At 72.0% G+C, this 57,671-nt stretch carries 29 protein-coding genes and 1 pseudogene (2 of these 30 cut by a window edge); 15 read left to right on the top strand and 15 right to left on the bottom strand.

The window, feature by feature from the left end:
- The 3 genes from WME85_RS28330 to WME85_RS28320 form a co-directional block, all read right to left on the bottom strand.
- Nucleotides 1-41: the 5' end (the start) of an RNA polymerase sigma factor gene (locus WME85_RS28330; RefSeq protein ID WP_437825576.1), read on the bottom strand. 637 nt of this gene lie to the left of the window's left edge; only the first 41 of its 678 coding nucleotides appear in the window; it begins with the start codon at nucleotides 39-41; the stop codon falls past the left edge of the window.
- Nucleotides 38-1,120, bottom strand: coding sequence for a hypothetical protein (locus tag WME85_RS28325; RefSeq protein ID WP_437825574.1), 1,083 nt, complete (start codon nucleotides 1,118-1,120; stop codon nucleotides 38-40). Before WME85_RS28325 ends, WME85_RS28330 begins: the two co-directional genes overlap by 4 nt.
- Nucleotides 1,121-1,229: 109 nt before the next feature.
- Nucleotides 1,230-2,789, bottom strand: a complete 1,560-nt coding sequence (locus WME85_RS28320) for an endo-1,4-beta-xylanase (RefSeq protein WP_437825572.1) — start codon at nucleotides 2,787-2,789, stop codon at nucleotides 1,230-1,232.
- Between the two features lie 1,332 nt (nucleotides 2,790-4,121).
- On the opposite strand from WME85_RS28320, the gene WME85_RS28315 reads away from it, so the two are divergent.
- Entirely contained in the window at nucleotides 4,122-6,575 is a 2,454-nt protein-coding gene (locus WME85_RS28315) for a family 43 glycosylhydrolase (RefSeq protein WP_437825571.1), read from the top strand.
- Nucleotides 6,576-6,744: 169 nt separating this feature from the next.
- Here the strand turns inward: WME85_RS28315 and WME85_RS28310 are convergent, their stop codons facing one another.
- Nucleotides 6,745-7,698, bottom strand: coding sequence for a helix-turn-helix domain-containing protein (locus WME85_RS28310; protein WP_437825569.1), 954 nt, complete (start codon nucleotides 7,696-7,698; stop codon nucleotides 6,745-6,747).
- A gap of 341 nt (nucleotides 7,699-8,039) precedes the next feature.
- On the opposite strand from WME85_RS28310, the gene WME85_RS28305 reads away from it, so the two are divergent.
- Both WME85_RS28305 and WME85_RS28300 read left to right on the top strand, forming a co-directional pair.
- On the top strand, nucleotides 8,040-9,752 hold the full coding sequence (locus WME85_RS28305) for a hypothetical protein (RefSeq protein WP_437825567.1): 1,713 nt from the start codon (nucleotides 8,040-8,042) through the stop codon (nucleotides 9,750-9,752).
- 9 nt (nucleotides 9,753-9,761) lie between these two features.
- Nucleotides 9,762-10,734: pseudogene (locus WME85_RS28300) on the top strand (NADP-dependent oxidoreductase).
- 117 nt (nucleotides 10,735-10,851) lie between these two features.
- Here the strand turns inward: WME85_RS28300 and WME85_RS28295 are convergent.
- From WME85_RS28295 to WME85_RS28280, 4 genes are all read right to left on the bottom strand, one after another.
- Nucleotides 10,852-12,672, bottom strand: a complete 1,821-nt coding sequence (locus WME85_RS28295) for a CotH kinase family protein (RefSeq protein WP_437825565.1) — start codon at nucleotides 12,670-12,672, stop codon at nucleotides 10,852-10,854.
- 221 nt (nucleotides 12,673-12,893) lie between these two features.
- Nucleotides 12,894-13,496: a carbonic anhydrase gene (locus tag WME85_RS28290; protein ID WP_437825563.1), complete on the bottom strand. Its 603-nt coding sequence runs from the start codon at nucleotides 13,494-13,496 to the stop codon at nucleotides 12,894-12,896.
- Nucleotides 13,497-13,720: 224 nt separating this feature from the next.
- The gene (locus WME85_RS28285; protein ID WP_437825561.1) at nucleotides 13,721-14,311 is read right to left on the bottom strand and encodes a Uma2 family endonuclease; all 591 of its coding nucleotides are present in this window, start codon (nucleotides 14,309-14,311) and stop codon (nucleotides 13,721-13,723) included.
- Between the two features lie 106 nt (nucleotides 14,312-14,417).
- Complete coding sequence (locus tag WME85_RS28280) at nucleotides 14,418-15,329, bottom strand: MATE family efflux transporter (RefSeq protein WP_437825559.1); 912 nt, start codon at nucleotides 15,327-15,329, stop codon at nucleotides 14,418-14,420.
- A gap of 167 nt (nucleotides 15,330-15,496) precedes the next feature.
- On the opposite strand from WME85_RS28280, the gene WME85_RS28275 reads away from it, so the two are divergent.
- On the top strand, nucleotides 15,497-16,396 hold the full coding sequence (locus tag WME85_RS28275) for a hypothetical protein (protein ID WP_437825557.1): 900 nt from the start codon (nucleotides 15,497-15,499) through the stop codon (nucleotides 16,394-16,396).
- A 750-nt stretch (nucleotides 16,397-17,146) separates the two neighbouring features.
- On the opposite strand, the gene WME85_RS28270 is transcribed toward WME85_RS28275, so the two are convergent.
- Nucleotides 17,147-17,392: a GxxExxY protein gene (locus WME85_RS28270; protein ID WP_437842371.1), complete on the bottom strand. Its 246-nt coding sequence runs from the start codon at nucleotides 17,390-17,392 to the stop codon at nucleotides 17,147-17,149.
- A gap of 252 nt (nucleotides 17,393-17,644) precedes the next feature.
- On the opposite strand from WME85_RS28270, the gene WME85_RS28265 reads away from it, so the two are divergent.
- Nucleotides 17,645-18,610, top strand: a complete 966-nt coding sequence (locus tag WME85_RS28265; RefSeq protein WP_437825555.1) for a hypothetical protein — start codon at nucleotides 17,645-17,647, stop codon at nucleotides 18,608-18,610.
- 146 nt (nucleotides 18,611-18,756) lie between these two features.
- Here the strand turns inward: WME85_RS28265 and WME85_RS28260 are convergent, their stop codons facing one another.
- Entirely contained in the window at nucleotides 18,757-20,010 is a 1,254-nt protein-coding gene (locus WME85_RS28260; RefSeq protein ID WP_437825553.1) for an MFS transporter, read from the bottom strand.
- Nucleotides 20,011-20,350: 340 nt separating this feature from the next.
- Between WME85_RS28260 and WME85_RS28255 the strand changes: the two genes are divergently transcribed.
- From WME85_RS28255 to WME85_RS28245, 3 genes are all read left to right on the top strand, one after another.
- Nucleotides 20,351-20,845, top strand: coding sequence for a nucleotidyl transferase AbiEii/AbiGii toxin family protein (locus WME85_RS28255; protein ID WP_437825550.1), 495 nt, complete (start codon nucleotides 20,351-20,353; stop codon nucleotides 20,843-20,845).
- A gap of 71 nt (nucleotides 20,846-20,916) precedes the next feature.
- On the top strand, nucleotides 20,917-23,328 hold the full coding sequence (locus tag WME85_RS28250) for a hypothetical protein (RefSeq protein ID WP_437825547.1): 2,412 nt from the start codon (nucleotides 20,917-20,919) through the stop codon (nucleotides 23,326-23,328).
- 47 nt (nucleotides 23,329-23,375) lie between these two features.
- A complete protein-coding gene (locus WME85_RS28245) occupies nucleotides 23,376-25,583 on the top strand; it encodes a hybrid sensor histidine kinase/response regulator (protein WP_437842370.1) in 2,208 nt (735 codons plus the stop codon).
- Nucleotides 25,584-25,601: 18 nt separating this feature from the next.
- Here WME85_RS28245 and WME85_RS28240 read toward each other — a convergent pair whose 3' ends face one another.
- The 3 genes from WME85_RS28240 to hisS are packed head-to-tail and all read right to left on the bottom strand — an operon-like array spanning nucleotide 25,602 to nucleotide 29,397.
- Nucleotides 25,602-26,315 carry a COMM domain-containing protein gene (locus WME85_RS28240; protein ID WP_437825545.1) on the bottom strand — a complete coding sequence of 238 codons (714 nt, stop codon included), beginning with the start codon at nucleotides 26,313-26,315 and terminating at the stop codon, nucleotides 25,602-25,604.
- Nucleotides 26,316-26,338: 23 nt separating this feature from the next.
- On the bottom strand, nucleotides 26,339-28,111 hold the full coding sequence (locus WME85_RS28235; RefSeq protein ID WP_437825543.1) for a hypothetical protein: 1,773 nt from the start codon (nucleotides 28,109-28,111) through the stop codon (nucleotides 26,339-26,341).
- The gene (gene hisS / locus WME85_RS28230; protein ID WP_437825541.1) at nucleotides 28,108-29,397 is read right to left on the bottom strand and encodes a histidine--tRNA ligase; all 1,290 of its coding nucleotides are present in this window, start codon (nucleotides 29,395-29,397) and stop codon (nucleotides 28,108-28,110) included. The genes WME85_RS28235 and hisS overlap by 4 nt, the downstream gene beginning before the upstream one ends.
- A gap of 114 nt (nucleotides 29,398-29,511) precedes the next feature.
- Here hisS and ruvX point away from each other — a divergent pair, with 114 nt between their 5' ends.
- The 4 genes from ruvX (at nucleotide 29,512) to WME85_RS28210 (ending at nucleotide 35,509) form a co-directional block, all read left to right on the top strand.
- Complete coding sequence (gene ruvX, locus WME85_RS28225) at nucleotides 29,512-29,937, top strand: Holliday junction resolvase RuvX (RefSeq protein WP_437302138.1); 426 nt, start codon at nucleotides 29,512-29,514, stop codon at nucleotides 29,935-29,937.
- Between the two features lie 286 nt (nucleotides 29,938-30,223).
- Nucleotides 30,224-31,621 (top strand): FAD-dependent oxidoreductase, encoded by a 1,398-nt coding sequence (locus tag WME85_RS28220; protein ID WP_437825538.1) that lies wholly within the window; start codon nucleotides 30,224-30,226, stop codon nucleotides 31,619-31,621.
- On the top strand, nucleotides 31,618-32,958 hold the full coding sequence (locus WME85_RS28215; protein WP_437825536.1) for an FAD-dependent oxidoreductase: 1,341 nt from the start codon (nucleotides 31,618-31,620) through the stop codon (nucleotides 32,956-32,958). Before WME85_RS28220 ends, WME85_RS28215 begins: the two co-directional genes overlap by 4 nt.
- 301 nt (nucleotides 32,959-33,259) lie before the next feature.
- On the top strand, nucleotides 33,260-35,509 hold the full coding sequence (locus tag WME85_RS28210) for a cyclic nucleotide-binding domain-containing protein (RefSeq protein WP_437825534.1): 2,250 nt from the start codon (nucleotides 33,260-33,262) through the stop codon (nucleotides 35,507-35,509).
- A gap of 123 nt (nucleotides 35,510-35,632) precedes the next feature.
- Here WME85_RS28210 and WME85_RS28205 read toward each other — a convergent pair whose 3' ends face one another.
- A complete protein-coding gene (locus WME85_RS28205; protein WP_437825533.1) occupies nucleotides 35,633-44,527 on the bottom strand; it encodes a beta-ketoacyl synthase N-terminal-like domain-containing protein in 8,895 nt (2,964 codons plus the stop codon).
- Nucleotides 44,524-51,213 carry an SDR family oxidoreductase gene (locus WME85_RS28200; RefSeq protein ID WP_437825532.1) on the bottom strand — a complete coding sequence of 2,230 codons (6,690 nt, stop codon included), beginning with the start codon at nucleotides 51,211-51,213 and terminating at the stop codon, nucleotides 44,524-44,526. Before WME85_RS28200 ends, WME85_RS28205 begins: the two co-directional genes overlap by 4 nt.
- 761 nt (nucleotides 51,214-51,974) lie before the next feature.
- Here WME85_RS28200 and WME85_RS28195 point away from each other — a divergent pair.
- From WME85_RS28195 to WME85_RS28185, 3 genes are all read left to right on the top strand, one after another.
- Entirely contained in the window at nucleotides 51,975-54,512 is a 2,538-nt protein-coding gene (locus WME85_RS28195) for a lipase maturation factor family protein (protein WP_437825530.1), read from the top strand.
- A gap of 355 nt (nucleotides 54,513-54,867) precedes the next feature.
- Complete coding sequence (locus tag WME85_RS28190; RefSeq protein ID WP_437825529.1) at nucleotides 54,868-56,511, top strand: lipoxygenase family protein; 1,644 nt, start codon at nucleotides 54,868-54,870, stop codon at nucleotides 56,509-56,511.
- A gap of 20 nt (nucleotides 56,512-56,531) precedes the next feature.
- A protein-coding gene (locus WME85_RS28185) for a cytochrome P450 (protein WP_437825526.1) crosses the window boundary here: on the top strand, nucleotides 56,532-57,671 show its 5' portion. It continues 291 nt past the right edge of the window; 1,140 of the gene's 1,431 nt are visible here — the first part of the coding sequence; it begins with the start codon at nucleotides 56,532-56,534; the stop codon falls past the right edge of the window.

The following is a 57,671-nucleotide window of genomic DNA, read 5'->3' as shown; positions in this document are numbered from 1 at the left end:
GGCTCGTCCCAGGCGATCCACGAGGTCCCCGGTTTGATCACGGAAAATACGCCCCGATGGAGAGCGCGGCGTCCAGCCGCACGGCGGGCGCTTGATAGGCCGTCCCGCCGTTCACGTAGAAGAACTCGTCCCGAAGGAGGGGCAGCGCGGCCCCGACCTGACCATCCACGAAGGACCATGTGCCGAGCAGCGCGCGCACCCGTGCGCCGGCGCCCGTCTCGAGCCACGGGCGCCATCGGCTGTAGACCTTCGGGGCTCCCTCCCCGGAGGCGAGCAACGCGCCCGCATCGAACATCATGTAAGCGCTCGCGAAGACGCGATCGCCGAGGGATGCGCCGACCGGCGCCAGCGAGGCACGGGCGGTGAGCCAGGTGAGGCTCACCCACGCTCCCCCTCCGGACACGGTGCGCGGCAACGTCGCCCCCACGCCGACCTCGGCCCATGGAAAGAACGCCCGATCCGATGCGAGCCCGCCCGAGAGCCGCGCTCCTGCCGGCCCTTCGTAGGGCGGTGTGGCCACGAGACCGAGCGCCGCATACAGCTTCGTCGCGGGCGTTGTCTCGCGCGCCGTGGCTCGCGACGGTCTCGCCGGCGGCGCGGCGGAGGTTGGGTTGCTCTCGCGGGCTGTGCCTTGCCGCGGCCTCGCCGGCGGCGCTGTGGAGGTTGGGCTGCTCCCGCGGGCTGCGCCTTGCGACGGCCTCGCCGGCGGCGTCGGGGGGAGAGGCTCGGCGCGGGAGGCTTCGGCCTGGGCCAGCTCGTCGTCGCCGGCCATCGTGACGACCAGCCCGAGCGCCGAGGCGGCTTCTGCGCAGGAGTCTGCCACGATCGTGCGCGCTTCGATGGCGCCGTGAGCGCCTTGTCCCGAGATCACGAGCGTCACCGCGCTCGGCGGCTCCGCTTCGCGCACATGGACCCGGAGCCGTACCGCGGAGTCGGCGTCCACGCGCCCTCCGCGCAGCGCGGCCGCCGCCCGCACCTCGTCGAGCGTCACGCAGCGCTGCTCGTCGAGCTCCACCGCGACCCCGACGTTCGCGGCGTGGGCGGCCTCCGCTCGTACCGGACCGAGCCATCCCACGACCGCGAGCGCGCCCTGGCGGACGGCGTTGCCCAGCGCGCGCACCTGACGACGATGGCTCGACGGGGCGGAGACTTTCCGAGGTGGAGGTGTCACGGGCCGGGAGGATAGCCTCGACGCGCTGCCTGGCGCAGCGGCCGCTCCCTCCGGACCGTCAGCGTCCGAGGAAGCTCATGAGCCAGCTCATGGCCGGCCGCATGGCGCCGCTCGACTGCTGGAGGCCCGTGTTGTCCCTCCAGGTGGCGCCGACGATGTAACCCCAGAGCGTGATGCCCTTCACGGAGGGGTGGTTCCAGAACATCGTGAACTGCTCCTCCATCACCCGCTTCTGCTGGTTGTCGTCCGCGATGCCGATGTCGTACTCGGTGATGTAGACGGGCTTGCCCAGCGAGGCGAGCTTGTCGATGTACCCCTTCACGGTGGTGGTGTTGATCTTGTAGGCGTCATGGGCCTGCGCGCCGAGCGCGTCGACAGGGGCGCCGGCGTTGATCACCGCCCGCGCGATCTTCATGAAGTTCTGGTGATCGCCCTCGTACTCGATGTTGTTGTAGTCGTTGAGGATGAGGACCGAGTTCGGGCAGTACTCGCGCGCCCACTTGAAGGAGTTGACGATCCAGTCGTAGCCGCTGGCGCCGTCGCCGCCGATGGCGTTCTTGTAGGAAGGCGTGGTGTGGGGCGGCGGCTCGTTGACGACGTCGATGTACTTCGTGTCGGGGTAGCGCGCGCAGAACGACCGCATCCAGTCCTTGACGGCCGCCTGCTGGTCCGACGCGGAGAGGCCCGAGAGCCAGCTGGGCTGCTGGGCACCCCACACGAACACGTGCTGCTTGAAGATGACGTTGTTCGACTTCGCGTAGTTGTAGATCCGGTCGAGCGCTGCCCAGTTCTTCGAGCCGCGGGAGCTCTCGACGGAGCCCCACTTGCCCTCGTTCTCTGGCGTGATCTGGTTCCAGTAGCGCGAGAAGCCGTCGCGCACGGCGCCGTTGGTCGTGATGTTGCCGACGAACTTCGTGCCGGTGCCGCCACCGGAGCCGCCGGAGCCGCCGGAGCCGCCGGAGCCGCCGGAGCCGCCGGAGCCGCCGGTACCACCGGTGCCGCCGGTGCCCGAGCTGCTGCTGGAGCTGCTGCTGGAGGTGCTGCTGGAGCTGCTCCCCACGGCCCTGAGCGAGAACTTCTGGTTTGCGCCGTTCGCCCAGTTCCACTGCTGGAGGCCGGTGCCGTCCGCCGTCGCCAAACCCATGACGTCGAGCGCCTTGCCGCTGCTGCGGACCATGACGCGCTGGACGTTGGAGGCGACATCGATGAACTGAAATTGCTGGCTCCCGGCGGTGCCGCAGCCGGACTGGACGATGGTGGCCCCGTCCGCGTTCGAGCCGCCGTTGGTCCCGAGGCAAAGGCCGCTGTTCACGTTCTTGAGGCGGAAGTATCCGCCGCCCATGGACTCCGCGCGGAACTGCTGCCGCGTCGTGCCGTTACAGGTGGCGATCTGCGCCGCCGCCGAGCTCCCCGTGCTCCCGCCCCGGATCTCCACGCACTTGTTGCTCTGGGTGCCGACGAGCGTGTAGACCGCGCTCGTATCGACCGTGATGGCGCCGTCGAGCGAGCCTTCCTCCTCCATCTCGGCGTCGTACGCCTCCTCGGGGCCGATGACGCACGACACGGCGAGGACGCCCGCCGCCGCCGCAAACAAGGCCTGCTTGGTTCCCAGTCTCATCTTGTTCTCCTGTCCTGGTAAGTAAGTAGAGCTCGAACCTGCCTGCTGCTCGACGCTGCCCTCGCGGAGGGTCGGGGCCACTCGCCGCGCCCGGAAGCTCCCGCAGGGACGCCGCGCCTGCCACTGCCGCTGCGGATGAATCTCCATCGAGATACGCGCGGAGCGGATAAGTTCAATCTGTGCGCGTCAGGCAGCGCGCTCAGGGTACTTCTTGCTCCTGGCTAGCGTGTCCGTCAAGCCCATTGTGCATCTCGAACGGCCCCGACTCTGATGAAGGTGCGATATTCTCAGATGGGGCGTGACGATGGTAGTTTGACGCCGACATGCGGCCGAGTCCTCGGGCGCAGCTGGCGATCGCGCAGCTGGCGATCGCGCAGCTGGCGATCGCCAGATGTGCCGCGCATCTCGTCGAAGATCGACTGCGACCAGCGGGCGGCGCCGGCCGCGCTCAGCGGGCGAGCGCGCTCGAAGAGCCTCGAGTGAGATGGACGAGGTTTCGCGCGCCAGCAGGGCCGAACAAAGCCTCTCCTGACGTGAAGCGAATGGCTCTGATCGAAGCACAGCGCACAGGCGCGAAATGCACGGCGGCCCTGTCGTGGCGGCCTGTGCTACCCCTCTGCCTCGCCACCGTCTCGGCCCCGCGCGCGCAGCTCCGGGCAGCGCGCAGCGGTGGCTCCCGTGCTCGTCAGCGATCGTCAGCGATCGGGGTCATCCACGATTCAAGGGGGTCGCAAGAGAGCGAACGTTTTTTGCTTCATCGTACTGACCGTCGAGGGATGGCGATGGCCGGCAGATCTGCTCGGCATGGGACGACAACCCTCGATCGCTCCGAGGCGCGATCGGGCAGGGGCAGAGCGAGAGCGGCCTCTCCTCGTGTCAGCGAGGGCGTCAGCGAGGACCGGCGTGGAGCTGGCGGTGGTATCGACCGGGATCCGGCGGGCGCGCCCTCCCACGCGTCCACGACGACCGAGCGAGCGTGGCCGGCGCCGAGATCTATCCCGATGGCGGTCCTGGTCCGCATGACGACCCACCCATGGAAAAGCCGAAAGAGGAATCCATTGTGAGCGCTCACATCGCCGATGTCAATTCCAATTCGCTCCGACCCTCCCGGCAGGTCGCGATCCGGCGAACACGCTCGTCCCACGCTGGAATTCAGGGGTTCACTTGAAACCTCACTCGAGATAAAGAGAGCCGCGTCGGCCGGCGAGCGTGCTCGCCTTCCGAGCCGGGCGGATTCTTGCAGCACGCCGAGCCTCCGGGGCTCGAGGCGTTCGCTGCAGATCGCCGACAGCACCACGAGAGCGCTGGCGTGACGCCAGCGAGGAGCAGACGATGAGACGACACAGCGCGCCTGTCATGGCGGTCCTCCTGGTCGGGTCCCTGATCGCGGCCTGCGGAGATGGCGAAGAGGCGGAGTATGCGCTCACAATCGAGACCAGCGGCGAGGGCACGACCGATCCCGCGCCCGGGACTTATACGCAGAAGGCGGGTAGCTGGATCACCGTGACCGCGACGCCGGCCGCGGGCTACAACTTCCTGGGATGGAGCGGGGCCAGCGCCGGGCTGGACAACCCGCTGACCATCACGCTGGACGCGAGCAAGACGCTCAAGGCCACGTTCGGTACGGCTTTCAGCCCGACCACCTACCAGAACCCGGTCCTGCCCGGTGATCACCCGGACATGAACATCTACCGGGAAGGCGACACCTTCTATGTGGTCGGGTCGAACTTCCACATGATGCCCGCCTTCGAGATCCTGCGCTCGACGGATCTCGTGCACTGGGAGCGCCTGCCCCGGGTGGTCCACTCCACCGCGGCCGCGCTGAAGGGGCAGCTCGGCCCGGGCCAGGGCACCTGGGGCGGCTTCATCGTCAAGGCGGACGATGTGTACCGGGTCTACTACTCCATCGGCGCCACGCAGCACTTTTCCTCGGCGCCCAGCCTCGAGGGGCCGTGGTCCGAGCCCAAGAAGGTCGACATCTTCCCTTACACGCCGCCCGGCGCCGACGTCTCTTACATGCGAGGGACCGGCTCCGACAACTCGGTGTTCGTCGATCCGGACAGCGGCAAGGCCTACATGATCATCAAGAACGGCCTGTGCAAGTGGGACGCGGAGCATCCCAACGACTTCGGCATCAACCTGGCCACGGAGATCGACCCCGAGACCGGGATGCTGATCCCGGAGTCGACGATCGACCTCAGCTTCATCAACTGGGACCAGGAGACCGGCGGCTGCGGGGACTTCAGCAACCCCGACTGGAGCAAGTGGGCCGAGGGGCCGACCATGGCCAAGCGCGGCGACTGGTACTATTACTTCGTGTCGACCCACACCGCCTGTGGCGGCCAGATGCACGCGTGGGCCTCGAAGAAGCTGGTCGGCAGCACCCAGGAGGACTGGCACTGGCTCGGCTACGTGCTGACCGGCGAGGAGCCGTATGCTGGCGTGCAGCACGGCACGGCGCCGTTCGAGCTCGACGACGGCACCTGGTGGGTCTTCGCCCATTCGTACGACTGCACGAACGTGGGCACCCAGGACTGGAAGAACGGTGAATGGCAGGGGTTGGCCCGCGAGGGGCTGCTCCTCGGCGTGACCTGGGAGGACGAGGAGGTGGACGGGGAGACCATCCCGGTGCCGCGGTACCCGAGCGCGGTGCGCGACCTGCCGGCGCCCGAGCTGCCGCAGAGCGGCGTGCCCTTCCTGCTGCCCGTGAACGACGAGTTCTCGTCGGACGAGATCGGCCCTGCCTGGACCACCTACGGCCCGTCGGAGAACAAATATTCGGTGAAGGACCGCCCGGGGTGGCTGCGGATCGCGCCGGACCCCGACGACACGACGTGGGTGGTGCAGAAGGACGCGCTGCACTCGAGCAGCATGGTCGTGAAGCTGGAGTTCACGCCCGGGCGCGACGGCGACGCGGCGGGCGTCCGGGTGGGCAACGGCTACTGGCAGGACGAGCAAGTGATCTCTGCCCCGACGTGGATGACCAGCGGCGAGAACTTCATGCTCCCCGCCATCATGGAGGTCTCGGTGGCGCGGGTCATGGAGGGCGACGCCGACAAGATCCGGTTCTCCTTCCGCTCGCGCTCGGTGAAGCCGCTGAAGGAGGGGGACGCCGCGTACACGGAGCTCGACGAGCCGGTGGTGGTGAGCGAGTCGGTGCCCGCCCCCTCCGGCGAGAGCGTGTGGCTGAAGCTGGTCCGCACCGATCACAAGGCCACGGGCTGGTTCAGCAAGGATGGCGTCCAGTGGACCCAGGTGGGCTCCGAGATCGACATCTCCGCGCTCGACAGCTTCTATGCCATGGCCCACACCTGGATCGGCAACCAGGCTGGCATGTTCGCGACGGGCAAGCGCGCCGACTTCGACCTGTTCGCGTACCGCGACGGATTCACCCCGATCCCGGCCGCCGAGGCGAACCAGCAGTCGGGCGCCGACGTCCTGTCGAACGATGGGGAGGCCCCGGCGCTGGGCGGGCTGGAGAACGGCGACTGGGCCATGTATGGCAGCGTCTACCTGGGCAACAACCGCGTGCACGCGGACGCCATCGAGCTGAGCGCCGCGAGTGACGGGCAAGGCGGCGTCGTGGAGGTCTGGCTCGATCCGCTGGCCGGCGGCTCGGCCATCGGCACCTGCACCATCCCCGGCACGGGCGGCTGGGACAAGTGGGAGACGACCCGGTGCAACGTGGCGCCCACCGCGGGGACGCACGAGGTCTACCTGAAGGTGACGGGCGGCGAGGGCGAGCTGATCCGCCTCTCCTCCGTGCGGTTCGTGCCCACCAGGTGACCTGACGGGATCACGCGGCGAGCGCGGCGCGCCGGATGACCGGCGTCACGCGCGGAATCTGGATCAACCAAGGTGTGCGCCGGGGGTCGCTCGAGCCCCGGTCGCGAGGACCGGGCGCTCCCGCGCGCATCGCTCCCTTGGCCATGCAGCGCACGAGGCGGGCGCCGGATCAGCCGGACGCTCGCCCGACGCGCCGCCAGTCGCGCGGAGTCATCCCGAAGGCCGCCTTGAAGGCGCGCCCGAAATGCGACACGTCGTGGAAGCCCCAGGCGAAGGCGATATCGGTGATGCCGCGCGCTCGCAGCGCCGGATCGACGAGGGCGTCGCGGCATCGCGAGAGCCGCCGCGACAGGACCCAGCGCATGAACGTCTCGCCGTTCTCGCTGAACAGCCCGTGAAGGTAGCGCGTCGAGATGCCGCAGCGGGCGGCCACGGTCGCCGGGCTCAGCGACGGGTCGGCGAGGTTGCGCTCCACGTACCGCTTCACCGCGTGGCGCCGGGCTTCACGCACGGACGCGCCATCGGAGCTCGCGCCGGCCTCCGGCGCGTTGCACGCGAGCGCCAGCAGCTCGATGAGGATGTCGGAGGCCGACCCCGTGACAGGCTCGGGGAGGACGTTCTGCGCGAAGGCGCGCATGTAGCTCGACACCAGCGCTCCGATCCCTTGTCGGCAACCGACAACATGGCCGACCGCCCGGTCTATATCGGTCAGCCTCGGTCGCAAAAGGTCGTAGGGGACTGAGACGACGATCCGCTCGTAGTCGGTCTCGAACGACAGCTCGCCCGGACGAGTGCCGTCGAGCAGCTCGATGTCGCCCGGCTCGGCCCGGCGGACCTCGCGCCCTTGGCGCAGCGTGCATATCCCGGCGAGCTGCATCGCGACGAAGAAGCACTCACGCGACGCGCGTGCGATCTCCGGCTCCCCGCGGAAGACTCCCTGCGCTGACGAATGAAGCCGGGTGACCGACAGCGACCCGGCCCCGCGCCCCTCGAGCATGCCGAAGAACGGACCACGCCCGCGCCGCTCGGTGCGCAGGCCCAGGAACGCCCGGCCCGCCATCTCCTGCCAGTACTCCGCGCGCTCCTTCTCCGGAACAGCATCTGTAGTGAAAGAAGCGAACATGCGCCTCAACGCTACCACGCCGACAGCCCCACGGCTGCACTCTCAGTCGAATCGTGGTGCGCTGTCGTCCGAGCGGGCCTCCCAGCCCCGTCCTAGGGTTCCAGACGTCGTGACGGACGCAGCAGGCGAGCCCGGATCGCCCCCCGGGCGCGCCCGCCCGCGTCCGCTCCGACCCCGCTGGATCGACCCCATGCTCCTCGGCTGGCAGCCGAAGAGCCGTGATGAGCCACCGTCCCGATCAGGAGGACTCGATGGTATCTTCTCGTTTGAGTTCCGTCCCCTTGGTTCCGACCTCCCCACGCCGGGATCCCCGGGCGCCTACGAGCGCGTATCGTCCCCCGGTGATCGCTCTCCTCGTCGTCATCGCCGGCTCGGCGCCTGTCGTGGCGTGCTCGAGCGGGCCCCATGCTGACTTCGACCCTGCCGACACGGCGCACGCGCTCGATGTCGGCGCGGAGGGGAAGAGCTCTTCGGATGTCGATACGCCCGCCACGACGCCTTATGAAGAGGTGATCGTGCTCGAGGACGCCTCGATTTCGGGGTCCCGCAAGGGCGCCGCGCCGCAACCATGGCTCGCGTGTCCCCCGGGGCGGCACCCGATCGAGTACTACTTCAGCTCCAGCGTGCCCAACTACGGGCTCGGATGGGACAACGCGGTGACGTGCCGCGACACGACGGGGCTGAGCTTCAACTCGTGCGAACCCTGTCCGCCTCCGTACACAGCGGTCAGCGTGACCCCGCAGGCCGGTCCTCTGATGCCTTGTCACCCGCTCGCTCCAGGCACCCTCTGGAGCGGCGTCATGCCCTCGCAGTACCAGTGCCATATCGGCGCCAGCTTCGGCGCTTCGCCCTGGGAAAGGCGGCTGGGGCCGCGGGAGACGTTCTACACGACCTTGACCTGGCACGGCGGCGGGGCCACGAACATCCGCGTGGTCGCGCGACCGCCCAATCGACCGGAGATCGAGCTCTCCACGGACCACGACGGCTCGCTCAGCTATGGCCCCATCGCCGGGGGCGAGTCCCATGGAATCCAGCTCTGGGGCGACGGGATGCTCCTCTACAACTACGGTGTCGTCGGCCGGGGCCCCACCGCGACGATCACGGCGACACCCGACCGCGTGGTCGCGCCCGCCAGCACGACCAACCTGGTCTGGACGACGTCGGACGTCAGCTCTGCCCGTCTGGTGCGCCGGATCGACGGCGGCGCGCCGCAGATCATCGACACGCGCGTCGCCGGTCAGCGCGTCGAGACCATCTCGCCTGGCCATCGGTATCTCTATACCGTCGTGTATGGCACCACCGCCACGAGCCCGACCCTCAGCGAGGTCACGGTGATCGGCGAGAACCCGCCGCTCGCGCCGACGCCCCAGGGAGGGCTCTGGGACGACCTCAGCCGTCCGAACAACGGTCTCGATGTTCGCTTCCTGGGCAACAGCGCTGGCGTGGTCATGACGTGGTACACTTTCGATCTGGGCGGCGCGCCGATCTGGTACCAGGGCATCCTGTCTCACGGCCCGAGCGCCTGGACCGGCGAGCTGTATCGCACGCGCTGGACGGGCACCGGGATCACCGCGACCGTGGTCGGCGCTGCGAGCCTGGAGCTCACGTCCTCGGATCGCGGTGAGCTGGTCTGGCAGCTCGACGGCAGCTCGGGGCGCGACAGCGTGGCGTGGATCTGGGGTGCTGGCGGCTCACCAGAGCTCGGCGGGCTCTGGTACGATGCCACCGAGTCCGGCTGGGGGCTCGGCCTGCTCTCGCAAGGGAGCACCCACGTCGGCTACCTCCAGGCCTACGCCGGGAGCGCGCCGACCTGGGTCTTCGGCGTCAGCAACGGCAGCGGCTCTAGCTTCGATTTTCCGCTCGCCGGAGTGACCGGCGTCAATGCGTGCCCCGGGTGCTCCGGCCCAGTGTCGATCTCGACCTGGGACGCTGGGACCATGACGATCGACGCCCCGCTGGCCTGGCAGGGGACCGCGACGGCAACCATCAATGCGACCCTCGCCGGCGATGTCTGGCAAAGGACCAGCCGGACCATCACGCGGATCACGCCCTGAGAGCTCGCCATGTTCGCGACGGTGCTTCCCAGCTCCACCGACGCCGCCCGGGTCCACCGGTTCGGCGGCCCCGAGGTCATCGCGATCGACAAGGTGCCGGTCCCGCTGCCCGGCCCGGGCGAGGTGCTGGTCCGCGTCGCGGCGGCCGGGGTCGGGCCGTGGGACGGCTGGATCCGCGCCGGCAAGAGCGTGCTGCCCCAGCCGCTGCCGCTGACGCTGACGCTCGGCTCGGACCTCGCTGGCGTCGTGGCCGCGGTCGGCCCCGAGGTGACGGACCTCGCGCCGGGCGCACGGGTCTTCGGCGTCACCAACGAGCGCTTCACCGGCGCACACGCCGCCTATGCCGTGGCGCAGGCGGGCATGGTGGCGCGCGCGCCCCTCCGGCTCGACGACGTTCAGGCCGCCTCCGTGCCGGTCGTCGCTGTCACGGCGTGGCAGGCGCTGTTCGAGCAGGCCCAGCTCGAGGCCGGACAGACCGTGCTGGTGCACGGCGCGGCCGGCGGCGTCGGCGCGTACGCGGTGCAGCTCGCGCGCCGGGCCCGCGCCCGCGTCATCGCCGGCGGCCTCGGCCAAGGATCACGACTTTGTCCGCGGCCTCCGCGCGGACGTCGTCGTGGACTACCGGAGCGAGCGCTTCGAGGACGCCGCGAAGGACGTCGATGCGGTGATCGACCTCGTCGGCGGCGACGCTCAGGCGCGGTCCTTCGCCGTGCTCAAGCCGGGTGGCACCCTGGTCTCGGCGGTGTCGAACCCTGACCAGGAGGAGGCCGCCCGTCGCGGCGTGCGGGCCAGCTTCTTCCTCGTCGACGTCACGACGGCCCGCCTCGACCGCATCGCCGCCCTGCTCGACGCGGGCGAGCTCTCGACCGACATCGGCGCCGTGCTGCCGCTCGCCGAGGTCCGGGGCGCGCACGAGATGCTCGACGGCGCCCGCCCCCGCCCGCGTGGCAAGATCGTCCTGACCATGGCGCCTGCTCGCTGAGGTCCGGAAGCAGCAGGCCTTCGGGCGCGTCCCCCGAGGCCAGCGTCCCGAAGGAGCTCGACTCAGATCACGTGCGCTGGGAGTCGTTCGCTGGCGGGAGCGCGCCCGGCGAGCGGATCAAAAAAAGCCGCCTTCGAGGACGGTCGCCTCGAACGAGCCGGTCACCGGCGCTCCGGGCTCCATCGAGGCCTTGTCGAAGTGGAGCTTGCCGTCGGCGAAGATGCCCGCGACCACGGGCTCGGGCTCGGTCAAATCAAACGCGAGCGCGAAGACCGATTGCCAGTCGTACGGGCCCTCCCCTCCGTCGGCGAAGACCTCCGCGTCCACATAGAACACGAGGGCGCGCACCGTCCCATCGGGGAAGCTCCCGACGATCGAAAGCTGGGCGCGCCCGTTCGCGAAGAACTCGAGCCCAGGCAGGCCGGCCTCGTCCTGGCCCGCCGCGGCGCCCACGGTCTCGGCCGATTGCGGGTTGTCCTCGGGGATCGCGACGTCGAACGTACCCGTCCCCGCGGCGAAGGGGTCCATCTGGGCGAGCGACCCCCACGTCGTCGAGAACGTGCCCGCCACTGTCCCCGCCGTCGCCATGCACGCCGTGGCGGGGGGCGGGAACATCCACTCGGGAGGCGTGGGCGCGATCTCGGCGGTGACCGCGGCGCGGCGCCCGCTCACGAAGCCCCGTATCGCGTCGGTCGCCACCCTCATGGCCTCCGCGTTCTCTCGGACGTACGGCGAAAGGAGCTTCTCCATCCGTTCGATCTCGAGGAGCAGCGCGTCCTCCTTCCAGGCCGTCTCGAGGAGGTCCTTCATCGCCTCGGCATAGGCGGCGCGGAGCTCCGGCGTCTGGTAGAGCCGGCTCGCGATGGCCCCCCTCACCGAGACCGACTGCGGCCGCTCTGGCGGGTTGAACGGGTCGACCGGATCGAACGACATATCCGGGCCCCACGGCAAGAAGAACATCTTTCCGGACGCCGGGTCGAAATAGGCGAGGTGGTTGTTCATGTTGTTCGCGTAGCCGTCCCACGCGGCAACCAGCGTCTCGGTGGCCCAGTACCTCCGGAAGGTGCCGATATCAAGGACCGCGCCGAGCGTCGCGTCGAGCTCGGCGTCGCTGGCCAGGAGCGCGGCCGCGACGGCGTCGAGCTCACTTCGGTCGGAGTCGTCCTCGTTGGTCTTCTTTTCGTACGTGGTGGTCCAGCCGTCGCGGAAGTCGCTGATCTGGCCCTCGTAGAGGTCGCCGCTCGCGTCCGTGAAATGGCGCTCGAGGAGGCGCTTCCCGACCGGCTCCACGTGCGCGTAGATGCCGAGGTCCTCCCCGTTGACGGTCACGTGGGCGAAGTTACAGCGCGAGGCGGGCAGGCCTGCGTCGCGGAAGACCTTGAACGCGAGGCACGTCTTCAACAGCGAGGGATCCTGGCGGGCGTTGTTGAGGGTCAGCCCTTCGAGGCCGGCGTGCTCGCGCCCGTCCACGTATTCGTCGAAGCTCACCTTGAGCGACGGCTTCGACAGGCTGGCGGATCCGAGGAAGCCCTTCTTGCGAACGGCGGACATCTCGAGCGTGGTGCCGTCGACGGTGACGCTCGCGGGGAACTGGGTGTAGGGGCTCTCCTTGGGGCCGTCCATGCAGACGTCGCCGAACAGCTCCGAGACCTTGCGGGACTGGCGACGGAGCGTGTCCCAGTCCTCGGGCGCCATGGTGATTCCCACCTCGATCACGTGGTCGGGATCGAACATGGCGTCGCTCGGGTCGGGATCGGGCAGATTGGGAGCGCCGCCGTCGCCGGAGGGACCGCCGCCGCCGGAGGAGGCGTCGGGGGTCCCGCTCGGCGGCTGCGGCGGGTCGGAGCCGCACGCGGACGCGTTGAGGACCAGCGCGAACGCCATCGCCGAGAGCATGCCGCCTGCGCGAAAGAGCGTGGTTGTGTGTTGTCGCACCATGGCCAGTGTCTACCACGGCCTTCCCCCTGCGCGGTCAGGAGCAAAATTGTACCCGATGTAGGCGGCGCGCTTCGCAGGAGCCCGAGGTGGGGCAGGCCCCGCGATGCTCAGCCGTCCCAGCCACATTCCATGCACGCATCGGCGGGGCCGCGTTCACTCCACAGCCTGTGGGGAGCTTACGAGTCAGGCGATGAGCGGGTGCATGCCGACATCTCGCGGCCTTACCGGAGCTGAACCTGGCGCGCGAACTGCGAGTCCTCGGGGTCGTAGGCCCAGAGTGACATGTCGCGATCGTCGTAGAGCCAGGCGTGCACGCGCGGCCCGCCGCCCCCCGAAAGGAGCGGGTAGGTGAGCAGGTGATCGAGCTGCGTGAGCACGTTCTCCTGCGCCATGACCTCGCGGAGCGCGTCGCCGCGGAGGCGGCCGTAGTTGCGGCGCACGAGCTCGATCGTCGCCAGCGCCGCGGGCATCTGCGACAGGAGCTGGAAGGCCTGCCGGCCGCGCGCCTCGTCGAGGAGCACCTCGAGCGCCGTGCACCGGACGTGGCCGCAGATCACGACGTCGTGCGTCTCCCGCATCGAGAGCGAGAGCTGGAGCGCCGCGTGCTCGCCGGTCGTCGCCTCGCTCCAGGGCGCCACGAGGTGCGCCGGCGATCGCATCTGCGCGCAGGGGATACCTCGCGCCGAGAGCCCCATCCGCTCGAGGGGCAGCGCGGCGTCGAAGCACGAGATCAGCAGCGTGCGCTGCGGATCCAGCGCGGCGCCGGCGCGCCGACGCCGGGTCGAGGCCGGGCCTTGCGCTGAGGTGCTGTGCGAACGCTGCATCGGTCGTCCTCCCCGGACCGGGCGCGGTCCTCGGGGAGGAGTCGGAACGAGCGCGCTTCCGGTTCCCCGAGCCCGCGCGTCTCTCATCTCCTGGTGACAGGCCGATCCCGCGGCGACGCAGGGCGGCGCGAGGCGAGCGGACGGCGCCGTACGACGGTGCCCGTCAGCGGCCCGCGGGCGCAGGGCTCACCCCGCTCGCCCGGAGCGGGCGGCGCGAGGGGACTTCACCGGGTCCAGAGGACGGCGAGGTCGAGCTCGACGGCCTGGAACGGCGCGACACGCACGCGCGCGGCGCCGCGGTGGGTGGCGACCGGGGCCCAGTCGCGGCCCGGCGCGAGCGAGAAGATCTCCAGGGTTCGCTGCAGCGGGTCGACCAGCCAGGCGTGCTGCACGCCTTCGCGCGCGTAGAGCGGCATCTTCTCCTTGCGATCGTGCTGCTCGGTCGACGGGCTCGGGACCTCGCAGATCCAGTCCGGAGCGAGCGAGAAGTAGGCCGTGTCGGGGAGATCGGGCATCCGCTCGCGGCGCCAGCCGGCGATGTCCGGGACGACGGCCTCCACATCGCCGGGTGAGGCCGGGTCGGGGAAGTGGAGCTCAGGCTCGTCCAGGATCCACCAGCCGCCTGGGCCGTTCTTGCCGTGATCGAAGGGGCCGCCGAGCTCGATGCCCAGGCTCGACGCGGCGCGCGCATGCCGTGGCGCCGGCCGGGGGAAGACGTGCAGCACGCCTCGGATGAGCTCCGCCACCTTGTTCGGCGGAACGGCCTCGAGATCGGCGTACGTGGCGCGGCGGGGCTTCACGGCAGGCTGGCCCATGAGCGCAGCCTGCCTGGGGGAGTGCGGCGAGGCAAGCCGCCGGCTGACGAGGCAAGCCGCCGGCTGCCGGCGTTCCCGGTCGCCGCTGTCGCCGGGGCGCCGCGGCTCAGGCCTCGCCGACCTCGTTCGCGAAGGCCCTGGCGGGGTCGGCGCCTCGCGTCGCGTCGGCCGGGGCGGCGCCGGGGGCGGCCGGAGCGGCCTTGTGGACGAGGGCCCGCTTCCAGCGCCCCGAGAAGTCGTACGCCATGCTGGCGATCAGCGACACGACGAAGCTCGCCGCGATCGCGTACCAGACGCCCTGCACGCTGTTCAGCTCGCGAGAGAGCCAGTAGGCGAGGGGGGCCCGGATCACCCAGAGGCTCAGCACGGAGATCACGGTCGTGACGACCGTCGCGCCAGCGCCGTTGATGATGCCGTTGCTCACGAAGGAGAGGCCGAAGAAGACGTAACACGCGCCCACGACGTGCAGGTACGAGACGCCGAGCCCGACGACGACCGGATCGCTGATGAACAGCCGGAGGAGCGCCTCGGGGAACAGGAGGGTCACCGCCGAGATCACGAGCGTCATCCCGCCGCTGAGCACGCAGCCCCACGTGAAGATCTCGCGCACGCGGCCGTGGTGCCCGGCGCCGAGGTTCTGCCCGGCGAGCGTCGATATCGCCATTCCCAGGGTGACCGCGGGGATGACGGCGATCTGGTCGATGCGCGAGGCCGCGCCGAACGCCGCTGTCGCGACCTCTCCGAACCCGTTCACGAGCCCGGTCACCACCACCATGCCCAGCGAGACGACCGATTGCTGAACGGACGCTGGCACGCCGATACGGCAGGTCTTCCGGATCGTCGGACCGAGCTGGCTGAAGCGCGGCCACCTCGGCGCGATCGGAGATTTCCGGGCGTGGAGGTGCATGTTGAGCGCGACGAGCAGGAGGATCTGAGAGACGAGCGTGGCCCAGGCCGTCCCGTTCAGGCCGAGCTTCGGCAGCCCCAGCCGACCGAAGATGAGCAGCGGATCGAGCATCAGGCTCCTTGCTCACGAGCGAGCCGAGCGGAGCGTGGCGGGGGTCTGGTCGGGCCGGGTAACGTAGCGAACGCGCGGTGACAATCCACTCCCCCTGGCGCGCAGCTTGCAGTCGGCGGCGGCCGCCGAGCGCGGCTCTGCCAGCACGCGCCGGCGAGGAGAACGACATGGCGAAAGCAAAGTCGGCGAGCGCCCCGAAGAATCCGGGAGCGCAGGCCGCGACCTCCGAGCCGTCCGAGGTGTCCTTGCCGCTGGTGCTCACCGCGGCCGAGCACGACCTCCTGGGTCGCGCGCTCAGGTTCCTGGTCAACGTCCAGGCCGCGCCGTTCGGCGCGCGCGCGCGTCGCGAGGGTTACGCGCCCGACGAGCACCGCGAGGGGTGGCGGCTGCTCAAGCTCGCCTCGGGCGAGCAGCGCCCGCTCGAGCACCTGTTCGTGGAGGCGTCGACCGGCGGGAACGTCGAGGGCGCCGAGCGGCTGCGGTTGCTCCAGGAGGTCGATACCTTCGAGAACACGTGGTTCCCGCGCACCCGCGCGATCATCCGCCGCGTCGTGCCGCGCGAGCGCCGCGACGCCTTCGAGGCCGCGTTCTTCAAGAACCTGGAGCAGCAGCCGCTCGGGCCGGCGGTGGTCATGTCGGTCGCGACGTTCCTCCGCCGGGTCGAGGGGCTCGCGAGGAACAGCGACGGCGACGCGAAGAAGGTCCACAAGACGCTCGCCACCCGCGGGTTGACCGAGGCGCGGGTGCAGCAGGTGCGCGAGCTGCTCGGCAAGCTGGAGGTGGGCGCCGGCGCGCCGGCGCAGTCGCCCCGGGTGTCGGCGGCCGAGCTGGCGAGGGCCCGGAAGGAGCAGCGGGAGGGGATCGAGGGCCTGCGCGACTGGTTCAACGACTGGGCGACGACGCTCCGGCAAGTCTTCCCGGTCAAGGCGCAGATCCAGCTCGGCCTCACGACCGTGAAGCGCACGGCGGCCGCCCCGGGCGAGGTGGTCGAGGAGGACGCGTCGCTCGACGAGGCCGACGAGGACGCCGAGGGCGACGTCGCCGGCGCGGAGCCGCTGCTCGGCTGAGGCGCGCGGGGGCGGTCGCGCTGCCGGGGGGCGGGCGCAGGACGCCGGAGAGACGGCGCGGGGGAGCGGAAAACCGATCCGGGGGGCGGGGCAGGGGGGCCGGAGGTCGGCCGAGGGGGGTCTCGAGAGCGGCGGAGGGGGTCTGGAGGTCGGCCGAGGGGGCCGCCGATGTAGCTCAGGACACCGCGCCGCCAACGCAGATCTCGCGTCCAGGCGCACAGACAGCGGGTGAGCGACGGATCCCCCCCGCGGCGCCAACGCGCAGCGGGGGGCCGCAACCGCTTGCCCACTGCCGCAATGGTTTGCGTCATCCGACAAGTTATTGCGCCACGGGGGGCTCCAGCGGTACGTCCGGTACGGCGCTGACGCAGGACCGTGCAGCTGTACGAGCGGACTCCTGGTGATTCCAATCAGCGAGGCAATGGTCGATACCGCCGCCCGTGCGATGCTGTTTGCGCGGAGGCACACCCGAACGACGGCCATCCACCTCACGCGCGGCGTCACGCTGCCGCGCGGAGGCAACCACGCTCGAGGCATCACGAACCGTTCTGCGGCGCAGCTGGCCGGCGATTTGGCGGGCTCGGTCGATCTCGAAACCGCCGGACCGGGCCCGGATCGCACCAGACCTGGTCCGGCGGGATCGGTTGGCCGATCGACTGATAGCTGGACGGAGAGGAAGAGAGAGAGAGAGAGAGGGAGAGATTCACAGGGAGGCGGGGAGGGGGGGAGGCGGGGAGGCGAGAGCCGGGATCAGTCGTTCGAACCAGCAGTCTCAGAGCCGGCTGCTTCGGGTTGGGTCGATGCAGGGTGGCTGGTGGTCCCGGAGTGGTCGTCTTCGCGGCGAAACCGGGCGAGCCGGACAGCCTCCGCGCCGCAGCGTACCAGGCGGCGGACCCCGCGGCGGAGCACCGGTGTGTTGAAGTTGACGAGCAGTCCGACGTCCAGGTCCGTCAACTTCAGGTACGTGAGCACCTGAGCTTCATGGACTGGCAGCATATGATCGACGCTCTCTCCTCCCCGCCTCCCTGCGTACTCTCTCTTTTTCTCTGTCTCCCGCCCAACGATCCGCTGCTGCCGGCGGTGCTGCGCGCCGCGGCGGACCGGCAGGACGTCGGGCTGGCGTGGCATGCGGAGCGGGGAGCGGTGGCGGTCACCCTCCGCCATGGCGCCGCCACCCCTGAGCTGGAGCTCTCCTCGCGTTCTCCCGTCCTTTTGTGCCGGCATGGGGTGTGCTCAAGGCAGAGCGTCATGCCGACGCTCGAGCACAACGCCCTCGTCGAGATGTTCCGCGAGCACCCGGAGCTTGCGCCGCGCTTGCTCGAGACGCTCTTCCACATCGCGGTGCCGCCGCACGCCTCGATCGCGGTGGTCGAGTCGTCGCTCGACCAGCTCATCCCGGTGGAGTTCCGCGCCGATCTGGTGCTCGAACTCCGAGACGCGAGCGGCGCGCTCGTGCTGGCAATCGTCTTCGAGGTCCAGCGCGACGTGGACCCGGACAAGAAGTTCTCGTGGCCGACGTACGTCACGGTCGTGCGCGCCAGGAAGCGCTGCGACACGATCGTCCTCGTTGTCGCGCCGGACGCCGGCGTGGCGGCCTGGGCGGCGGAGAACATCGACCTCGGCCTGGGCCTCGGCAACGTCGAGCCGCTGGTGCTCGGTCCGGCCGTCGTGCCCGAGATCACCGACCCAGCCGACGCGGAGGGCGAGCCGGAGCTCGCCGTGCTCTCGGCGGTGGCGCACGGCAACGGGCCGAACGGGCTCACCGTGATCCGGACGGCGCTCGTTGCCCTCGGCCGGCTCGACCAGGAGCACGCGCTGGTCTACTTTCAGCTCATCTGGAACGGGTTGCGTGAGCCCATGCGGCAGGCTCTGGAGGCATTGGTCATGGAACGGCAGATCGAAGGCGAGGCGACCATTCCCCCATTCGTGCAGAAGCTCATCGATCGCGGCAAGCTCGAGGGGATACGTGAGGGCAAGCTCGAGGGGATACGTGAGGGCAAGCTCGAGGGGATACGTGAGGGCGAGCTGAAGGGGTTACGTGAGGGCGAGCTCAAGGGCAAGCGGGACACGCTGCTGCGGCTGCTTGCGCGCGCAGGGATCGTGCTCGCCGATGTCGAGAGCGCGCGCATCCAGACATGCACGGATGTTGCGACCCTCGACCGCTGGATCGATAACGTCCTCGAGGCGAAGACTGCCACCGAAGTGCTCTCCTGATGGTTGACGTATGCAGCCCAGCAAGGCGATGAGTCAGACGGGCCTGGCCCGCTGATCGTCGTCATGACGTTGGGTCGACTCGATGGTGCCACTTCACGCGGCGGGCTCCGGAGCGGCATCCCGATGGCAGGATCGAGCGAGCGCCCTCAGGCCGCCCGCAGCCGCCAGACGGCGGGGCGCAGCAGCAGGAGCGGCGCGGCGAGGCCGCCGAGCACGCCGACCCACACCGCCGCCTCGACGCCGATGCGGCCGGCGAGCCAGCCCGCCGCCAGCGCGCCCGCCGGCAGCAGCGCGCCCGTGAGCACGTGAAGCGTGGCGTTCACCCGGCCGAGCACGTTCAAGGGCAGCATCGATTGACGGGCGCTCACCGCGTGGATCATGAACGCCATCATGAACCCGTCGCCGACGAGCTGGTGGACGACGAGGGCCGGGACGGCGAGCTGTCCGAGCCGCGCGGCCAGCGGGATGAGCACGCAGCCGCCCTGCGCCGCGGCGAGGCTCAGGATCATGGCCGGCCCCGCGCCGAGGCGGCGGCCGAGCCAGCCCGCGATCACGCTGCCGCCGAGCGCGCCCACGCCGCCCATGCTGATGATCAGCCCGACGGCGGCGGGCGAGAGCCGCAGGTGCTCCAGGAGGTAGAGCATGTACAGCGCGAGGAAGACCCCGCCGACGAAGAAGGCCTGAACGCCGAGCGCCAGGAACGTCGCCCCGACCACGGGGTGGCCGAGGCCGTGGCGCAGCCCCACCCGCAGATCCTCGAGCAGCGAGGGGCCCGCCGCGCCCGCGCCGGGGTCGGGGAGCGCCGGCGCCTCCACCGACCGGATGCGCCCGAGGAGCGCCGCCGACCAGAGATAGGAAAGCGCGTCCGCCACCATCGTCACCGGCGCGGTGAGCAGCTGGATCAGGAGGCCCGCCGCCCCGGGGCCGGCGATCTCCGCCGCCGCCTCGGTCCCCTCCAGCCTGGCGTTCGCCTCGACCAGGTGGTCCTGCCCGACGAGCGCCGGCAGATAGGCGTTGTCGGCGATCTGGAACAGCGACGTGGCCATGCCGACCAGCGCGGCCACCGCACAGAGCTGGAGCATGCCGAGCCCGCCGGCCCAGGACGCGATCGGGACCGAGAGGATGAGCGCCGCGCGCACGAGATCCGCGCCGATGAGGAGCGGCCGCTTGCGCGAGCGATCGACGAGCCCGCCGGCGAAGAGCCCCACGAGGACGCCGGGCGCGGTGGACAGGGCCGAGAGGACCGAGAGGGCCGCCGCGTCGGCCCCGAGGCTCAGGATGGCGATCACGGGCAGCGCCGTCCGGCTGACGCGGCTGCCCAGGGCGCTCACCGCCTGCGCCGCCCAGAGGCGCAGGAAATCGGGGTTGCGAGAGAGGCCTTCGCGGGGAGGGGAAGACATGGGGGCGCAGCAGAGCAGAAAGGAAAGGGGGAGGGGAGCGGAGTCTACACCAGGATCGCATGCCTCGAGCGGGGAGCGCCCGGCTGGCCCGTGAAGGCGTGCTACACGACAACCATGGATCGTGACGATCGTACAGGTGAGGTCTTCCTCCGTGTCGTGGGTCGACGCACGGCTCCGCCGCTCGGCCAGCCCCCGCCGCCCGAATCGCGCGACGCTCTCGCCGCCATGGCGCAGTATCGAACACGGGCGCCCAAGGGAATCTTCATGTACCGGAGCCACGCCGAGATGGAGGCCGACAGGCTGCGCTGGACCGTTGACGCCATGATCGAGCGCGCGCGCCATGGCTGAGTACACGCGCCCAGCCACCTGGGAGGACGTCAAATTGCTTGCCCGCTACCTCGATGAGGCAGGGGTACGCTGGGCGTTGATCGGTGGCTATGCGATCGCCGCGCACGGGTTCGTCAGATTTTCGGAGGACGTCGATATCCTCGTGGATCCGTCCACCGAGAACGCAAAGCGCTGGATCGCGGCGCTCGCCCGGCTGCCCGACGGTGCGACGCGCGAGCTCGTCGGCGAGGAGGATGTATTTGAGCGCGAAGGTCCGTACGCCATCCGGGTCAACGACGAGTTCACCATCGACGTCATGCCGTCGGCCTGCGGCCACGCATGGGCCGAGCTCGAGCCCTACGTGGAGGAGCGGCTCGTCGACGGTGTGCGCCTACGGGTGCTCGGGCTCGAAGGATTGCTGAAGACGAAGGAGGGTATGCGCGACAAGGACCGGGCCGACGCCGCGGTGCTCCGTGCAGCCCTGGACGCTCTCCGCCAGACGAAGTGAAGAGCCGCCGCATCCCGCTCGCCTCGGAGCTCCACCGCGGCTACTAGGCAGCCCCGGAGCCCCACGCGCCCATGCCCACGCTGCTGCGTTCACCGGCCACCAGGATCGGCGCAGCGCTCGTCGCGATCGCGATGGCGCTCGTCGGCTTCCTGCCCCTCTTCGACGGACCCGGCTACGAGAGCGCGCTCGCCGCGGGCCTCCTCGTGCCAGGCGCCGCGGCGATCGCGACCGCGCTCGACGTCGCCGCCCACAGGCCCCCGCCGGTCGAGGCGTTCCGCCGCGGCATCGCGAACGGCGCCCTCCTCGCCCTCGTCGCGTTCGCCACCACGCTGGCGCACGGCCTCCGCGCCGGCTTCTGCGACGCGCTCGGCGGCTCCGCCCACTTCGCCCTCGGGCCCGGGCTCGGCGCCGCGCTCGGCGGCGCCTGGGGCGCCGTCGCGGGCGAGCTCGCCGCCGGCATCCGCCGCGACGAGGGCGCGCCCCCGCGCTCGCCGTGGCCGCCGTGGCGCCGCCGGCTCGTCGCCGTCCTCGCCGCGCTCGCCGCCCCGCTCGCCTCCGCCGGCGTGAGCGCCGTCCGGTTCTACACCAGCCCGATCGTCTTCGCCTACGACCCCTTCGTCGGCTTCTTCAGCGGCACCCTCTACGACACGATCGTCGACGCCTCCGGGCTGCTCACCTACCGCGCCGGGACCCTCGCCACCCTGTTCGCCGCGTCCGTCCTCGCGCAGCACCTCGTCCACGACGCGAGCGGCCGGGTGTCGTTCCAGCCGCAAGGCCGCCCCGGGCTGCTCCTGCTCGGCGCCGCGAGCGCCGCGCTGAGCGCCGGCACGCTCGCGGAGGGCGCGCGCCTCGGCCACTTCCAGACCTCCGAGAGCATCGCGGCCGAGCTCGGCGCGCTCTCGCGAGGCCAGCGCTGCGAGGTCGTCTACCCGCGCGGGATGCGCGAGGCCGACGTCCAGCGCTTCGTGCGCGAGTGCGACGCCCACATCGAGGCCGGCGAGCGCTGGCTCGGAGCGCCCGCGGAGGTGGCGGGCCAGCCGCTCCGGGTCCGCGCCTACCTGTTCGAGAGCGCGGCGCAGAAGGGCGCGCTCATGGGCGCGTCGCGCACGTACGTCGCGAAGCCGTGGCGCCGCGAGGTGTACCTGCAGGCCGCCGGCTACCCGCACCCGACGCTCGGGCACGAGATCATGCACGTGCTCGCCGGCGCCTTCGCCCGCGGCCCGTTCAAGATCGCCGGGCGGCTCGGCGGGTGGCTGCCCGACCCGGGGCTCATCGAGGGGATCGCCGTCGCCGGCTCGCCAAGGGAAGCCGAGGACCTGAGCCCGCGCGGGTGGGCCAAGGCCATGAAAGACCTCGGGATCCTGCCGCCGCTCTCGCGCCTCTTCGCGCTCGGCTTCCTCGCCGAGAACTCGTCGACCGCCTACACGGTGAGCGGCGCCTTCGTCGGCCACGTGCGCGAGACCTACGGCCCCGCCGCGGTGCGCGCGTGGTACGGCGGGAAGCCGCTGCCGGAGATCACCGGCGCGTCGTGGGGGGACATGGAGCGCGCGTGGCACGCCGACCTCGACGCGCTGTCGCTGCCCGACGCCGCCAGGGCGCAGGCGAAGGCCCGCTTCGACAGGCCCGCCGTCTTCGAGCGGCGCTGCCCGCACGTGGTCGACGCGTGCACGCAGAAGGCAGAGCAGCTGCGCGCGCGCGGCGATCACGAGGGCGCCATCGCCGAGTACCGGCGCGTGCTCGCGCTCGACCAGAGCCCCGCGGCCCGGGTCGCGATCGCCGAGACGCGGCTCGCGAGCGACGCGCCCGCGAGCCGGAGCGAGGGCGTCCGCGAGCTGGAGGGCATCGCCGGGGACGCGGCGATCCCTCGGCACCTGCGCGACCGCGCCGCGGAGCGGCTCGGCGATGTAGCGCTCGCCGCGGGCGAGCGGGAGCGCGCGGCGAGGTGGTACGGCGAGGTCGCCGGGCGGCTCGTCGACGAGGACCGGCTCCGGACGCTGGACGTCAAGATCGCCGCCGCGCACGACGACCGCGCGCGCGCGGCCGTGGTCGAGCTCTTGATCGGGACCCGCGGCGGCGCCCCGGACCGGCTCCGCGCGGCCGAGCTCCTCGGCGCCTGGGCCGCGCAGGCGCCCGGCGACGGCCTGCCGAGCTACCTGCTCGGCCGCCAGTACCTGAACGACGGCCGCTTCGATGAAGCCGCCGATCGCCTGGACCGGGCGCTCGCGGCCCACCTGCCCGTCCAGCGCGTCTGGATCGAGGCCGAGCGGCTGAGGCTGGTGGTGGCGTGCGGGCTCGACGACGTCGAGACGGCGCGCCGCATGTTCGCCCAGTACGCGGCCCACGACGGGGCGGCGGGCGCCGGGCCCGCCGTGAGCGAGGAGCGCCGGGACGCGGCCCTGCGCCTGCTCGAGCGCTGCGACCGGGCGGCGTCCCGGGCGGCGTCCCCGGCAGGCGCCCCGGAGCCGCCGGGCGGACAAAAGTGAAGAATGCCTCTCGTTCCTGCGCGCTGCCGTGGTGAGATGTCGTGGAAATGCACGATGCGCCCGCGAGCGAGAGGTCCAGTCGCCTCGTCGCGCTGAACGCCGTCCTCACCGTCGTGGCCCGCCACTCGAACCTGCTGCTGCCGAGGCCGCTCGAGGAGCTCGCCGGCGCCGTGGGCCGGTTCGCCCCGTTCCAGCTCTTCGCGGTGTTGTTCCCGGAGCCCGAGGGGGAGCTCCGCGCCTACGCCGTCTTCCGCGCCGACACGCTCGCCGCCGCGCCGTTCGGCGCGCGGCTGCCCGCGCCCGCGGCCCTCTTCCGGCGGGTGTTCGGCGAGGGGAAGGCGTTCTCCTGCGACGACACCCGCGCGGGCGACGCGCTCGACAAGATGGGGGCCGCCGAGGGGTGCCTGTCGTACGTCGCGCTCCCGGTGCGGAGCGCGCCGCCCGGCGCCGAGCCCGGCCAGCCCGGCGCGCGCTCCTCAGGGCCGGGCAGCGCCGTCGTCGCGGCGCTCGTGCTCGGCTACGGCGAGGCCGCCGCCGCGGCCGCCGCGCCGGCCGCGCTCCTCGAGGAGCTCGCCGAGGCGCTCGGCGCCGGCCTCGACCGCTCGCTGCGCGTGGTCGCCGGCGAGCGCGAGGCCGCCGAGCGGCTCCTGCGCATCCGCGAGCTCGAGGAGCAGCACCGGAACCTGCTCGACAACGCGCCGCTCATCATCTTCCGCCTCGACCCCGAGACGGGCGAGCTCTCGTTCCTGAACCGCCACGCCGAGCGGCTCCTCGGCGTGCCGGTGGCCGAGGCGCTGAAGACGCCGGGCTTCCTCGGGGAGGCGCACGCCGACCCGGAGGGGGTGATGTGCTTCGAGGACGCCGTCGCGCGGGCCAAGCTCGGCGCGCCGTCGGCTTCGTACGAGGCGCGCCTCCGCCGGCGGGGCGGCGACGCGATCACGGCGCGCGGCACGGTGTACCCGCTCGTGTCCGACCGCGGCCGCGTGGTGGCGATCGAGGGCGTGCTCGCGGACGTGAGCACCGAGCACGCGGCCCGCACCCGGCTCATCCAGGTCGATCGGCTGTCGACGCTCGGCACGCTCTCGGCCGGCGTCGCCCACGAGATCAACAACCCCGCGGCGTTCATCCTGCTCGGCCTCGACATGCTCGATCGCCTCCTGCGCGGGCCGAACGTGCGCATGGAGGGCCCCGCCGCCTCGAGCGCGTCCGAGCTGCTCCAGGAGCTGCGCGACTCCATCAAGCGCATCGTCGACATCGTCCGCGACCTCAAGCTGTTCGCGAGCCCGCCGCAGCCCGAGGGCTCGCGGCGCGCGCTGACGGACGCGAACCGCACCGTGGAGTCGGCGCTGAGCCTCACGCGCGGCCAGATCATCGAGCGGGCGCAGATCGTGAAGAACCTGTCCGAGGTGCCGCCGGTCCTCATGGAGGACGGGCGGCTCGGGCAGGTCATCGTGAACCTCCTCGTCAACGCGGCGCAGGCGATCCCGAAGCCGAGCTCGAAGCTCGAGGCGCGCGATCAGACGGTGACCGTCGAGACGCGGAGCGACGGCGAGACGGTCGAGATCGTGGTGAGCGACACGGGCGCCGGCATCGCGGAGGAGAACCTGCCGCGCATCTGGGCGCCGTTCTTCACGACGAAGGGGCCCGAGGTCGGCACCGGGCTCGGCCTGTCGATCAGCCGCGAGATCATCGAGCGCGCGGGCGGCCAGATCACGGCCGAGAGCCCGGTCCCGGGGAGCGAGCCGCCGGGCGGCGCGCGCTTCGTCATCTCGCTCCCCGCGGCGGGTCGCACGGAGGAGGACACGCCGAGCGTGTCGCCGGTGCCGCGGCTCGTCTCGAAGCGGGCGCGGGTGCTCGTGGTGGAGGACGAGCCGTCGCTCGCGCGCGCGCTGTCCGAGCAGCTCGGCCGCGTGCACCAGGTGGCGCTCGCGCCGAGCGCGGACGCGGCGATGGGGATGCTCGCCGCCGGCCAGCGCTTCGACGTCGTGCTCTGCGACCTGCGGATGCCCGGCATGTCGGGCGACGTGTTCTACACGCGGGTGCGCGAGAGCGACCCGGCGCTCGCGCAGGGGTTCATCTTCATGACCGGCGTGGGCTTCGGCGCGGACGTCGAGCGGTTCCTCGCCTCGTCCGGCCGCCCGCTCCTGGACAAGCCGTTCTCCGCCGAGGACGCGCTGTCCGCGATCGCCGAGGTCGTCTCGACGAACCGCGCCGGGGCGCCGAGCAGCGGCGGCGGCGGCAGCGGCGGCAGGTAGCGCGCGAGGGGGGCTCGCTCAGCCGAGGATCTGCGCGCAGACCCGCTGGAGCTCCCGCAGGAGATCGGGGGTGGCCTGGAGCGTGATGCGAGAGCGGGCCTCGCCCTCCTGGTAGCTCAGCGTGAGCAGGACGACGGGCGCCGCGATCTTCGCCCCGCGGCTCGCGGCCGTGATCGCGTCGACGCGCCAGTCGACGCCGGTGAGCAGCTTGCCGTGGTCGAGCAGCGCGCCGCGCACGATCTCGCGCCGCACGAGCGCGCGGGCCTGGTCGTAGCCGGCGAGCAGGATCGCCTGGATCTCCTCGGCCTCCTCCACGGGCACGAGCACCGCGAGGTCGGTCGCGAGCGCGGCGGGGTCGAGGTCGAGCTTGCTCGCCTCGCGGACCAGGAAGCGGCACGCCTTGAGCACGCGGGCGAGCGGCTCGGACGCGATCTCGTGGCGGCGGCAGAACTCGTCGAGGTGCCGCTCCACGGCGGCGGGGACCGGCTCGCCGAGGCTGGGCCCGAGCGCCTCCCAGAGGCGCCGCCGCGCGGCCTCGGGCAGCTCCAGGAGCCGGCGCAGGTCGGCGGCGAGCTCCGGGGGCGGCGGCTGCCCGCCCAGGCTGCGGAGCCCGGCGCGAGGGGAGGGCGCCTCGTGCGCCGGCGTGCTCATCGCGACCTCGTCAACACCCGCGCAACACTCGCCGAGCTCCGCGTCGATGTCCATCGTCACGCGCGCGCACGACGATGACATCGCCGCCGCCGCCGCCGCCGCGCTCAGTCGCTCAGCTGGATCGGGACGTAGAGGGCGCGCATCTTCGACATCGTGCCCTGGCGCGTGTACCCGGCGAGCCCGTACAGGACGTTCCACCAGTGCCCCTCCGGCGTCTCGCCGTACGAGAACACGGGGAAGAAGTGGAACTCCCACTCCTTGCCTCGCCGCCCGCGCTGCTCCTTGTAGAACGTGTTGAGCGCGAGCTGCGTGACCGAGTTCTGGTCCGCGAACCGGAAGAAGAGCGGCAGCACCACCGTGGTGCGCGACGTCGGCGACGCGAAGTCCCAGAGGAACGGCGCGACGACGAGGTGCGTCGCGTCGCGCTCGCGCCCCGCGTAGAAGAACGGATAGATGTCCGTCTCCCAGCCGGTGAGATCCCGCGTGTGGCGGATGAGCGGCGTGAGCCACGTCGTGTCGCTCAGCCCGTGGCGCTTGAAGCGGCCGTAGAGCGGGAACAGGGCGAGGTCGTCGCTGCGCGGCGAGGTGTTCCGGTAATAGAACGGCAGCAGCATCGTCCGCTCGAGGTCGATGTCCGGATCGCGGTACTGCCAGAAGAGCGGCGTGATCATGTCGAGCTCCGTCCGCCCTCGGTAGCGAGCGTAGCCCCAGGTCGCGAAGGTGCTCTCCCCCTCCTCGCCGCGCGCCTTCACGAAGAGCGGCGTGATGAGCAGGTTCGAGTTGCCCTCGACCCCGTAGTGGAAGAACGGGAACAGCGTCGTCCGGTCGTGGTTCTTGCCCCAGCTGTGCCAGTAGAACGGCATGACGTTGAACACGTCACCCTGGCGCGAGTGCTGCCACAGCAGCGGCCCCCACAGGTTCGTCGAGCGGTCGCCGACGTCGCTGTAATGGTAGTAGTGCAGGAGCGGCGGGATCACCTCGTACTCGCTGCTCTCGTCGCGGCCGTAGAAGTAGAGCGGGGCCAGGCCGAGATCGATCTTGTCGGCCGTGCGCGCGTCGCACGCGGGGCCGCCCTTCCAGCTGCAGAAGAGGGGGCCGACGAGGTTGAAGCCGCTCCGCGCCGTGTGGTGCGTGAACGTCAGCAGGGGAGGGATGTGGAAGTAGCCGCTCCCGTCGTCGCTCTTGCCCTCGAAGAAGAGCGGCGCGAGCCAGTTGTCGTGCCGGCCCGGCTCCGCCTTGCGCCCGGGGCTCGCGGGGCGCCCCTCGGACTCGCGGTGCATGAACGGGCCGACGATCGTCGTGTAGGTGTTCTCGTCCCGGAGCTTCCAGAAGAACGGGAAGAGCACGTCGGCATCGACGTCCTTGCTCCGCCGGTTGTAGTAGAGCGGCGTCACCATCGTGGCGCGATCGCCCGGCATCTTGCGCTCCGCCCAGAGGGGGAAGAGCGTCCGGAACTGGTACTTGCCGCTGCGCTCGCCGTAGTAGAGCCCGTACCAGTCGCGCTGGATCTCCTCGGCGCGCCCGCGCTCCCACTCGCCGGTGTCGTTCGTGCCGATCTGCTTCTTGACCGACGGCGGCACCGCCAGCGGGTCCTGCGGCAGCGTCGGCTCCTGGGTCTGGATCGGGCTCTCCTCGGACGTCGGCGCGGCGTGCGTCTCCGGCGTGCCGGGCGGCGGCTTCGGCGGGCTCGAGCTCGTGGGGGGCGGCCCCATGCCGGGCTGGCCGAAGCCGACCTGCGCCGCCGCGACGGACGGCGCGGCGAGCGCCGCGAGCGCGGCCGCGAGCATTGCGCCCCGCACGCCGCCCCTCGCCTCGCGCGCCGGCGCGCCGCGCGCGCCCTGCCAGCAGCCCTGCTCTCCCTTCGCCTTGTAGGTCAACGCGCTCCCCGCTGGCCGCCGCCGGGTGATGACTCGAGCGCCCGGTCCGCGAGCACGCGCGCCGCGCCCTCGAGCGGGATCTCGTCCTGTACGTGCGCCGCGAGATCCTTGATCTGGAGCACGCCGCGCTCGATCTCCGAGTCGCCCAGGATCACGCAGAGCCGCGCGCCCACGGCGTCCGCGCGCCGGAGCATCGACTTGAGCCGCCCGCCGCGCCCGTCGAGCTCGACCGAGACGCCGAGCGCGCGCAGCTGCTTCGCCAGGACGAGCGCCCGGTCCGCGCCCACCTGGCCGAGCGGGGCGAGGAAGCAGCCGGGCCTCCGGCGCGCCGTGTCGCCGGGCATCAGCGTGAGCAGCCGCTCCATCCCCATCGCGAAGCCGATCGCCGGCACGCTCGGCCCGCCGAGCCCCGCGACCATGTTGTCGTAGCGGCCGCCGCCCCCGAGCGTGCTCTGCGAGCCGAGATCGCCCGAGGTCGCCTTCACCTCGAAGAGCGTGCGCGTGTAGTAGTCGAGGCCGCGCACGAGCGACCGGTCGATGACGTAGTTCACGCCGAGCACGTCGAGGCAGCGGAGCACGCCGTCCCAGTGCGCCCGGTCCGCGTCGTCGAGCAGGTCGAGGATCGACGGCGCGTCGCGCGACACGTCGTGGTCGCGCGGGTCCTTCGAGTCGAGGATGCGCAGCGGGTTCTTCTCGAGGCGGCGCTGCGAGTCCTCGCTGAGGTTGGCCTTGCGCGGGGTGTAGTGGGCGAGCAGCGCCTCGCGGTAGCGCTCGCGCGTGCCCGCGCTGCCGAGCGAGTTCACGTGGACGACGAAGTCGGTGATGCCGATGCGCTCCAGGAAGCCCGCGATGAGGTCGATCGTCTCGGCGTCGCAGAGCGGCCCCGGATCGCCGAAGAGCTCGCAGCCGGCCTGGTAGAACTGGCGGTAGCGCCCCTTCGCCGGCCGCTCGCCGCGGAACATCGGCCCGATGTAGTACCAGCGGGTCACCGGCTCCTTCGCGTGGACCGCGTGCTCGACGTACGCGCGCGCGGCGCCCGCGGTGCCCTCGGGCCGCACCGTGAGCGCGTCGCCGTGACGCTCGAAGGAGTACATCTCCTTCTCGACGACGTCCGTGGTCTCCCCCATCTGGTGGCGGAAGAGCTCCGTCGGCTCGAGCAGCGGCGTGCGCACCTCGGCGTAGCCGTGGAGCTCCGCGTTGAGGCGGAAGGCCGCCTCGAGCTTGTGCCAGCGCTCCACCTCTTCGGGGAGGATGTCGTTCATCCCCCTGACCGCGCGCAGTTCCATCGCGCGGCGCTTATGGTCGGTGCTGGCGAGCGGGTCAAGCGGCTCGCATGCCTCCCCGGTGCGCTCGGGTCTCGCCGGCTCACCGTCCGGGGGCTATGTGCTGGTTCCAGAGGCATGAAGAAGACACGCGCAGCGGCGATCGATCTTGGGAAGGCCCGCGTCGGCGTGGCCGTGACCGACGAGCTCGGGCTCTACGCCCACCCGCGGCCGCTGCTCGACGGGCGGAACCGGAGGGCGCTGCTCGACGCGCTCGCGGCGCTCGCCCGGGACGAAGGCATCACGCGGTTCCTGGTGGGGCTGCCGCTCGAGATGAACGGGGACGAGGGGCCGGCCGCGCGGCGGGCGATCGCCTTCGCCCAGGCGCTGGCCGACGCGGCCGGCGTGGAGGTGGAGCTCGTCGACGAGCGGCTGACCACGGTCGAGGCGGCACGGCGGCTGCGCGACGGCGGCGTCTCGGGGCGCAAGAGCAAGGAGCGCGTCGACGGGGCGGCGGCGGCGCTGCTGCTCCAGGCGTGGCTGGACGGGCGGCGCGGCGGCTGAGCGGTCGCGCCGGGGGCGCCGCCGGACCGCGTCGGCGAGCGCTCGCCGAGCGCTCGCCGGGCGCGAGCGCCGCCGCGCGCTCGCCGGACCGCGTCGGCAAGCGCTCGCCGAGCGCTCGCCGGCCGCGCGCGCCGCCGCGCGCTCGCCGGGGGGACCTGAGCGCGCGAGGCGCGATGTGACCTGGATGACGCGCCTCCAGGTTTCGGCTACCTGGGCGAGCTCCGGCCGTTCTCATCGAGGGAGCGGTCCAGGCAGTGCAGCCTCGGACGATTGCAGAGGGGAACTCATGAACGCGACACGGACACCTGGAGGCGCTCGCGCGCGGGTCGGCCTGGAGGGCCTGCGCATCGCCGTCATCGGCGCGGGCCCTGCGGGGCTGACGGCAGCCCACTCGCTCAAGAAGCTCGGATACCGCCATGTCACGGTGTTCGAGCGGGGCGAGGCCGTGGGCGGGAAGGCGTGCACCCTGGAGCACGACGGGCACACCTACGAGATGGGAGCGATCTGGCTCTCGAGCGATTACGAGGTCGTCAATCAGCTCGCCGCGGAGCTCGGCATCGCCACGAAGGCCTACCGGATCAAGAAGAACCAGGTCGAGGCGGACGGGAGCAGGAGGACGTTCGCCGCGGTGGCCAGGAAGAAATATGGCGCCCCGGCGGTCGCGCGCGCGCTGCTCAACTACGCGAAGGTCCGAGTCCGGTACGCGAGGGCCTTCGAGCCTGGGTTCGCCGGCGCGCCGCCCGCTGTGCGCGCCAGCTTCAGCGAGTTCGCGGAGGCGCACGGGTTCGCCCCGCTGGCCGACATGCTGCGGGCGTTCACTGTGGCGTGCGGATACGGCTATTATGAAGAGGTCCCGGCGCAGTACCTCCTCAAGCTGTTCCACTGGATCGTGCCGATCGCGCTCAGGGACGCCGCCAACGAGGCCCTGGGGCTCAGCCTCCCCGGGCTCGTGGTCCCGGAGGGCGGGTCGCAGCGGATCTGGACCGAGCTCGCGAAGAAGCTCGACGTGCGCCCGCGCTCGGCGGTGACCCGCCTCGCCCGGACGGACCGGGGGATCGAGCTGACCATCGACGGAAACGGAGAGCCGCAGACGTTCGATCGCGTCATCGTGTCCGCCGCCCTGGACCAGGCCTCGACCTTCATGGAGTTCCCCGCCGACGTGGCGGACATGATCAAGGGGCTCAGGACCTATCGATGCCACATCTCCCTTGTCGAGGTGGAGGGCGTCGAGCGGCAGAATACGACGTTCTTCTACGAGAACATGTTCCGGAAGAACATGGGGCGCATGCTCGTGATCGGGACCCGCTACGCCGACACGAACCTGTTCACCACCAACCAGCTCTCCGACGGGGCGATGTCGGAAGACGAGCTGGAGCGGCTGCTCGAGGGCGACGTCGCCCGGTTCGGCGGGAAGGTCGTCCGCGTCGTGGCGAAGCGATCGTGGGTCTATTTCCCGCACTTCCCGCGGGAGATCCTGGACGCGGGGGTCTACGAGCGGCTCGAGGCCTTGCAGGGCAAGGACGGGATCTTCCTCGTCGGTGGCACGATGAGCTTCGAGTCCCTCGAGGACTCGGCGCGCTACGCGAGGGATCTCGTCATCGAACATTTCTCCGATCGGGCGGCCTCCTCGGTGGCATCGCCCGCGAGGCGACGGTCTGAGACCCTGGCAGAGGTGAGGCCATGAGGTTGACGCGATCGTCGAGGGGCGCGCGCGCGCGGGCCGGCCTGGAGCACCTGCGCGTCGCCGTCGTCGGCGCGGGCGCCGCAGGGCTGACGGCGGCCCACACGCTCAAGAAGCTGGGGTATCGCGACGTCACGGTGTTCGAGCAGGGCGACTCCGCGGGCGGGAAGACGCTGGCCTTCGAGCACGGGGGGCGCTCCTACGCCCTCGGCGCGATCTGGATCCTCCGCGACTATGAGATTCTCAATCAGCTCGCCGTGGAGCTGGGGATCTCCCTGCAGGCATCCAGGATGAAGAAGATGCAGGTCGAGGCGGACGGGAGGAGCCTACCGTTACGCGACGTGGCGAAGGTGAAATACGGCGCCGGCGCGCTCGCGCGCTCGCTGCTCAACTACGCGAAGGTCCGCGTCCGCTACGCGGCGCTGTTCCGGCCCGGATATTCCGGGGCGGAGCCCGCGCTGCGCGTCAGCTTCAGCGAGTTCGCGGAGGCGCACGGCTTCGCCCCGCTGGCCGACCTGCTGCGGTCGTTCACGGCCGCGTGCGGGTACGGCTACTACGAGGAGATCCCGGCGCAGTACATCCTCAAGGTGTTCAACCGGTTCGTGACGGGCGTCCTCAGGGACGCCGCCCGCGAGGCCGTGAGCCCTCGCATCTCCCCCGGGTTCCTGTTCCCCACGGAGGGAATGCAGCGGCTATGGATCAAGCTCGCGGACACGCTCGACGTGCGCCTGCGCTCGGAGGTGACTCGCCTCGCCAGGACAGCGCAGGGGGTCGAGCTGACGGTGAACGGAGAGGTCCAGACGTTCGACCGCGTCATCGTCACCACCCTCCTGGACCAGGCCGCGACCTTCATGGAGTTCCCGGCCGACGTGGCGGGGATGATCAAGGAGCTCAGGACCTATCGATTCGTCGTCTCCTTGCTCGAGGTCGAAGGGCTCGAGAGGCAGACCCTCCTCCTCCTCTACGAGAACACGTGGCGGAGGAACATGGGGCGCGTGCTCTCGATCGGGTCCGGCTACGCCGACGCCAACACGTTTCTCACCTTCCAGATCTCCGACGGGTCGCTGCGGCAGGAAGAGCTGGACCGGCTGCTCGAGGAGGACATCGCCCGGCACGGCGGCAAGATCCTCCAGGTGATCACGAAGAAGACGTGGGCCTACTTCCCCCATTTCCCGAGGGAGCTCCTGGACAAGGGGGTCTACGAACGGCTGGAAGCCTTGCAGGGCAAAGACGGGATCTACCTCGCCGGAAGCACGATGAACTTCGAGACCCTCGAGGACGCCGCGCGCTACGCGAGGGATCTCGTCATCGAGCACTTCTCCGATCAGAGAGCGCGCTGAGCGGCGCACGCCGCCGGAGGTCCTGCGACATCACGGTGCGCCGTTTCGGACGGAAGGAGCGGAGGTCGAGCGCTGGGGAGGGTTGAGAGGGTAAAGCGCGACAGACGCGTGACCTGAACAACGCTCTTCCCCAGGCCGGTGTATCCCAGTTAAAGTGCCAGCACTTTTGTACATGGGGTAGGTCGTGGGCCCTGGTGTTCGGCGAGGCCACGTCAAGGACAACCAACCATCTGCGCCGGCTCGGGGGGCTCGTTCGGCTTCTCGTGGGCTCTCGGCCGGAGCAGCCTCGGAAAGACAGACGATGACGCTCAATACAGCAAGGACGGATAATTCGAAGGGCAACGCCTCCACGTCATCGACGAGCCCGGACGAGAGAGCCGAACTCCAGGAGGTGATCGCCATTGCGCCGAGCCTCCGCGCGCTGAGCGGGCAGCACGTCGATGCGTTGCTTCGAGCGGCCCGGATCGAGCGCTTCCCCGCCGAGCACACGATCGGGACCGAGGGGGCGAAGGCCGAGAACCTCTACCTCGTTCTCAAGGGCGAGGTGTGCGCCTATCTGGGGAGCTCGATGCGGGAGGTCTCCGGGATGCTCTCGCGCGGAGGGGTCTTCGGCGGCAATTTGCTGGCCGGAGAGCCGAACCTGTTCTCCTACAGCGCCGAGCGGGACACCCTGGCCGCGAGCTGGAGCGACGAGGCGCTCCGCCGCGCGGACGCCGAGGCGCCCGGGCTGCGCAAGCAGCTCTCCGTCCGGCTGTCGAAGGACCGGCGGATCGTCGAGCTGGCCGACATCATGCAGCACGTTCCTCTGCTGCGGAACACGAGCTCGGTGCTCCGTTACCGGCTCCTGCAGGAGACGACGCTGATGCGGTTCTCCGCGGGATCTTTCCTCTATCGAGACGGAGAATCGTCGACGACGTGTTACATCGTCGTCAGCGGCGAGGTGGAGCTGACCCGCGCGACGCCGTCGGGCGAGCGGGAGACGACGGTCGTGCTCGGGCGAGGCGGCATGTTCGGCGACACCGACCTCCTCGCGTCGGCGCCGCGCTCCGAGTCGGCCGAAGCGAAGCTCGAGACGGAGGTCCTGGCCATCGCTCGCATCGACCTCGAGGCGCTGAAGCGCGCCGATGGCGCGTTCCGCCTCGCGGTCGCCGCGCGGCTCGGGTCGAACAAGCCCCTGTCGAAGCCGCAGGACATCATCCTCCTGGTGAACGGCACGCGCTACGACGCGCGCGCCGCGGCGTCGCTGATCCAGGCTTCGCTCGCCTCGATCGGCGAGAAGCGGGTGGTCGCCCTGGAGGTCGCGCCCGAAGGGGCCGGCGGCGATGCCGGGGACGATCTGCGCCTGCAGGTCCCGAGAGACCCGGCGCGCGGCATGGAAGCGCTGGACGAGCGCGTGCGGTCGCTCGGGGCCAGGTATGTGATCCTGTACTCGAGGATCGACGACTCGCTCAGGTGGCTCGCCGAGCCGGTGTGGGACACGATCATCGACAACCGCGTCTCGTCGACCGTCTATTTCACGGAGGACCTGAAGCGCTCGTTCCCGATCGAGACCCCCCAGCTGACGTCGGTGCAATACGTCGAGCTGCGACCGGCGGGCAGCAACGAGGAGGAGCAGACCGTGCGGAGCGGAGCGATCCGTCTGAGGATCGACCAGATCTCCCCGGAGATGCGCTTCGAGTCGCTCACGCAGGCGAACCGGACGGCGCTCCACCGGCTCGCGCGGACGCTCACGCACCAGTCGGTCGGGATCGCCCTCGGGGGAGGATCCGCGTGGGGCTTCGCGCACGTGCCGCTCGTGCGCGCGCTCGTTGAGGCGGGCATCCCGATCGACATGCTCTCGGGGACCAGCATGGGGAGCGTGGTCGCCGTCGGCTATGCGAGCCGAGGCGTGGAGGCGCTGGACGATCTCATCCAGAGCGCGCCGGAGTTCGCGTGGCGGCTCGCGTTCTCGCCGATCACACGGAAGCCCCTGGACTCGTTGTGCAATCGCCTGGTCCCCCACCGGCGCCTCCAGGACCTGCCGATCCCGGCGTTCCCCGTGGCGGTGGACATCCAGACCGGCCGGGCGTGCGTCTTCCGTCACGGCGCTGTGCTCCGCGCGCTGAAGGCGAGCACCGCGGTGCCCGTGGCGATCGTCCCGGAGATCGTGGACGGGATCCGCTACGTGGACGGCGGCATCATGAACAACGTGCCGGTGAGCTGCCTCGTCGAGGAAGGGGCTGATTTCATCATCGCGTCGAACGTGATCCCCGCGCCGGCGCGGCTCGCTCGGGAGAAGCACAAGTGGCCGGTCACCGAGATCCTGTCCCAGATCTCGCCGCTCGGGCGCTTCCAGGACGCCCTCCGCTCGATGTTCCTCATGATGCGCGACGCGGGCACGCGTCAGGCCGCTTCCGCCCAGGTCACGTTCGCGCCCTCGGTGAGGCAGTACAACCTCGTCGAGATCCAGGCCGGAAGGAAGATCGCCGAGTCGGTGGAGCCGGAGATCCCGGCCTTCATCGAGCTCGTGAAGGAGAAGTACAAGGCGTTCTGCCGGAATCGGGATTACTGAGGTCCCGCGCCGGTCACACGAGGTGCGGCCGGCGCGAGATGGGCAGCCTCACCCGTCGCTCACCGGTCTTCTGCTGGCGCGCGCCCCGCTGCCCTCGGGCACCGGGCAGAGGGCGCGCGCCGTTCACGGCGCGGGCGGAGCCTCCGGCGCGCCGCCGGCGCCGAGCAGCCACCGCGCGAGGCCTGCGAGCCAGCGCCCCTCGGGGGACGCGTCGCGCGGGACCTGCCCCGCACGCGCGCCCTCGACGAGCTGACGCGTCGCCTCGGAGCGGTAGTCGGCCTGCGCGTCCAGGGTGGCGAGCAGCGTCGCGCGCTCGGGGCTCGCCCCGGTGCGCGCCACCCACGCGTCCACGCGGTCCGCGAAGGCGGGATCCGGCGGGGTCGGCTCCTCGTGGAGGGGCGCGGGGCCGAGGCCGTTGATCGCGTCGATCACGACCTGCTTCCGCTCCTTCAAGGGCAGCGCGGATAGCTCTTCCGGGAGCAAGGGGCGGCCGATCCAGAAATCCTGGCGCCCGCAGCCCAGGGGGAACTCGAGCCGGCGCGGGAGCTCCTCGACCGGGAGCCCGCCGACGAACCGGACGGGCACGATCGGGGCGCCGACCGCCAATGCCATGTCGATGAACGACGAGCTCATCTTCACGACGGGCTTCCGGCACGAGAGCGCGCGCGTGCCCTCGACGTGCACCATCACGTTCTTCCCTCGCTGCGCCATGTCGATCGCGAGGTCGCCGATGATCCGCATCAGCGAGTCGCGGTCCTCCCGGTCGAAGAACGTGATGAGGCCCGGGTCAGTGATCCCCGGGTACGTGAAGCTCTGCCGGATGAGCTCGCCCACCCAGGTGCCCCGGTGCTCCGCCTTCGCGAGCGTGACCGTCGAGACGCCCGAGAGCGCCGAGACGAGCACCGAGAAGAGGAGGGACTCGACCGCCACCTGGTGGTTGGCGAGGTAGAGGCAGCTCCGCCCGCGCGCTCGGCCCCACGCCTCGGGATCCGCGATCACCACGTCGCCGACGAAGCGCTCGATGAGGCCGTAGTAGAGATCCTCGACGGGCCATGCGCCGATGCCGAACCAGGCGCGCCAGTGCGCCTCGACGGGCGAGAGATCCATCGCCGGCGGGCGCGGCTCCGTGACGCGGACCGCGTGCCCGTCGCGCGCGACGCGCAGGGCGTGACGGCGCAGCGGGCGCATGGTCGCCGTGGCGCTCGTGAGGTCGGCGCTCGGGCGCACCGCGCTCGGGTGGACGAAGGCGCGCCGCGCGACGTGGTCCCGCACGGCCACCTCGGCGACGAGGTCCCCGCCGGGCGCGGCGCCGTAGATCCGCGCCACGTTGCCAGGGAGCCAGTCGCTCGGCTTCACGTCCTCGAGCGCGGCCACGGTGGCGTCGTCTTCGACACGCACACGCGCGAGGCGCACCCCCGGGACGAACCGGCGGTCGCGGAGGAACGCGCGCCGCTCGGCGCGGCTCGCGCGGCCGATTGGCCCCTTCGGGAGGAGCACGTCGACGAGCGTGAGCGCCGCGCGGACGGCGCCGCCGACGAGGAGCTGGACATCGAACCTGGGGAACCGAGGCTCGCCGTCGAAGCCGGCGAAGCGGACCTCCACCTGAGCCTCCCCCGACACGGGCAGCTCCCCGAAGAAGCGGATCGACGGGATGCGGTAGGGGTATCCGACGTGATCGTCCGGGATGTCCGGAGACCAGCGCGCGAGATCGTCGTGCGGGATCGCGTGGGTGAGCGCGTCGAGGAGCCCCTGGTGCAGCGCGCCGCGCGGGACGCCGCGCTCCGCCGCGTCGAGGAGCGCGGACGCCCCGCCCGCGCCGAGGCGCAGCGACCGCACCATCTGGAAGGACGGGCCGTGGAACAGCGCGCCCGACGCGTACGGGTCTTCCGTCTCTACCGCGTCGCGGAGCGGCGGGAACGGCGCGGGCGGGGAGGGGAACTGCGCGCCGAGGCGCACGAGCCCCGTCGCGACCGGCTCGAAGCGCGACAGCGCGGCGTCGCGCGCCTCCCGGAAGGCGAGCAGGGTGACGTGCCGGGCGCCGTCGCGCTCGCTCACCTCGGCGCGGAGGCGCTCGGGGCCGCCCGGGAACGGCAGCCATCGCTGCACCTGGACGTCGGCGATCTCGAGGACGCGCTGCGCTGTCCCGCGCGCGGCGTCGCGCGTCGCGGCGGCCGCGAGGCGGTCGAGCATCGACATCATCGGCAGCGCGGGGAGCGTCCACGTCGGTCGATGGTCGCCGAGCCACGTGTCGATCGCTGGATCGAGGACCTCCTCGCGCGGCGACCGCGCGGCCGGCTCGCCGCCAGGCACGATGCGCATCGCGAGCTGGCGGGCGTGGTAGATGCGCTTCCCGTCCACCCACAGCGAGCCCTCGGCCACGGCGAAGCGGCCGCGCGCGTCCTCGCCCACCTCGAGGATGTCGATCTCGGTGGTGATGCGGCGGTTCGCCGGGACGACCTGGCCGCGGTACTTCCAGACCAGCGGGCGGTCGATGGCGATGGGCTCGAACCGGGCGCCCGGCACGCCGTCGCCCATGTTCCGCTCGATCATCGCGAACTGGAGCAGCTGGACGAGCGCCTCGATGCCGAGCGAGCCGGGCTGCACGGGGTCCTGGAAGAAGTGCGCCTTGAAGAACCACTCGGCGGGGTCGACGTCCTTCTCGCCGCGCGCCCAGCCGAGCCCCTTCTTGCCGCCGTCCGGCGCCCAGGCCGTGATCCGGTCGAGCATGCAGAGCATGGGCGCGGGCAGCCTGGGCGCGCCGTCGAAGTAGCGCGCGGGCCGGCGCCGGAGATCGAGCAGGTACGAAGAGGCGCCGTCGATGCGCGCGCGGTCCTCGGCGCTCACGGGCAGGCCGACCTGGTTGTCGAAGGCCTCCTTGGGGAAGAACCCGAAGACGGTGTTCATCCGGAACACGACCGTGTCGCCGATGAAGCTCTCGACCTCGAACGACTGGATGATCATCCCGGCCGAGCGCGAGATGTCGACGATCTTCACGCGCGTGCGCAGCGTGCCCGCGGTGGGGAGGATCTCGGCCGGCATCGTCGCCGTCCCGTCGAGGTTGCGGAACAGGAGCTCCGTGTCGGTCGTGAGCGCGCTGCCGACGTAGCTCGCCAGCCACCCGCACGGCTGGAGCGTGGCCTCCATGAGCACGCAGCAAGGCATGGCGGGGTGCCCGCTCTCGTCGAAGTACCAGGCCTCCGCGGGGATGTCGTACTCCGCCTCGATCGTGACGCCGACGCGGAACTGCCCTGGCGGCGCGTCCGCGCGCGTGATCCGGGACATGAAGTGATACGGCGGGCCGGGGAGGCGCGCGACCTTGCGCGGCCCGTCGAACGGCGCGTACATGGGGCCGAACGCGGCGGAGGGGCGCCCCCACGCGCACGCGAGGAGCGAGGGGTAGTCGAAGGGGAACCCCTCGTGCGACGCCGGAGGCTTGCTCGCGGCGAAGCCGCGGAGGCCCCCGAGGCGGCGCAGGTCCAGCGCGGCCGCGTGGTGCGCTGGATCCGCCGCCGAGGCGAGCGGGAGCCGGCTCCACTCGTCGAGCGGCCAGCCGGGGACGAGCTTGAGCCCGGCGCGGCGCGCGTGGAACGCCTTCAGGCCGTCCACCGTGCAGAGGAGGTCGGCGTAGACGGTGGGCACGGGCCCGGCGACGACCTCCTCGACGAAGACCTCGTAGACGAGCCGCCGCGACGAGGGGATCGCCTGGCCCCGGCAGCGCATCGCGATCTTGTGCCCGGTGACCGGCTCGAACCGCCAGCCGTCGCGGTCGACCGCGAAGCCCATGCCCGCGAGGTAGAAGGCCATGGCCTGCAAGCAGCCCTCGAACATGAGGGTGCCGGGCATGCAGGGGTCGTTCAGGAAGTGGCCGGTGAAGTACCAGTCGTCGGGCGAGATCGGCGCCTCGGCGCGAAGGTAGCCGCGGCCCCACGGGCCCCCGCGCGGGTCGAGCTCCGTGACCTCGCGCAGGAGGAGCATCGGCCCGGACTGGATCCGCGGCGAGCGCACGTGCGTGCGGGCCCGCTCGTACCCCGGCCCGAAGCAGTCGGCGGCGCGGCCGTCGGCGAACGCGCGGACGTCGTCTGCGGTGAACGAGCGCTTCGTGCACGCGACCGCGGGCGGATCGAGCCGGGCCGTGGCGTCGTGCTCCGCCGTCGCGGCGTCCCACAGGACGCCGCCCGAGGCCGCGAGCTCCGCGTCCGTGAAGAAGCCGGCCTGGCCGCTCCGCACCGAGAGCCGCAGCGCCCCGCCGATGCGGCAGTCGTAGTGGAAGAAGAAGAGCCGGATGTTCTCCTGCTTCGCGTGGCCGTCGACGTGGATGTCGTACGCGAGGGTATCGCCGGGCTCCGGGAGCTCGCCGTGGTAGGTGAGCTCGCAGCCGAGCAACCGGTAGACGCGCTCGCCGCGGTTCAGCCGGTCGGCCCCGAGCCACGAGATGAGCAGGAGATCGGCCTGGCCCGCCTCGATCATGATCCCGGCGGGCATGCGGCCCACGTGCAGGTACCAGCTCTCCTCCGTGACGTCGGTCTCCGTCCAGAGGGTGCCGGTGCCCATCGAGCCCGGCGTGGCGTCGATCCCGGTGACGCGATCCGCGAGCAGGAGCGGCGGCATCGGCATGCGGACCTGACGGTGGAACCCGTCCTGCTCGGCGAACGCCGGCCCGAACACCGAGGAGATCTTCCCCGAGGCGAGGACCTCCAGCTGCGCGCGATCGAGCTTCGGGCCGGGCAGGAGGGGTCGGCCTGCCGCCGGGCCGTCGACCGCCGACGCATCCGCCGAGGCCTCGGGAGAGACCGGCGCGGGCGCCGGGAGACCTGTGTCTTCGCCGGCGCGCGGGAGCGAGGGAAGGGGCGGCGCGACCGGCGGCAGCGAGGGAAGGGGCGGCGGGGGAGGGGGGCTCACCGCGGGCCCGTACGCGCGCAAGAAGCGCCCCAGCAGGCCCTGCTGGAGCGCGAGGAACTGCGCGTGCGCGGTGGCCTGCGACGCCAGGAACTCGCGGTGCAGCGCGCCGAGGCGCGCCTGCTGCTCCGTGGCGCGCGCGACGATCTCGCCCGCGGGCGAGCCGATCGAGGTCGCCGGCGATCTCGTGGAGAGCCGCGCCGGTGCGGGCGGCGCGGCCTGCACGAGCGAGGGCGGCGCGGCCTGCGCGAACGAGGGCGGCGCGGCCTGCGCGAGCGAGGGCACCGCGGCCTGCGCGAGCGAGGGCACCGCGGCCCGTGCCTGTGCGGGCGCCGCGAAGTGCACCGGCGAGGGCGCCGGCGCCTTCACCGGCGCCGCCGTGGCGTCGTCGAGCACCGGCACGAGGCGCGGCGCGGGCGCCATCCATTGCTCGAGGGGCGGCAGGCGGATCGCCGGCGGATGCGCCGGGATCTTCAGCGTCGCGCGCTGCGGCGCCGGGGGCACGCTGGCCGCGCCGAGCGATCGCTCGAGGGCGCCGCGGTTCACGGGCACGCCGGCCGCGATGAGCCACGCCGCCGCGTTCGCGAGCTGCTGCACGCCGCTCCGGCCCGCCACGTCGAGCGGCACGGCCACGTGCTCGCGATCCCCCAGGATGCGCCTGATCCACCCGCTGCACAGCCCGCGCGGCCCGTGCTCCAGGAACACGCGCACGCCGTCCGCCCACGCTCGCTCGATCATGCGCGGGAAATCCAGCGTCCCCAGCGCCTGCGCCGTGATCGCCTCGGCGGCCGCGTCGGAGGTCGCCTGGAACGCCGTCGCGCGCCCCGCCGAGTAGTGGCGCACGCCCGGCACCTCCCACGTCGCGCGGTGGTGCAGGTCGTACCACGCCTGCCGGATCTCCTCGATCTCCGGGCAGTGCGCCGCCATCTCGTAGCCGAGCGGCATCGCGCGCCCGCGCCCGAGCCGCTCGACGACCCGCTCGCACGCGGACGCCTCGCCGCCGATCACGCAGTCCTCCGGCGTGTTCACGATCGTGAGGTGCGCGAGCGGCTCGCCGCAAAGCGCCTCGCGCACCGCCTCGACGGGGGCCGCGACGCTCCACGCCCTCCACGCCTCCAGCGCCCCGCCACCGAGCTTGCGCCAGGCGCGGCGCGCGGCCGCGAACTCGCCGACGAGCTCGGTGGTGAACACCGGGCTCTCCGAGCAGTCCCGGATCATCGCGTCGAGGTCCCGCCACGCGCCCGTCGCGAAGAGCGCGTTGCTCTCGCCCGACGAGTAGCCGACCGTCGCGTCGGGCGTGAGCCCGAGCACCCCGCGCGACACCTCGGCGTGGAGCTGGCACAGGAACGCGCTCGCCCAGAGCTGATCGAGCGGGTGGCCCGGCGCCACGGGCGGCTCGAAGATCCACCTCGCCGCCTGGTCCATGGAAGCGAACCGCTCGCCGAGGCGCGCCGTCACGTCCGGCAGCGCCAGCGCGAGCTCGCGTCCCATGCCCGCGTACGACGCCGCGGCCCCCGTGAACACGAACGCGAGCTGGCCGCCGGCCGGCGCGTCCCGGTACGCCACGCCCTCGGGCGCCGGGCCGCCCTTCTCGAGGTGCAGCCGCGCCTGCGCTGCGCGCGCCGCGCGCTGCTCCTCGTCCGCGGCGACGAGCACGAGCCGGGCCGGGCCTGCCTCCGACGGGCGCCCCTCCGCGAGCGCGCGCAGCACGGACGCGCGATCCGCGCCGCCGTACACGAAGAGGCGCGGCGGCGGCTCGAAGCCGAGCGGCGCCGCCGGCCCCCGCGCCGAGAGCCGCACCGACGCGTCCGCGCCCCCGAGCACCCGCGTCCGGGTCTCCGCGGTGCGGGCGCCGAACCAAGGCGCGGCCCCGCGCGCGTCGCTGTGGGGCGCGGGACGCGCGCCGTGGTGCACGCTCCAGGCGGCCGCGGCGACGTGAAGGAGACCCGCGGCCGCGTGCGCCGCGCCGCGCGCGAGGGGGTCGACGGCGCCGTCGCCGTCGCCGACGCGCAGCGCCGGCGCGCCCTCCTCGTCGAGCTCGGCGAGCACGTGGTCGCCGTCGCGCCGGGCGTCGTCGAGGCGCTTCAGCACGAGCGCCACGGCCGCGTCGCCCGTCGGCGTCTCGATCCCGAGCGCCGAGAGCGCCGCGCGGTGCACGGGCTCGTCCGACAGGTCCACGGCCGCCACGACGGCCGCGTCGAGCTCGCCCTCGCGCAGCGCCCGCGCCGCGATCTCGAGCGCCACCACGCCGGACGCCTGCTCGGCGGAGACCGTGTACCCCGGCCCCCCGAGATCCAGCTGGCTGCTGATCCGGTTCGCGGGGATGTTCGGCATCGTCCCGAGGACGCCGACCGCCGTGAGCTTCGGCAGCACCGCGTCGCGCGCCCGCCCGAGCCAGTCCGGCGGCGCCTCGTGGCCCCCGCGCGACGACCACGCGTCCGCGAGGTCCGCGAGCCGCCAGCGCAGCCCGTAGCGCGCCACCTCGGGGTCGCACCCCATGCCGACGAGCACGCCGGTCCGCTCGCGCGGCACGCTGATCCCCGCCGTGGCCTCGCGCGCGGCCTCGAACACGAGGAGCTGCTGCGGCAGCGTCTGCTCGAGGTCGCGCGGCGGGAAGCGCAGCCCGTCCTGCGCGACGGCCACCTCCGCGCGCCGGGGGTTCCAGGACTCGCCGCCGAGCACGGCGCGCGCCGCCTCGGGCGCGCCCGTCGTGTCGCCGAGCCTCGCGCCGATCCCGACGATCGCGACGGCCGGCCTCGGGCGCGCCGGCACGAACGACGCCGGCGCGGTCCCCGGGTCGTCCTGCGAGACGAGGAGGTGGGCGTTGTTGCCGCCGAACCCGAACGCGCTGACGGCCGCGACGCGCGGGCGGTCCGAGGGCCAGGGCTCCTCCTCGGCGAGCAGGCGGAAAGGAGAGCCCCGGAGCGCCTCGATCGGCGCTTCCGCGTGCAGCGTGGCGGGGCGCACGCCGGCCTCGAGCGCGCCGAGGACCTTCATCAGGCCCGCGGCGCCGGCGGCGGTGATCAGGTGCCCCAGGTTGGACTTCAGCGAGCCGATCGGGACGTCGCGCTGCCCCTCGAAGACCGCCGCCGTCGAGCGCACCTCGGTGGCGTCCCCCACGAGCGTGCCCGTCGCGTGGCACTCGATCAGCGACACGTCCGCCGGCGTCAGGCCCGCCCCCGCGTACGCGAGGCGCATCGCGCGGATCTGGCCCTCCTCCGAGGGCGAGAGGAGCCCCCGCCCGCGGCCGTCGTTCGAGAGCCCGATCCCCCGGATCACGCCGAGGACGCGATCGCCCGCCGCGCGCGCGTCCGCGAGGCGCTTGAGCGCGACGATCGCCGCGCCCTCGGCCGGGACGAGCCCGTCCGCGTCCCGGTGGAACGGGCGGCTCGTCCCGGAGCGGCTCATCGCGGCGAGCGCGCAGAACCCCATGTGCAAGAAGAGCGGATCCGCGGCGTTCACGGCGCCCGCGAGCATCAGGTCGGCCGTGCGATCGTGGAGCCTGTCGCAGGCGAGCTTGATCGCGTACAGGGAGGAAGCGCACGCCGCGTCGAGCGCGAAGCCGCCCCCGCCGAGGCCGAGCGCCTCGGCCGCGAGCGACGCGGGGAGCCCCGACATGAAGCGGCTCCGCGGATCCGGCCGCTCGGACGCCGCGAGCCCGCGCGCGGCGCCGTCGAGGAACGCCGCGCCCTGGGCGTCGAGCCAGACGCTCTCGGCGTAGCGCGCCATCGCCGGCGTCGGGAAAGAGAGGTTGCCGAGCGCGAGGCCCGCGCGCGCCGACGTCCGCTCGTGGCCCAGCGGACGCAGCGCCTCGCGCCCTGCGTGCAGCACCCACTTCAGCGACGGATCCAGCGCGCGCCCGGCGCCTTCGTCGAGCCGGAACCCGGCCGCGTCGAACGCGGGCTCGAAGCCCTCGACGTAGCCGCCCGCGTCGCTCCACATGCGATCGCCGGCCTGATCGGCCGGGCCCATCGCGTGCGCGGCCGAGAGCCGGAGGCGGCCCTCCGGCGCGCCCGTCACCGCGCATCGACGCGCGCGCACGGCCTCGTGGAGCGCCCGGGGCGAGAGCGCGCCCGGCAGGACGCAGCCTTGCCCGACGATCGCGATCGGCTCGAACCTCACGACGCGACACCCGCCTGCGCGCCGTTCCGGGCGGCTGCCTCGCCCGGGCGGAGGATCGTCTCGACGCCGCGGAGCGCCGCGATGGGGCGGCCCGAGGCGTCCTCGAGCGTCATGTCGCACACGGCGCGCGCCTCGAGCACCTGCCGCCCGTGCACGACGCAGCGGATCGGGCCCTCGGGGAGCACGTCCACGAAGCTCTCGAGCGCCGCGATCGACATGGGCAGCGAGGCCCCGCCGAGGACGTCCCGCGACCACAGGAGCGCGAGCTGCAGCGCGCCGTCGAGCGCCGCCGCGTCGACGCGCCACGCCTCGGGCGACCAGCCCCGCTCGCGCGTGCCCGTGAGGCTCCCGACGATCCCCTCCCGCGAGACGCCATCGACGCGCCGGACCACCTGGAAGCTCGGGCCGTGGAAGAGCACGTGGCCGTCGTACACATGCTCGTGGCGCCACGCGCCGAGCGAGGGGTCGGGCGCGCGCTCGGGCAGGCGCCGCGGGCGCGAGGAGACGTCGGCGGTGGCGCTGTAGTGCAGCGCCCCGTCGCGCCCGCGCAGCTCGACCGAGAGCTCCTCCCCGCCGTCGCTCGCGCGCGGCGTGCACAGCACCGTGAGCCGGTCGCCGCCGTTCTCGAAGTGCTCCAGCTTGATCCCGCGCAGCACCTTCAGATCGCGCAGCACGATCGGGCCGGCGTCGTGGCGGAACGACCGCGTCGCGCGGGCGAACCACTCGATGGCCATCGCCACCGGCACGACGGGCCTGCCGCCCACGCGGTGGTCGCCGAGGTACGGGTGCGACCGCCCGTGCACGGCGACCTCGACGGACATCGCGGCCGCGGAGGCGGCGCCGAGCGGGCCGCCTTCCAGCGCCCCGCCGACGACGGTCTCCACCTCGTCCGGCGAGCCCTCGAGCTCCTCGACGAAGCGCCGCGCGCCCTCCTCGATCGGGAGCAGCGCGACGTTCATCTGGTCGAAGCGCGCCTTGAGCTCGGGCGTCACCATCCCGCCCTCCCACGGTCCCCACCCGATCGCCTTGGCGACGAGCTGCCCGCCGCGCGCGCGCCGCGCCGCCGCGGCCACCTTGTTGAGCACCTCGTTGGCCATGGCGTAGTCGCACTGGCCGAGGTTGCCGGCGCGCGCGGCGATCGACGAGAACAGCGCGATCCACCGCAGCGGGTCGCCCTCCGTGGCGTCGAGCAGCGCGCGGAGGCCCGCGACCTTGGTGTCGAACACGCGATCGAACTGCTCGGGCGTCTTCTCCGCGATGAGCTTGTCCGCGAGGACCCCGGCGCCGTGGACGATCCCGGTGATCGGGCCCCAGCTCTCTCGCACCTCGTCGAGCGCCTCGCGCAGGCGGCCCGCGTCCTTGACGTCGACCGGCACGTAGCGCGCCTCGGAGCCCGCGGCGCGGATCGCGTGGAGCGTCGCGCGGATCTCGCGGTTCGCGAGGACGCGCGCGACCGTGGCGCCGAGCTCCGCGGGGGACGGCGCGCTCCCTCGCGCCCTGGCCTCGGCGAGCAGCGCCCGCTTCAGGCCCGCGTCGCCCTCGACGCCGCGGCACGCGGGCGGCTCGTCCTCGAGGCGCGAGCGGCCGAGCAGGACGATGCGCTGGGGCGCGCGGCGCGCCAGCGCGACGATCGAGGCGGCCGTCACGCCGCGGCCGCCGCCGGAGACGACGACGACGTCGCCGGGCGCCGCGACGGCGCCGCCGGGGGCGACCTCCCGCGGGGCGCAGCGCAGCGTGGTGCGCGACCCGTCGGCGTGGAGGCCTACCTCGCGCGTCGCGCCGCCGGTGAAGAGCTCGTCGACGATCGCGCGCGCGATCTCCTCCGGCCCGCGCTCGCCGCGCTCGACGTCGATCGATTTCACCGAGGCGCTCGGCCACTCGAGCGCCGCCGTGCGCGCCAGCGCCGAGACGCCTGCGAGCCACGCGCGCGGCGCGTCGCGCCCCGACAGGCCGAAGTCGCCGCCCGTGTCCTGCACGGTGACGAAGACGCCCCCCGCCGCCGTGAAGCGCGGCGCGATCGCGCGGGCGGCCATGAAGGCCTCGCGGTTCACGGCCACGGCGTCGTCGACGGTGGGCGCCTGGCGCAGCCCGCCGAGGAAGATCACGGCGTCCGGCTCGCCGGAGACCGACGCCACGACGTCGGCGGCGACGCCGCGCTCGGAGAGCGCGAGCGCGACGTGCGGCGCGACGCCCCCGCCGTCGTCCGTGATGACGACGCGGCGCGCGCCGAGGAGCCCGGACATGGTGAGCCCCGGGGCCGGCGCGGGCTCCTCGAGCACCACGGAGCGCAGGATCCTCCCGTGCTTCGGTGCCGCGGGCGCCTCGGCCCGGGGCGCGGGGGGAGCGCCCGAGCGCCTCCGCAGGTAGTCGACGGTCTGTCCGAGGGTGCGCAGGGCGGCCATCTCGGCGGGGTTGACCTCGGGCAGGCCTGGGGCGCGCTCGCGGACGGCGGAGAGGATCTCGACGCGCTTGATGGAGTCGACGCCGAGGTCTGCCTCGAGCTCCATGTGCAGGGCGAGCATCTCGGCGGGGTATCCGGTCTTCTCGGCGACGACGGCGAGCATCAGCGCCTCGAGCTGGGCCGGGGCGAGCGCGGGGGCTGCCGCGGCGGGGGCTGCCGTTGCTGCGGCGGAGGGCGCGGGCGCCGCAGCCGCTGCGGGGGCCTGCGGGGCGCGGGCGCGGAGGTAGTCGACGGTCTGTCCGAGGGTGCGCAGGGCGGCCATCTCGGCGGGGTTGACCTCGGGCAGGCCGGGAGCGCGCTCGCGGACGGCGGAGAGGATCTCGACGCGCTTGATGGAGTCGACGCCGAGGTCTGCCTCGAGCTCCATGTGCAGGGCGAGCATCTCGGCGGGGTATCCGGTCTTCTCGGCGACGACGGCGAGCATCAGCGCCTCGAGCTGGGCCGGGGCGAGCGCGGGGGCTGCCGCGGCGGGCGCGGCGGGGGTTGCCGTTGCTGCGGCGGAGGGGGCTGGCGCCGCAGCCGCTGCGGGGGCCTGCGGGGCGCGGGCGCGGAGGTAGTCGACGGTCTGTCCGAGGGTGCGCAGGGCGGCCATCTCGGCGGGGTTGACCTCGGGCAGGCCTGGAGCGCGCTCGCGGACGGCGGAGAGGATCTCGACGCGCTTGATGGAGTCGACGCCGAGGTCTGCCTCGAGCTCCATGTGCAGGGCGAGCATCTCGGCGGGGTATCCGGTCTTCTCGGCGACGACGGCGAGCATCAGCGCCTCGAGCTGCGCCGTCGCCGCGGGAGCAGGCGTCGCTGCGGCGGCAGCGGCGGGGGGAGGGGGCGCGGGCGCCGCGAGGAGCTGGAGCGGCGCGGGCGCCGCGGCGGCCGGGTGCAGCGCGGGCGCTGCGAGCGACGCGGGAGCTGCGAGCGGCGCGGGAGCTGCGAGCGGCGCGGGAGCTGCGAGCGACGCGGGAGCGGCCCGGGGCGCGAGGGAGGTCGCCGGCGGCGCGAACGATGGCGCGCCGAGCAGCGGCTGTCCGCCGACCAGCGCGCTCAGATCCGAGAACGACGTCTCGACCGTTCGCAGGAAGGTCGCGTGGGTGTCGGCCACCGACTTGAGGTAGGCCGCGTGCGACTCCGCGGCGTGGCGCTGGTACTCCTCGTAGGCGCGCACCCACGGAGGGAGCGCGTCGCTCGCAGCGGCCTGCGTGTGCGCGACCGCGTGCGCGGCGGTGGGCTCGGCCGTGTACGCAGCTGCGGGTGCCGCCGCGGGCGCGGCCGTATACGCCACGGCGGGCGCCGCCGCGGGCGCGGCCGTATACGCAACGGCGGGCGCCGCCGCGGGCGCGATCCCCTGCGCCGAGCTCGTCGCGGCCGGCGGCGCGGCGGGCGCCTCCTTCGGGCGGGGCGGGTTCGGTCTCGGCAGCGCCGCGGCGCCGCCGGGAGGCGGATACGGCTTGGCGTAGTTCGCCCCGTTGATGGGGACGGTCATGGCGGGCTTCTTCTTCGGCGCCGCCTCGGGCGCGTAGCCGTCCCACAGCGGCGCGAAGTCGACCGCGACGCCCGCCACGGCGAGCCGCCCGAGGCCCTCCTGCAAGCTCGTGACCCCGTGCTTGCCCTTGCGGTCGAGCGCGATGGCCGCGTGCGGGCGGTCCTGCAGGATGCGGCCGACGAGCTCGGTGAGCACCGAGCCCGGGCCGACCTCCACGAACGTCCGCGCGCCGCGGGCCCACATCCCCTCGATCTCCTCGACGAAGCGCACCGGCCGCGCGATCTGCTCGGCGAGCAGCGCGCGCATCGACGCGGCGTCCGTCGGATAGGGCGCCGCCTCGGCGTTCGACCAGACCGGCGTGGAAGGCGTGGCGAAGGGGATCCCCGCGAGGAACTCCGCGAAGCGCCCGCTCGACGGCGCGACCAGCGGGCTGTGGAACGCGGTCGCCACCGGCAGCCGCTTCGCGGTCACGCCCTTCGCGGCGAGGTGCCGCTCGACGCGCGCGATCTCCTCCTCGGCGCCGGAGAGCACGACCTGCGCGGGGTGGTTGTGGTTCGCCACGACGACGGGGCTCTCGAGCTCGACGAGCAGCGCGCGCACCTCGTCGATCGGCCGCGCGACGGCGGTCATCGCGCCGGGCGTCGTCGACGCGTCGCGCATGAGCTCGCCGCGCCGCCGCGCGATCGCGACCAGGTCCGACGCGGCGAGCGCGCCCGCCGCGCAGAGCGCCGTGATCTCCCCGAAGCTGTGGCCGCCCACGTGCTCGGGGCTCACGCCCGCCCCGCGCAGGACGGCGAGCAGCGCGAGGCTGGTCAGGCCGATCGAGGGCTGCGCCCACTCGGTCGACGTCAGCCGCTGCGCCTGCGCCTGCCGGTCCGCGTCCGTGAAGCCGGGGCGCGGGAAGACGACGTCGTGGACGCCCGCGCCCTCGAAGCGCGTCGCGGCGGCCTCGTCCCACACGGCGCGCGCCGCGTCGAAGCCCATGGCCACGTCCGCGCTCATGCCGACGTACTGGCTGCCCTGCCCCGGGAAGAGGAACGCGACGGAGCCCGCCGGCGCGCCCGCGCCGTAGTGGATCCCCGTCGGCGTCGAGAACGCGACCTCCGGCTGCGCGGCGGCGCGGGCGCGCGCCTGCTCGAGCTTCACGCGGAGGTCGTCGGCGTCGCTCGCCACCACGGCGAGGCGCGCCGCATCCGAGGCGCTGAACGCCGCCTGTGACGCGCGCGCGGCCGCGGCGAGCCCGGCGTCCGCCGCCTTCCGGGCGGCCTCTTCGCACCTCGCCGCGAGGCCCGCCGCGCTCTCGGCCGAGAGCACCACGAGCTCCGTCGGGCTCGTCCGGAGGCGGAACGCGCGCGCGCCCGGCCCCGTGTACTCCTCCAGCGTCACGTGGAAGTTGCTCCCGCCGAACCCGAAGCTCGACACCGACGCGCGCCGCGGGTGCGACGCGCCGCGGATCCACGGCCGCGACTGCGTGTTGAGGTAGAACGGGCTCTTCTCGATATCGAGCTTCGGGTTCGGGCGATCCACCTTGATGGTCGGCGGCAGCACCTTGTGGTGCAGCGCCATGACCGCCTTGAAGAGCCCCGCCGCGCCCGCGGCGGACTTCGTGTGTCCGATCTGCGATTTCACCGACCCGAGCGCGCACCACTGGCGGTCCGCCCGGCCGCTCTCGCCGAACGCGATCTGGAGCCCCTCGAACTCCGCCACGTCGCCGGCCTTCGTGGCCGTGCCGTGCGCCTCGACGAGCTCCACCGTGTCCGGCCCGTAACCCGCGGCCTCGTAGGCGCGCCGGAGCGCGCGCGCCTGGCCTTCCGGCAGCGGCGCGTAGACGCTCTTGCTCCTGCCGTCCGACGACGACCCGATCCCGCGGATCACGGCATAGACGCGATCCCCGTCGCGCTCGGCGTCCTCGAGGCGCTTGAGCGCCACCATCGCCATCCCCTCGCCGAGCAGCGTCCCGTCGGCCGCGTCGGCGAACGGGCGGCAGTCGCCCGACTTCGAGAGCGCGGGCGTCTTGCTGAAGCACATGTACATGAAGATGTCGTTCATGGTGTCGACGCCGCCGGCGATCACCAGATCCGACTGCCCCGTGGCGAGCTCCGCGAGCCCCATCGAGAGCGCGGACAGCGTGCTCGCGCAGGCCGCGTCGGTCACGCAGTTCGTGCCGCGCAGGTCGAAGCGGTTGGCGATCCTGCCGGCGACCACGTTGCCGAGGAGGCCGGGGAACGTCGACTCCTGCCAGGGCACGTACTCGCGGGCGATCCGGTCGCAGATGCCCTTCGCCTCGTCCTCGGGGATGCCCGACTCGCGCAGCGCCTTCAGCCATATCGGCCGCTGCAGCCGGCTCACCATCGTGCTGAGCAGCTCCTGCCCCGAGGTCACGCCGAGGATCACGCTCGCGCGCTCCCTGTTCATCGCCGCGAACTGCCCCTGCGTCGCGTCGTCGAGCACCCGCTGGGCGACGATCAGCGCGAGCAGCTGCGACGTGTCCGTGGCCGGCAGGATGCTCGGCGGGACGCCGAACTCCATCGGATCGAACGGCACGCTCGACAGGAACGCACCGCGCTTCGCGTAGGTCTTGTCGGGCGCCGAGGGATCGGGATCGTAGTAGTCCTCCACGAGCCAGTGCGAGGGCGGCACATCGGTGATGAGGTCGCGCCCTGCGAGGATGTCTCGCCAGAACCCCAGGGAGTCCGTGGAGCCGGGGAAAAGGGCGCTTGCGCCCACGATGGCAACGGGAGTGTGCGGCATGTGGTACCCAACGAGCGGTTTATGAGGAAAAACGAGGCTCGAGATCGTCGCGGAGCGCGTCGGGAGAGCGTGGCTGTCCCCGCGCCCGCCCGAGCCGCCTCGATGACGGCGTATTTGGCCCATGGCGCGCGCCCTGCGCGCTCGACCTCGGTGCCCGCGCGCAGCCCGCGCCCACCGGGGCGCGGAGCCTCACGCCGGCAGCCCAGGATTGCTCTGGCCTGCCATTGACTCCGCCATCAGGCAGCCTTGCGACACCGTGGCGACACGCAGCGGCAGGGACGTGGCCTGGGCTTGTAAAGAGCACGCCCTCGTCGGTTATCCAACCATTCTGCCCACGACAATGAGATCCTTCAGAGGCTTACAAAATTATGACATACAGTAGCTTGTTGTAACATAATTTACATTTTCGATGGCGCTCTGGTTGGAATTATTATATTCAGGACGTTAATTTTGCGCGGTGGGTGATGTCCGCCCCCCCCCGAGAGACCGCCCTGGGCAGCGCCGCCCGTCGGGCAGTTCCGGAGAGGTGGAGAGCGATATCCCGGATCCTGGAGCGACGCGCAGCACACCCGCGCCCGCGCGTCGAGAGCGTCGATACCTGCCTCGCTGCGCGGCGTGCCGGCGGGCGATGATCGCGGGCTGAATCATCACAGGCGTGATTTTCCGCAAAATCCTGTAATGTCTCGCCGCTGGCCGGTGGCGATTGCCGGCCCTTCGGATCGTCTCGGGGCCCGTGGCTCCCGTGGATACGTGAGGGAAACATGATGGTGTATGAGCACCTGACATCCGACGACGGGCTGCGCGTGCTGTGGGGCTGCGTCACGCGCGGCGTCGGGCTCGTCTATCTCGCTTGCTTCGTGTCGATGTACATGCAGGCGATCCCCTTCGTGGGGTCTCGCGGGATCGCGCCGATCACGGCGCAGCTCGATCGGATGCGGCGCGATCTCCCCTGGTATCGCTGCCTCCAGCTCAACCCCAGCCTCCTCTGGCTCGCGCGCAGCGACACGGCGATCCGCGCCGTCGTGCTCTCCGGGATGGCGGCGTCGGTCGCGGTGATGATCGGCGGCCCGGCCACGCCGTTCGCCCTCCTCGTGTGCTGGGCTGTCCAGCTATCGTTCCAGTTCGCGCTGCGGCTGCATTACCCCTGGGACGCCTCGATCCTGGAGCTGGGCTTCCTCGCCCTGTTCCTCCCGCCGCTCTCGCTGCTGCCGGACGTCTCGGCCGCGGCGGTGCCGCACCCGCTGCTCAGGTTCGCGTTCCACTTCCTGCTCTTCCGCATCGTCTTCGGCTTCGGGAAGGAGAAGTTCGCCCGGTTCAACCTCCGGATGACGCTGTATACCCGCTTCTTCCTGATCAGCCTTCCGAGCACGAGCCCGATCGGGTGGTGGGCCAGCAAGCTGCCGAATCTCTTTCACCGCTCGATGATCGCGTTCGTCGCGTTCGCGGAGCTGCTCTGCCCGCTGCTCGTGCTGGTGCCTGGGCCGACGCGCCTCGTGGGCGCGGCGGGCATCATCGGGCAGATGCTCGCGATCCAGATCACGAGCAGCTTCGGCTTCTTCAACATGCTCACGATCGTCCTCTGCGTCGCCGCGTTCGATCACTCGTCGAGCCTGTCCGCGGCGCTCGCGCGGCCGGACCTCCTCAGCCCCGAGAACCTCCCCTTCACGCTCGTCTTCCCGATCCTGTTCTTCGGGGCGTTCATTTACATCCCCTTCGACAGCTGGATCTCGGCCGGCTACCTGTACTGGCCGGCGTTCCGCCGGGTCCCGTGGCGGCCGCTCCGCGCGCTGCTCGCGCTGCTCCGGACCATCGCTCCGGCGCGCGTGCTGAGCTCCTACGGCGTGTTCGGCGCGCACCCGGCGCCGCCGCTGCGCTGGCTCCCGGTGATCGAGGGGAGCCTCGACGGACAGGAGTGGCGCACGTACCGCTTCCGGTTCCAGATGACCACGGAGGACGACGCGCCGCAGTTCGTCGCGCCGCACCACCCGCGCCTCGAGGGCCTGTCGTTCTACGAGGTGTTCGGCGTCGAGGCGTGCGGCTACCTCTCCAGCGTCAACTTCAACAACCCCTACTGGTTCACGCCGTCCTCGATGATGCTCGACCGCATGGCGCAGCGGCTCCTCGAGCGGGACTCGGCGGTGCTGCCGCTCCTCAAGAACAACCCGTTCCCCGACGAGCCGCCGCGCCAGATCCGCGTCGCGCTCTACCGCGTCTCCTCCACGACGATCGAGGAGAAGGTGCGCACCGGGAACTGGTGGCGCCGCCAGCACGTCGGGTATCACATCCCGGCGACCGGCCGGGACGACAGCGTGTGGACCGAGTGGCTCCCCACGCCGGAGCTCTTCCATTTCGACGCGACGGTGTTCCGGCGCGCCGCCCGCCGCTGCACCGGCGTCTCCAGCGAGGAGTACGAGCAGCTCTGGGAGACCTTCCTCCCCTTCGTCCGCGACGCTGCCGCGGCGGCCGCGGCCACGGGCGATCGCGGCGGCGATCCCCATCAATGGAAGTACCTGCCGGAGGTGGCGCTGGCGGTCCGGCGCCGGTTCAGCCGCGATGAGGTCCGCGGCTTCCAGCTCACGCTCGCGCGCCTCACCGTGCACCTCCTCGCCCGCTGGGAGGCGGTGTTCGAGCGGCCGGCGAGCCACTTCCTGCGCGACGTCATCGGCGTCGGATCGACCTCCGACCCGGCGCCCGATCCTCGCTCGCTCCCCGGAGGCGCCGACCCCGAGACGGTGCTCCAGGCGCTCGCGGCCTTCCCGCGCGGCCCGCTGCGGTCGCCGTTCCAGCTCGGCCTCGCGGTGCACCGGCTCATGCTGATCGAGGGCCGCGAGGCGTGGGAGCGCATGACGGCGGGGAGCTTCGTGCCCGGCGCGCCGATCCCGACGCGCTTCGCGCTCTCCCGGCGCGGGCGGCGCTCGATGGCCGCGGCGGCGGAGGAGGTCGGCCTCGACATCGCCGTGCTGCGCCGGATCGCCCAGGACCTGACGCTGGAGAACGGGCTCTTCCTCGAGGGCGCCGTCAACTACGGCGTGGTCGCGCGCCACGCCAACCGCTTCCACGTGCTCTTCTCGTTTCCGAAGGTGGTCGACCCGCCGAACCTCGGCATCATCCCGCCCGTCTTCTCCCTGGCGCGCGAGCTTGCGCATCACCCGGAGCTCCGCCTCATCACCGGATGGGGCGAAGAGGCGCGCCTCGCGCCGCAGCTCCGCCTCCCGCGCATGGTTTTCGGTGAGGACGGTATATGGCGAGAGGAAGGCGAGGCGCTCGTCAGCGACGAAGCTCGCGTGGCCTCATCCTAGAACACCGATCACGTTGAAACCCGAAGAATTTTCACAGGGAGGCGGGGAGGCGGGGAGGAAGAAAAAAATGAAGTTCTTTCTCCTGCCGTCTCTCGCTCCCCGCCTCCCCGCCTCCCTGTGAAAATTCTGCTTTTTCTCGTGGTTTCAACCCGTTTGTCGATCTAGGAAGGCCTTCGCGCCGCGCCAACCCTGGGTGGCTGAGCGCGTCAATGGGTCAAGCACGACCACTGCTGATTTGTGACACGAGGGTTTCGACAGCAGCGCTCCGCGCGCGGCAGCGTCCGCTCGCGTCCGGCGATGCAATGGGTGCTTGACGGTCCGAGCGGCCGAAATGTAGGCTTCGCATCCAATCGTCATGGTTTCCGTACCCTGCCTTCCGCGAGCGGATAACGCTCCCGCCCAGCGCATCGCCGCGATTCAAGCGGCCCGGAAGACCTACGAATGGACCCACGACTTCCTGCCGGGCGTCGCGCTGTCCACGGTCGTCCCTCCCCGGAACCGGCCGCGCCTGCGCTGGATCCTCGCGCACGTATTCCACTTCTACCTGACGAAGCTCAATCAGCTCCTCGGCTGGCTCGTCGGTGCCCCGCGGGTCGGCCAGGCCTCGTCGATCCGCGATTACGAGCGGATGTTCGTGTGTCTGCCGGTGCCTCCTATCGCCCGGACGTTCCGGGATGACGCGACCTTCTCGCGCCTGCGCGTCGCCGGGCTCAATCCCATGATCATCCGGCGCATGACCGCGCCGAACCCGAGCTTCCCGGTGACCGACGCGCACCTCCGCGCGGTGCCCGGCTTCGAGGGCGACAGCCTCGAGGCAGCCCGCACGGAAGGGCGCCTCTACCTCGCCGACTACAGCATGGTGGCGCCGAAGAATCCGGAGGACTGGCCCGATCCGGGCAAGTTCTCGCACGCCCCGCTGGCCCTCTTCGCGGTCCCCAGGGGGGCGGGCTCGCTCCGCGCCATCGCCATCCAGTGCGAGCAGCAGAGCGGCCCCGACGCGCCCATCTTCACGCCGGCGGACGGGTACGCCTGGATGATGGCGCGGACCATCGTGGAGGTCGCGGACGTGGCGCACCACCAGCCGGCTTACCATGGCATCACGCACCTCGTCGCAGGGGCCTTCAACGTCGCGATGTACCGGAACATGTCCGAGCGACATCCCCTGTACGTCCTGCTCGACCCGCACTTCGCCGGGACCCTCTATATCAACGACATGGCGGTCGACGGCCTGCTCGCGCCGGGGACGCTCGTCGACGACATCATGTCGGGGTCGATCCGGGCCACGCGACGGATCGCCGCCGAGACGGTGCACGGGACATCGCTCCGCGATCTCATGCTCCCGCGCGCCTTCGCGCTGCGCGGCGTGGACGACGCCGCCGCCCTCCCGGATTACCCGTACCGCGACGACGCGCTCCTCGTCTGGGGGGCCATCCGGCACTGGGTGTGCTCGTACCTCGCGCTCTATTACCGGAGCGCGGCGGACGTGCTCCTCGACGGCGAGCTCCGCGCATGGCTCGCCGACGCGACCTCGTGGGAAGGGGGCCGGCTGCGCTACGAGGCCGAGAGCCTCGCGACCGTCGAGGACCTCTGCGACCTCGTCACGTTGATCATCTTCAACAGCAGCGCTCAGCACGCGGCGCTCAATTACCCGCAGGGCCCGATCATGAGCTTCGTGCCCGCGTCCCCGATGGCGGCGTACCTCCCCGCGCCCACGACGAAGGAGGACGTCACCGAGGCGGAGTGGCTCGCGATGCTGCCGCCGTTCGAGCGCGCGGAGCAGCAGCTAGAGCTCGGCTATCGGCTGGCCGCCGTCGGCCACACGCGGCTCGGGTACTACCCGCGCCGGCACTTCCGCGACCCGCGCGTGGCGCCGCTCCTGAGCGAGTTCCAGGCCCGCCTCCGGGACGTCGAGTCCGCGATCGGCGAGCGAAACGCGATGCGCGACGTGCCCTACGAGTTCCTCCTGCCGTCGAAGATCCCGCAGAGCGTCGATATCTGACATCGCCGCGAGGACCGCCCATGTTGACCACCGTACCTCCCGCCGCGCCCGGCCTGACCGCGCGGCTCTTCCGGTTCTTCTTCGCGCGCAAGGCGTCGATGCTCGACGGGCTCCCGGGGCCGCCGCCGACGTTCCCCTTCGGCAACACCCTGGAGCTGGCCCGGGGGGAGCCTCATCACGTGTTCGCCCGGTGGCACCGCGAGTACGGCGACTACCTCGTCTGGTGGTTCTTCGGCAAGCCGAGCCTCCTCGTCAACGACCCGGCCTTGATCCGCGAGATCCTCGTCTCGAACGCCGACGACTACCACAAGAACGTCCCGCGCGGCGCGACGGCGCCCATCATGGGCCGCTCGGTGTTCCGCGCTATCGGCGGCGCGGACTGGCAGCGCAAGCGCGCGCACCACCCGTTCGAGGGGCCCGATATCAATCAATGGTACGAGGGCATCCTGCCGATGATCGGCGATGTGGTCGCCGCGCACATGGAGGCGCTGCTCTGCGGCTCGGACTCCGTGGAGACGGATCTGTTCGAGGACTGCGTCCAGATGGCCTTCCAGGTCTTCGGCCGCGCGGTGCTCGGGACCGGCCTCACCTCCCGCCAGTATGTGCATCACCAGGCCATGTTGAAGGAGATCTCCCGGCGCGGCGGGTTGCCTGTCCCGTTCTCTCCTGATCCGGTCTTCTGGTACCACCGCCACCGCTGGCTCTCGTTCGTGGCGCAGCGCGTCCGCGACGCCATGCGCTTCGGAGGCGACGGGCCGGATCTCCTCTCCTACATGGCGAAGCACCGGATGTTCCGGATGCCTTTCAAGAACATCCGGGACGAGGTCTCCAACGTCTTCTTCGCGGGCATGCGGAACGTCGGCATCTCTGCCTCGCTGTTCCTCTTCTCCTCGTGCAAGTATCCGGACGTCGGGCAGCGCCTGCGGAGCGAGATCGACGCGCTCACGGCCGAGGTCGGCTCCAGGATCGATCTGGCCCGGCTCCGCGGGCTCACGTTGCTGGATCGCGTGGTCAAGGAGGCCATGCGGCTCTACTCGGTCGTCCCCGGCTTCGTTCGCGAGGTGAAGCCGGACCGGACGGTGATGCTCGGGGGCCACCGCCTGCCGGCGTCGACGCAGATCTTCATCCTCCCCTTCACGGTGCACCGGAACCCGAGGGTG

This window comes from Sorangium sp. So ce1153, from assembly GCF_051521595.1.
Taxonomy (GTDB): domain Bacteria; phylum Myxococcota_A; class Polyangia; order Polyangiales; family Polyangiaceae; genus Sorangium.
The sequence above is the reverse complement of the archived record's forward strand: the minus strand, read 5'-3'. Positions and strand labels throughout refer to the sequence as shown.

What these genes read in the sequence shown, in the direction of transcription:
- WME85_RS28285 (WP_437825561.1), bottom strand. Translation starts at nt 14,311, where the DNA reads ATGGGCCAGCCTGCCGTGAAGCCCCGCCGCGCCACGTACGCCGATCTC.
- WME85_RS28200 (WP_437825532.1), bottom strand. Translation starts at nt 51,213, where the DNA reads ATGCCGCACACTCCCGTTGCCATCGTGGGCGCAAGCGCCCTTTTCCCC.
- WME85_RS28260 (WP_437825553.1), bottom strand. Translation starts at nt 20,010, where the DNA reads ATGTCTTCCCCTCCCCGCGAAGGCCTCTCTCGCAACCCCGATTTCCTG.
- WME85_RS28255 (WP_437825550.1), top strand. Translation starts at nt 20,351, where the DNA reads ATGGCTGAGTACACGCGCCCAGCCACCTGGGAGGACGTCAAATTGCTT.
- WME85_RS28245 (WP_437842370.1), top strand. Translation starts at nt 23,376, where the DNA reads ATGCACGATGCGCCCGCGAGCGAGAGGTCCAGTCGCCTCGTCGCGCTG.
- WME85_RS28280 (WP_437825559.1), bottom strand. Translation starts at nt 15,329, where the DNA reads ATGCTCGATCCGCTGCTCATCTTCGGTCGGCTGGGGCTGCCGAAGCTC.
- WME85_RS28275 (WP_437825557.1), top strand. Translation starts at nt 15,497, where the DNA reads ATGGCGAAAGCAAAGTCGGCGAGCGCCCCGAAGAATCCGGGAGCGCAG.
- WME85_RS28210 (WP_437825534.1), top strand. Translation starts at nt 33,260, where the DNA reads ATGACGCTCAATACAGCAAGGACGGATAATTCGAAGGGCAACGCCTCC.
- WME85_RS28270 (WP_437842371.1), bottom strand. Translation starts at nt 17,392, where the DNA reads ATGCTGCCAGTCCATGAAGCTCAGGTGCTCACGTACCTGAAGTTGACG.
- WME85_RS28215 (WP_437825536.1), top strand. Translation starts at nt 31,618, where the DNA reads ATGAGGTTGACGCGATCGTCGAGGGGCGCGCGCGCGCGGGCCGGCCTG.
- WME85_RS28195 (WP_437825530.1), top strand. Translation starts at nt 51,975, where the DNA reads ATGATGGTGTATGAGCACCTGACATCCGACGACGGGCTGCGCGTGCTG.
- WME85_RS28315 (WP_437825571.1), top strand. Translation starts at nt 4,122, where the DNA reads ATGAGACGACACAGCGCGCCTGTCATGGCGGTCCTCCTGGTCGGGTCC.
- WME85_RS28295 (WP_437825565.1), bottom strand. Translation starts at nt 12,672, where the DNA reads ATGGTGCGACAACACACAACCACGCTCTTTCGCGCAGGCGGCATGCTC.
- hisS (WP_437825541.1), bottom strand. Translation starts at nt 29,397, where the DNA reads ATGGAACTGCGCGCGGTCAGGGGGATGAACGACATCCTCCCCGAAGAG.
- WME85_RS28310 (WP_437825569.1), bottom strand. Translation starts at nt 7,698, where the DNA reads ATGTTCGCTTCTTTCACTACAGATGCTGTTCCGGAGAAGGAGCGCGCG.
- WME85_RS28265 (WP_437825555.1), top strand. Translation starts at nt 17,645, where the DNA reads ATGCCGACGCTCGAGCACAACGCCCTCGTCGAGATGTTCCGCGAGCAC.
- WME85_RS28220 (WP_437825538.1), top strand. Translation starts at nt 30,224, where the DNA reads ATGAACGCGACACGGACACCTGGAGGCGCTCGCGCGCGGGTCGGCCTG.
- WME85_RS28290 (WP_437825563.1), bottom strand. Translation starts at nt 13,496, where the DNA reads ATGCAGCGTTCGCACAGCACCTCAGCGCAAGGCCCGGCCTCGACCCGG.
- ruvX (WP_437302138.1), top strand. Translation starts at nt 29,512, where the DNA reads ATGAAGAAGACACGCGCAGCGGCGATCGATCTTGGGAAGGCCCGCGTC.
- WME85_RS28250 (WP_437825547.1), top strand. Translation starts at nt 20,917, where the DNA reads ATGCCCACGCTGCTGCGTTCACCGGCCACCAGGATCGGCGCAGCGCTC.
- WME85_RS28190 (WP_437825529.1), top strand. Translation starts at nt 54,868, where the DNA reads ATGGTTTCCGTACCCTGCCTTCCGCGAGCGGATAACGCTCCCGCCCAG.
- WME85_RS28320 (WP_437825572.1), bottom strand. Translation starts at nt 2,789, where the DNA reads ATGAGACTGGGAACCAAGCAGGCCTTGTTTGCGGCGGCGGCGGGCGTC.
- WME85_RS28240 (WP_437825545.1), bottom strand. Translation starts at nt 26,315, where the DNA reads ATGTCATCGTCGTGCGCGCGCGTGACGATGGACATCGACGCGGAGCTC.